We start from the raw sequence: 47367 nt of genomic DNA on the forward strand, positions 1-47367 counted from the left end.
ATCATGCATGGACAGCCAGCGATGAGTATGTTCCTGGCCGGGGTGAGCTTGGCTGTAGCGGCTATACCGGAAGGCTTGCCTGCCATTGTGACGATTGCGCTCGCCTTGGGCGTACAGCGTATGATCAAACGCAAGGCGATTGTGCGTAAGCTCCCTTCAGTTGAAACGCTCGGATGTGCATCTGTCATTTGCTCTGACAAAACCGGTACGCTGACCCAAAACAAAATGACGGTCACCAAGCTATGGGTGGACGGTCGCTTCTGGGGAGTAACGGGAGAGGGCTATGACCCGCACGGACATATTATGGATAGGGATACTCCTGCGGATCTCAAAAACGGACAATCACTTCGCAGACTGCTACAAGCCAGCGTGCTATGCAACAACGCTGAAATTGTTCAAGCCGACACGGATGAGCTGCGCTCGAAAAAGAAAACCAAGGAGCCGACGCCGTCCGCTGTTTGGGAGCTGAAAGGCGACCCGACGGAGGGAGCGCTTGTCACGTTAGCCGCCAAGGGTGGGGTTACGCGCCAAGGGCTGTATGAGCTGTATACACGGGAACGCGAATTTCCTTTTGACTCGGAGCGGAAACGGATGTCTGTACTTGTACAGCATCAGGGAGGGCACATCGTCTTTGCCAAAGGCGCGCCGGATGTGCTGTTGGGTCAGTGCTCCTACATTTTATGGGAAGGAAATGTCGTTCCACTGACGGGCACGCTGCGCCAAAAGATGCTGGCAGCCAACGAAGGAATGGCCTCGGAGGCACTGCGTGTACTCGGTGTGGCTTACCGGGATATCCGCTCGCATGAGCGTGTCGTCTCGGTGGAAGAGGCTGAGAATCAGCTCATCTTCATCGGCCTCACAGGCATGATTGATCCGCCGCGCCGCGAGGCCCGCGAAGCTATTGGCAAGTGCCGACGTGCGGGTATCCGCACCGTGATGATTACGGGCGATCACGGTACAACGGCCGAGGCCATTGCGCAGCAACTAGGTATTTTTCAGCGCGGCTCGCATGTGTTGACCGGACAGCAGCTGTCTGTGATGGATGATGCGGCGCTGGACAAAGCAGTTGACATTGTCTCCGTGTATGCACGGGTGTCCCCGGAGCATAAGCTGCGGATTGTCAAATCGTTGCAAAGACGTGGGCATGTCGTAGCCATGACCGGAGATGGCGTGAATGACGCGCCAGCGATCAAGGCGTCGGATATCGGTATTGCGATGGGCATCACAGGAACGGACGTGACCAAAGAAGCGGCTGCACTCGTGCTCAGCGACGATAATTTCTCGACGATTGTAGCGGCAATCGAAGAAGGACGGAACATTTACGAAAATATTCGTAAATTTATCCGTTATCTGCTTGCTTCCAATGTTGGTGAAATTTTGACGATGTTTTTCGCGATGATGGCCGGTCTGCCGTTGCCGTTACTTCCGATTCAGATTTTATGGGTAAATCTGGTGACCGACGGGCTTCCGGCGATGGCTCTGGGTGTGGATCAGCCGGAAAAGGATCTCATGGAGCACAAGCCACGCGGCGCGAAGGAAAATATTTTTGCCCGTCGTCTCGGCTGGAAAATCATTAGTCGGGGCCTGCTGATCGGCTTATGTACGCTTGCGGCTTTCTGGCTGACGCTGCGTATCGCGCCTAATGACGCAGGACAACTGGTCAAGGCACAGTCGGTCGCCTTCGCCACGTTGGTGCTGGCACAGCTCATTCATGTGTTCGATTGCCGCAGTTCCCGTTCTATTTTCCACCGTAATCCGTTTCAAAATAGTTATCTCGTACTTGCCGTGCTGTCTTCATTGGTGCTGATGCTGGTGGTTATGTACGTACCTGTGCTGCAACCTATTTTCAAAACGGTGCCGCTTAGTTTCCGCGAATGGGCGCTTTCCATTGTCGCTGCTGGTATTCCGACCTTCCTGATGGGGGCGGGAAGCGTATGGGGCGGCAGACGCAACCATCGTCGTGGCGGACATACCCGCTTCACTCCGGGATGTACGAAGTTTTCGGCTTAAGCTTCCGGCTCTACTCGGGTACAGACATACATGCATCACTTTTCCCTTTTTGTCCTGTATGCTATCATGGAATCCAAGCTTCATAAGGAGCACGAGATTATCAGCAACGGCGGGGGAAAGCTATGGAATTCACAAAAATGCACGGATTGGGTAATGATTTTATCGTTTGGTTTGGGCATCAAGAATTGCCTTCTGACGCTTCGGAATTGGCTGTTCGGCTGTGTGACCGACATTTTGGTGTCGGCGCTGACGGTCTGGTATATATATTGCCATCTGAAAAAGCGGATTTCTGCATGCGCATCATCAATTCAGACGGTTCGGAGGCTGAGCAATGCGGAAATGCCATCCGTTGTGCATCCAAATATGTGTATGACCGCAAGCATATCAGCCGTGAGCAGATCACGATTGAGACGCTGGGTGCAGGTGTGCAGCAGGTCGAATTGACTGTAATGGACGGACTTGTACGTCAAGTGAAGGTCGATATGGGAGAACCGATTCTGGATGGCTTGAAAATTCCCACCATGCTGGATCTGGCTAGTGTCATCAACCAGTCCATCGAAGCTGGAGGCAGCGGCTTTCGTTTTACAGCTGTATCCATGGGCAATCCACACTGTGTCATTTATGTTGAGGATGCACCTGACTTTGATCTGGAAGCGTGGGGACCGAAGCTGGAATGCCACCCGCTGTTCCCTAAAAAAACAAATGTTGAGTTCGCTACGGTACGAAGCCGTGGACAAATTGACATGAGAGTATGGGAGCGGGGAGCCGGGCCTACGTTGGCATGCGGAACCGGAGCCTGTGCTACGCTTGTGGCGTCTGTACTGAACGGATACAGTGACCGCCGCGCGATGGTCAGCCTAAAGGGCGGCGATCTGGATATCGAATGGAACGAGAATGACAATCATGTATATATGACAGGTCCGGCTGAGGTTGTGTACGACGGCCGTTTGTCCTGAAATTAGCGAATACAGCGTGTGATACAGAATGATAGAGGTAAGCGTGATGAAGACCTTAGCGGGTCTTTTTTTTGCCTTTTTTCGTGTGAAATGAAGAAATACGGAGAGTGAAGCAACATTCTGTCTTTTTTTGACGTATGAACCATGTATAATATAGAAAATGAGAAAACGATAAGGAGGCCGTTCATGGTTGTACCGATGAGTTCTTGTACTGCCTTTTCCAGACGGTTCACGACTACGGCGATGAAGCATTTTAACGGTATCTATTTAATGACTCCATTTATGTTCTATGAAATGACGGCGGAGCTGACTTCTTATGTATGGCAAAAATCCAGCTGCGTGCGGGCCCCCTTGTTTCGACTATAATAATCAATTACAATAGTATAATGGATGTGATGCCGATGTCATTGAGTATGACCGGATACGGTCAAGCCATTCTTCATTATGAAGGATATAAAGTGCGCTTGGAGCTGAAATCGGTGAATCACCGCTATTGCGAAGTGATGATGAGGCTTCCACGCGAATGGACTCGTTATGAAGATGGCTTGAGAAGAACGGTTCAACAGCAGATCAAGCGCGGCCGTGTCGACGTCTTCATTCACAGGGAACGTGATGATGAACAGATACCCGCCGCACGGTTGAATGACACTGTAGTGCAGGCTTACTTGCATGCAGCGGAGCAGTTGGCGGATCGGTATGGCGTGAAGGGAACGTTGGGTATAAGCGACATTCTTGCGTTGCCTGACGTTCTGGGTGAGCCTGGTGAGGCTTGCGATGGAGACGAAGAGGGCTGGGAAGAGCAGCTTCAGCAAGCATTGAATGAAGCATTGCAGGGATTGCTGGACATGAGAAGGCGAGAAGGCGGGCATTTGGTGCAGGATGTGGAATCCCGTATTTCGCGTCTGGAATCCCTACATTTTGAAATGACGGTGCAGGCTCCTCATGTTGTGAGCGACTACCGTAACAGGCTTAAACACAGGCTTACTGAGCTTCAGGACGGTTCATTTACGCTTGATGAGCATAAGTTCGGAATGGAGATTGCTTTATTCGCGGATCGCAGCAGTATTGATGAGGAGCTTACCCGGCTTCAAAGTCACTTTGGGCAATGCAGGGGATTGCTGCTGTCGGACGAGCCAGCCGGCCGCAAATTAGATTTTTTAATCCAGGAAATGAACAGGGAAGTCAACACGATCGGCTCCAAGGCCAATCATCTTGCGCTAGTTAATTTAGTCGTGGAGATGAAGGCGGAGCTGGAAAAAATTCGTGAGCAGGCTGCAAACATCGAGTAGCTACCTGGTAGCGGCACGGCTGCAATAGTCACATGTATAGGGGGAAAGACCTGAATATGGCAATCAAATTGATCAATATTGGCTTCGGCAATATCGTGTCGGCCAACCGAATTATCTCCATCGTCAGTCCGGAGTCTGCTCCGATCAAGCGGATTATACAAGAAGCTAGGGACCGTCATATGTTGATTGACGCTACCTATGGCCGCCGGACACGGGCTGTTATTATAACGGACAGTGATCATGTGATCTTGTCTGCGGTGCAGCCGGAAACGGTCGCTCATCGGCTATCCACTAAAGATGATGACAATGACGAATAAAAATGGAGTGTACTATGGCTAAGGGATTATTATTTATATTATCCGGACCTTCGGGTGTCGGCAAAGGAACGGTAGGCAACGCACTGCGTGAGAAACTGCCGGAATTGACATACTCGGTTTCCGCGACAACCCGCACACCCCGCAAGGGTGAACAGGACGGAGTTAACTACTTTTTTAAGTCGCGTGAACAGTTTTTGGGCATGATTGAACGGGATGAGCTGCTGGAGCATGCAGAGTACGTAGGAAACTATTATGGCACTCCACGTGATTTTGTAGATCAGACGCTTGCGCAGGGAAAAGATATTTTTCTGGAGATTGAGGTTCAGGGAGCGCTCAAAGTGAAGGAGAAATTTCCTGATGGTATTTTCATTTTCCTGCTTCCGCCTTCGTTGGATGAATTGAAGGACCGGATTCGGGGACGGGGTACAGAAACTCAGGCAACCATTGATCACCGTATGTCGGTAGCTGTGGATGAAATGAATCTGTTGCGTCACTATGATTATGCGGTTATCAATGATGAGATTGATTTCGCTTGTAAACGAATAGAATCCATTATTATCGCCGAACATTGTAAGGTCCATCCATAAAACAGGGCTTTACATATGCCAAGCGTATTTAAAGAGAAAATGACTATACAAGCTGAACTCGGGAATGTACACTGGAGTTTAGCTTGTATAGTCCCAAAACTACATGAAGAGGTGTCTATTCGTGCTGTATCCTTCCATTGATGAAATGATGAAAAAGGCAGATAGTAAGTATTCGTTGGTTGTAGCGGCTTCACGCCGTGCCAGACAGTTGCGCGAGGGTGAGAAGACGACTCTCAAGAATCCTAAATCCCACAAGCAAGTTGGAGTGGCGTTGGAAGAGATCTACGCGGATCATTTGCGACTTGAAAGCGGCGAAGACGAATAAGAATTATAGACAATTATTATAACCGGGCGCAATGCCAATTCCTTTGACAACCGCAAGGTTGTTATTTTTTTCGGTCAGGGGGAGTTAACGATGTTGAAGGGGAAAGTCATTATTCTTGGTATTACCGGCGGAATTGCCGCTTATAAAGGGGCTACGCTGTGTAGTAAGCTAACGCAAAAGGGAGCTGAGGTTCATGTCATTATGACGGCATCCGCGAAGCAGTTTATTACCGAGCTTACGCTTCAGTCGCTCTCTCGTCATCCGGTATACAGTGACACGTTTGATGAAAGAGAACCATCCGTCGTATCCCATATTCATTTGGCGGACAAAGCCGATCTGGTGCTGGTTGCTCCTGCAACCGCGAATATCATCGGGAAAATGGCGCATGGGCTTGCTGATGATATGCTGTCCACAACGCTGCTGGCTACGAAAGCACCTATTATGGTAGCACCTGCTATGAACGTGCATATGTACACTCATCCCGCAGTAATGCAAAATATGGACACGCTCGTATCCCGCGGTGTCATGATGATTGAGCCAGGTGAAGGCTTGCTGGCTTGTGGTTATGTTGGCAAAGGGCGGCTGGAAGAGCCTGAAACCATCATACAAACGGTAGAACGATATTTTGAACAGCAAGAGCAGGAAAGTAAAGGTGTCACCAACAAGCCGGAGCCACGTTGGTTTGGCGGAGAAGCTGTGGATTCAGGTGGACAATCGCAAGGTTCGCTACTGAATGGCGATGAACGGCTGCTGTCAGGCAAAAAAGTGATTGTAACTGCTGGGGGTACAATCGAGAGGATTGATCCGGTACGTTATATTACGAATGATTCTTCCGGTAAAATGGGCTTTGCCATCGCAAAAGTGGCTCAGGAGTTGGGTGCCGATGTGCATTTGATTGCTGCAAATACAAGCGCGGAGCCTCCTGTGGGCATTTTAATTGAAAGAGTTCAGTCCGCTGACGACATGTATAGCGCTGTGCTCAGACAGTGGGAAGATTGCGATTTGGTCGTTATGGCTGCTGCGGTTGCAGACTATCGACCGCGTGAGGCGGCACGGACCAAAGTTAAAAAGAAGGATAGTACATTTACGCTAGAGTTAGTGAAGAATGTCGATATTCTGGAGTCACTCGGACGCAGCAAGAAGCATCAATTTTTAATTGGCTTTGCTGCGGAGACAGGGAACCTGGAGACGTATGCCATGGATAAGCTGGAGCGGAAAAATTGCGACCTTCTTGCAGCTAACGACGTGACCGCTGATGGAGCAGGCTTTGGCTTCGATACAAATGCTGTACAAATTTACGACCGCGCCGGGATGGTAGAACGTATTCCTGTGCAGTCGAAGGAAGAAGTAGCACGTAAGCTGCTTACGATAGCGGCTGGACGTATGGGTGGGGTGTTGCATTAATGGAAATGGGCAATTTAGTTGCCAAGGTTATTGTAGATGTGCCCGCCAAGAATACGGATCGTACTTTCGATTATCTGATCCCCGAGTCGATGCGGCCATGGATTGAGCCGGGTAGCCGGGTTGCAGTGCCGTTTGGCAAACGGACGGTGCAGGCTTTTGTCATCTCGGTAGTACCTGCTGAGGAGCTGCCGAAATATCGGATGAGGGCGATACAGGAGCTGCTGGATTTGGTACCGCCCTTGTCTCCGGATCTGGTAGAACTGGGTAAATGGATGAGCGAACGCTATGCCTGCAATCAGATTATGGCGCTGCAAGTGATGATTCCTACAGCGTTAAAGGGCAAGGCCGAACGTTATATTTCTATCGCTGAGCAGTATGAGTTCGCAGATCATCCGCCTGCTGCTGACGTTTTGGATTACGGTTCAGAAGCGGATACACATCGAACCATGCGGCCGGATATGAGGGGAGAACCCGAATGGGCTCTCCTTATTGACGATGGCATGAGCGACCCGGCTGAACGCCAGATTGTCAGATTTATTCAGGAGAAGGAGCAAGTCCCTCTTCAGCAGCTAAGTCGCCATTTTCCCGAAGAAGCAGAGGTTATTAAATCGCTGTTGCGCAGGGGTGTGCTTCAGGAGAGTCAGGTTATTAAAGACAAGCTTGGCAAGAAGACTATGAAAGCCGTGGATTTGGCTATCGGTATAGAAGAGGCCTCAGCGGCATTAGAGCAGTTTTCCGCCAAAGCGCAGCGTCAGCGGGAGGTACTTGCTTTTTTGCTGGAACGTAGCGAGTTTCTGCCTCTGCCGCTGAAGGAAGTCATGACCTCGCTTAGTGTATCAGCCTCAACGGTCAAGTCGCTGGAGGATAAGGGCTATGCGGTGCTTGAGGATGTAGAGGTGTTCCGCGACCCTTATCGGGGTAGAAACTTCAAGCCTACGAAGCCATTGCCGCTCACTGAAGAGCAGCAATACGTGTATGAACGGATCATCCGGCAGTTGGATACGCGTGAGCAAGGAGCTTATTTGCTGCATGGAGTTACGGGCAGTGGTAAGACAGAAATTTATTTACAGACGATTCAACGCTGCATTGAGCAGAATCGTCAGGCGATTGTGCTGGTTCCGGAAATATCGTTAACACCGCAAATGGTAGAGCGTTTTAAAGGTCGCTTTGGCGATCAGGTCGCGGTGATGCACAGCAGACTGTCCGGGGGCGAACGTTACGACGAGTGGCGCAAAATACGCGAAGGCCGTGTGAAGGTGGCGATTGGCGCCCGCTCGGCTGTATTTGCGCCTTTTCGTAAACTGGGTCTTATTATTATGGATGAGGAACATGAAACCTCCTATAAGCAGGAAGAGACACCCAAATACCACGCGCGTGACGTGGCCGTACGCAGAGCCCATCAGCATGGGGCTGTGGTTATTCTTGGCTCGGCTACGCCGTCGCTGGAAAGCTATTATGCAGCCCGCTCGCAAAGCAATGACGAGTTTGCGCCGCTGCTGCTTGAAATGCCGACTCGCGCACTAGGGAACTCATTGCCCGAGGTGCATATCATGGATATGCGCGAGGAACTGCGTGCTGGCAACCGTTCCATGTTCAGCCGCGCATTGCATAACGGAATCGCAGAGCGGCTGGAGCGCAAGGAACAGACAGTATTGCTGCTGAATCGGCGTGGACATTCCACGTTCGTCATGTGCCGTAGCTGCGGCTATGTGGCGGGTTGCCCGCATTGCGATATTTCGCTCACATATCATCAGCGCTCGAATAATTTACGTTGCCATTACTGCGGCTATTCTGAGCCCGTGCCTCAGGTCTGCCCGGAATGCGATAGTGAGCATATTCGCTACTTTGGCACAGGTACTCAGCGAGTGGAAGAGGAACTGGCAAAGCTGTTTCCCGGTATACGTGTCGTGCGGATGGACGTCGATACAACGACGGAGAAAAATGCCCATGAAAAGCTGCTCAAGCAATTTCGTGATAAAAAAGCGGATGTACTGCTCGGCACCCAAATGGTTGCCAAAGGACTGGATTTTCCCGATGTGACGCTGGTGGGTGTCATCACAGCGGATTCGGCGCTTAATTTGCCGGATTTTCGGGCTGCGGAAAAGACATTCCAGTTGTTAACACAGGTAGCCGGACGCGCCGGACGGCATCAATTGCCTGGAGAAGTGTTCGTGCAAACCTATACACCAGAGCATTATTCGGTTATTCACGCGAGTCGGCACGACTACGGTTCTTTTGTCAGGGAAGAATTGAAACACCGTCGTAATCTGCATTATCCACCGTATTGCCGTCTCATTTTGGTAACCTTCACTCATGAACAGCTCCCTATACTGGTTCGACTGGCTGAGAACTATTCAGCCACACTCCAAGGGAGGGCGAGACAAAGGGGGTGGTTCGGCAATATGGATCGGCTTACATCGGATGTACTTGACATTTTGGGACCTGTAGCTTCACCAATTTCGAGAATCAAGAATAGATACCGATTTCAATGTATGATAAAATGGCGTGGAAATATAGACGCGATTGGTCTGGCCCAGCAGGTAGCTGATGAAATGGCTGAATCCGCACAGGTCCAAAAGCTACTGATCAGTCTGGATGTCGATCCGCAAATGCTTATGTAGCGTAGGCGCAAAAGTTTTCGGCACAGTTAATGCGGACAAGCCGTCCGTACATAGGATAATGTAGCAGTCGCGCTTGTTGTGAATACGATGAAGCTCAAATAAAGAATAAAGAGGAAGGTGTTCTATTGTCATGTCAATTAGAATTATAGTGTTGGAACCGGATGATGTATTGCACAAAGTAGCAAAGGAAGTTACTAAAATTACGCCTAACGTGCAAAAGCTGCTCGACGATATGGCAGATACCATGTATGAAGCTGAAGGAGTGGGCCTTGCTGCTCCACAGGTAGGTATTTTGAAGCGTCTAATCGTTGTGGATGCCGGGGATGAGCACGGTTTAATTAAAATGATTAATCCTGAAATTGTGTCCGAAGAAGGCGAGCAATTGGGTGCGGAGGGCTGCTTGAGTATTCCTGGGTTAAATGGTGATGTTCGTCGTGCCGAGAAGGTTAGCGTCAAGGGGCTGAACCGTGAGGGTAAGGCGATTACGGTTACAGCGACAGGATTGCTTTCTCGTGCTTTTCAACATGAAATTGACCATTTGAACGGGGTTTTATTCACGGATATTGCGGAAAAGGTATATGAGGTTGCTCCGGAACAGCCAGGACCGAACCGTCAGACAGGAGAGTGAGGTTCGATGATTCAAGACATTCGTATCGTCTTTATGGGCACGCCGAATTTCGCTGTGCCTTCGTTGAACATGCTGCTGGACAATGGCTACAATGTAGTCGGTGTCATTACGCAGCCGGATAAGCCGCAGGGACGAAAAAAAATATTGGCGCCTACGCCAGTCAAGGAAGCAGCGGAGAAGCGCGGGTTGCCTGTGCTTCAACCGACCCGCTTGCGCCAGTCGGAAGCAGTGGCTCAGGTAGCGGAGCTGCATCCTGATCTGATCGTGACAGCGGCTTATGGGCAGATTTTGCCCAAATCTGTATTGGACTTGCCCCGTTTCGGCTGCCTGAATGTGCACGGTTCGCTGCTCCCCCGTTATCGGGGAGGGGCGCCGATCCAACGTGCCATTATTAACGGCGAAACCGTTACAGGTGTAACGCTGATGTATATGGCGGAAGGACTGGATACCGGCGATATGATATCGCGGGTTGAGGTTGCTATTGAACCGGAGGATACATCCGGTACGATTTTTGAGAAGCTGAGCATAGCTGGAGCAAAGCTTTTACAGGATGAGCTGCCTAAGCTGCTGGCAGGGCAATCAGGCCGTACGCCGCAAAACGAGGAAGAGGCAACCTACGCACCGAACCTGAATCGTGACGATGAGCGTATTCCGTGGAATGACAGTGCGCAGCAAGTATACAACCGGATTCGCGGGCTGGTTCCGTTTTCCGGTGCATTTACGCTGTGGGAAGAAAATGTTTTTAAAATATGGGCGGCTGAGCAGCCTTCCATCCATAGTGAAGCGGCTAGTGCAAATGCTCCGGGACCCGGGACAGTTCTGCAATTGACTGCCCGTGGCATTGAAGTACAGACGGGCAAGGGCACTATATGGCTAACACAGGTGCAGCCGGCAGGCAAGAAGGTTATGGAAGCCGGGAACTTTGCGCGTGGTGGTCAGATGAAGCCGGGCACGGTGCTCGGGTGAGCGGCGGTCACTCCCGTCAGGGAGGCCAAGGCAGGGATGCTGGTGCCAGAGCAGGCAAGACTCGTAACCAGACGGCTAGAGAAGTTGCACTGGACGTGCTGACGGGAGTTGAGCAAGAGGGTGCATATAGCAATCTTGAGCTGAATCGTCGGCTTCAACAGGCGGGTTTGTCCGCGAGTGACGCTGGCTTGGCGACGGAGCTTGTATACGGTACAGTTGCACGCCGAAATACGCTGGATTATTTTTTAAACAAGTTTGTTCAGAAAGGAACAGCCAAGCTTCAGGCTTGGGTGCGTTCTTTGCTGCGAATGAGTGTGTACCAGATCGTATATCTGGATCGCATTCCGGATCATGCAGTCGTTAGTGAAGCGGTAACCATTGCCAAGCGTCGCGGACACCAAGGGATTTCAGGGATGGTCAACGGCGTGCTGCGCAGCATGCTGCGTGAGCCGGACAAGCTGCGCATTCCGGACGGGCTGTCAGCCGAGGAACGGATTGCATTGGAGCATTCCCATCCACAGTGGCTGGTTAAGCGTTGGATCAAGCAATACGGTGTGGATATTGCGGAAGCCATCTGCCGCGCTAATAATGAGCCACCAGCGGTCAGCGTGCGGGTGAACACGACAATGACCAGTCGTGATCAGCTCTTGAACGAGATGCTTGCGAAAGGGTTGGATGCCGTTCCATCGGTGGTTAGCCCTTACGGAATTGTTGTTCGCAGCGGTGGAAACATGGCGCTCACCTCCTGGTATACGGACGGTTTGCTGTCCGTGCAGGATGAAAGCTCCATGCTCGTCGCCGAGGCGGTTGCGCCTGAGCCGAATATGCTGGTACTGGATTGCTGCGCTGCCCCGGGCGGCAAAACAGCTCATATGGCTGAATTGATGAAGGATCAGGGCCGGATTATCGCCAACGATCTGCATGCTCACAAACATCGGCTAATCCAGGAACAGGCAGACCGGCTAGGGCTGGATGCCGTGGAAACGGTCACCGGAGACGCACTTGAGTTGAAAAATCGTTATGCTCCCGCATCATTTGACCGCGTTTTGCTCGACGCGCCATGCTCCGGTTTTGGAGTGATCCGCCGCAAGCCTGATTTGCGCTGGAGTAAAACTCCACAGGATGTCCGCGACATCACACAGCTCCAGCATGAGCTACTGGACAACGTAGCTGAGCTTTTAAAGCCGGGCGGTATTCTGGTATACAGTACATGCACGATTGAGCCGGATGAAAATGAAGGGCAAATCACCCGTTTTTTAAGTGACCATCCCGAGTATGAACTGGCAGAAGGACATTTCTTATCAGACGTAACTGACGGCATGGATCATGCTCAGTGTGGATCGATACAGCTGTTGCCGCAGCATTTTCACAGCGACGGATTTTATATCGCGCGTCTGCGCCGGGTGAAGTAGTTCGTAAGAATCCCGCAGGCATTCAACCACCAACATTTCCACATTCCGCCGGATATCATCCGGCGGTTTTTGCATTGGGACGAAAAATTTTTACCCTCTTAGAGATTTGTGTTAAAATAGGAAGAATGAAAAACACTGTCTGTGAGAATGAAACAGAACTTAATGAAGAAGGAACGGGTGCAAACATTGATGAAACCTTTTATATACGATTTAACTCTGGAGGAGTTGCAGGACTGGGCCAAGCGCAATGGCGAGCCTGTTTTTCGCGGAGGACAAATTTTTGATTGGCTATATGTGAAGCGGGTCAATGATTTCAGTGAGATGACGAATTTGTCCAAGTCGCTGAGAGAGAAGCTTGAGGACCAGTTCAGCTTTGTGACGCTTCATGAAATTACAAAGCTGGAGTCGAAGGACGGTACGGTAAAATTCCTGTTTGGTCTGCATGATGATCATGCTATCGAGACAGTTATTATGAGACACAATTACGGAAACAGTATTTGTGTAACGACTCAAGTAGGCTGCCGGATCGGCTGTACATTCTGCGCTTCTACACTTGGAGGACTCAAACGTAATCTGACCGCCGGTGAAATTACTGCGCAGGTCGTTCAGGCACAGAAAATTTTGGATAAGACGAATGAACGTGTGAGTAGCATCGTCATTATGGGTTCGGGTGAGCCTTTTGAAAACTATGAAGCGACCATGACATTTTTGCGTACGATGATTCATGAAAAGGGTCTGAATATTGGTCAGCGTCACATCACGGTTTCGACCAGTGGTATCGTGCCGAATATTTACAAATTTGCGGACGAGGATACCCAGATCAATCTGGCAATATCCATTCATGCGCCTAATGATGCGCTTCGTTCGAAGCTGATGCCTGTAAACCGGCGTTATCCTTTTCAGGATGTTATGGAGTCGCTTCGTTATTATCTTGCTAAAACAGGCCGGAGAATTTCGTTTGAATATGCCTTGATTGGCGGAGTGAATGATCAGGCGGAACATGCTGAAGAACTGGCGGACGTGCTGAAGGACATGCTGTGCCACGTTAACCTGATTCCGGTTAACCATGTGCCTGAGCGCAAGTATGTGCGCACATCGCGCAGTGATATTTTCAATTTCCAGCGCATTCTTGCCGAGAAAGGCGTCAATGTGACGATCCGGCGTGAGCAGGGTCATGATATCGCCGCTGCGTGCGGCCAGTTGCGTGCAAAGCATATGGAGTTGGGGTGAGACCATTTGATCAAAACAGTTCATGTCAGCCACGTCGGACGTGTACGTTCGGTGAATGAGGATTCTGCCTGGATCAGGCACTTGGAGCAGGGGTATATTCTTGGAATTGTTGCCGACGGCATGGGGGGTCATTTGGCCGGTGATACGGCCAGCCGTCTTGCGGTTGAGACACTTGCCGCTGATTTGGCGACGCTGGAGAGCGGGTTATCCGCGCATTCTTTGACAGCGGCGCTTAGCGACGCTATTTTGCATGCTAATGAAGTCATCTTCCAGACGGCTGCCCACGATGACAAGTATCATAATATGGGAACAACGGTTGTAGCCGTTTTGTTAAACGATGCCTCCGGGATTATCGGACATATCGGGGACAGCCGTGCCTATGTGATTTCTAAAGGAGCGGTACGTCAGATTACGGAAGATCACACACTGGTCAATGAGTTATTCAAAAACGGTCAGATCAGCAAGGAAGAGCGGGAGAACCATCCCCGCCGCAATGTGTTAACGCGAGCGCTGGGTACTGATTCCGAGGTGCTGGTGGATATGGATTCCATCTCCCTGGAAAAAGGCGATGTGCTGTTACTGTGCAGCGACGGGCTGAGCAATCTGGTGACGGAGGAGCAAATTAGTAAAGTAGTAGGTGCCGCCGAGAATCCTCTGGAGGAACGAGCGGATCGTCTACTGCATCTGGCGCTGCTTGCCGGAGGCGACGACAATATCACGGTAGCTTTGTTTGAATTGCCTGATGACACAGTTTCGTTGAGTGAAAAGGGGTGTGACGCATGATCGGACACCTGCTTGGGGGAAGATACGAAATTATTGAGCGCATCGGCGGCGGCGGTATGGCGCTGGTGTATAAGGCTCAAGACATTCTGCTGAATCGTAATGTGGCGGTCAAGGTGCTGCGTCAGCAATTTGTTCATGATGATGAATTTATTCGCCGGTTTCGGCGTGAGGCACAGTCTGCGGCCTCCCTTTCCCATCCGAATGTGGTCAGTATTTATGATGTCGGCCAAGAGGATGAAATCCATTATATTGTAATGGAGTGCGTGGAAGGCAAAAATCTGAACGAAATTATTAAGGAACGTGCCCCGCTGCAAGTGGATGAAGCGGTACGGATCGCTTCTCAAATTTGTGATGCGCTGGAGCACGCTCACCAAAATCAGATTATTCACCGGGACATTAAACCGCATAACATATTGATCGGACGCAACGGAAGGGTCAAGGTAACCGATTTTGGGATTGCTAGAGCCGTCACGTCAACGACGATTACCCAGACAGGCTCTGTCGTGGGCTCTGTCCATTACTTTTCACCTGAGCATGCGAAGGGAGTCGTCACCGGCGAGAAATCGGACTTATATTCTTTAGGGATTGTCTTATACCAAATGCTGACGGCGCAGCTTCCTTTTCTGGGAGAAAGTCCGATCAGTGTAGCGCTCAAGCATCTGCAAGAGGAGTTTGAGGAACCGCGCAAAATTAATCCGTTGATTCCGCAAAGCGTGGAAAACGTCATTTTAAAATCCATGCGCAAAAACCCGGAGGAACGTTATCAATCTGCGGATGAAATGCTAAAAGATTTGGAGACATGCCTGCTGCCGGGACGCCGTAACGAATCCAAACTGGAATTCACACATTTGGATGACGAGGATCAAACGCGGATTATTCCGGCTATTAAGCCACAGCAAATGGGAATGTCCTCCAGTGGAGACGACGTGCCTGCCCAATCCGGCGATTTTGAAAAACTTCAGAGCAAGCAAACGACTAAAAAAAGTAAAAAGAAGTCGATTTTGTGGATAACCCTGGTGCTCGTGTTGCTTCTTTGCATGGGTGGCGTGGTGTACTATGTGCAAAATTTGCTTATCGTCCCTGACGTTGAGGTGCCGAATGTGGTGACCAAAACCGAGGAGCAGGCCAAACTGCTGATCAGTCAGTCCGGATTGTCCATTAAGGACCCGATTAAGTATGAGTATAAGGATGGGGTTGCGCCCGGAGTTGTTTTCTACCAGAGCTATCCAGATAAATCTGTGGTTAAGAAGGGAACAGGAATTGAACTGAAAGTCGGGATTGCCAAGCCGCTTACTCCGATGCCGGATGTCAAAGGCCAAAGCTTCGAGAATGCTGTTAAGCTGCTGACCGCCCAGCAAATTAAGGAGACGCAGATTCAGCAAAATGAGCAGTTCAGTGATCAGGCTGAAGGGACTGTCCTTAGTCAGACACCCGCTGCTAATGAGCCATTTGATAAAGATTCAGTCCAGGTTGTGCTCACAGTCAGCAAGGGTGCTGACACTGTAAAAATGCCGAGTCTGGTAGGGAAGACGCAGAACCAAGCGGAAAATGAGGTCAAAAAGGCAGGGTTGAAGGTTGGCTCGGTCAAACAGGAATTCAGCTATGAGCAGGAAAAAGGCAAAGTAACCAAGCAGTGGCCGTCAGAGGCTGGCAGTGATTTGCCTCCAAATACGGAAATTACTTTTTATGTAAGCAATGGATATCCGCCAGAAGCCATTTCGTTGCCATTTAATGTGCCAGTTGCGCCGAAGGAAGAGGGTAAAAACAGTAAGATTCGTATTACTTATACGGATGCACGCGGAGAAAACCAGGAATGGGGAAGCCGTACGATTAATACGACACAAGTGTTCACTATTAATCTGTTGCTGGCTCCGAACAAGGACAGTGTTGTCTCTGTATACAGAGATGGACAATTTGTTGATACGTATCCCGTTTCTTATATTGACGCGAAGAATGGAACGGTGACGATGCCTCAAATCGCTCCACCTGCTGGAACTACACCGACGGATACGCCAGAGGGTACTTCTTCACAGAATGGCAGTGGAAGCGCCGAACAAGGGAATACCGGGGATTCTCCAAATGATAGTGGTAATAAAGGGGGCGACTCGAACAATCATGATGGCACCGATGGTAACGGTGAACCGTCCGCATTTGCCCCCGAAGCCGGCTCCACGGGCGTAACACGTGGTAAGTTTGCCGTTAAACACACAATCGATTCAGGTAATGGAAAGGTCCTCCACAAAAAAAAGGGTGAAGTCGTTGAGGCTGTAAAGCATCAGTAATTTTGCCGGAGGTCAGTATACTATCCGTTATTCGCTTTCACTATTCGAATTTTGGAACTTAAACATATAAAGGAGGACGGCTTACACATGCCTGAAGGTCTGATCGTCAAGGCGCTCAGCGGATATTATTATGTCTCCAGTCTGGATCAGAATGGGCGGCCGGTATCCGGCGAAGCTACGGTACAATGCAGAGCACGCGGAATTTTTAAGAAAAAAGAGATTACGCCGCTTGTCGGCGACCGGGTCGTTTACGAACTGACTGAAAACGGGGAAGGTATGGTTAATGAGATTCGGAAGCGCACGACGGAGCTCATTCGCCCGCCAGTGGCTAACACTAGGCTTGCCGTACTGTTGTTTTCCTTACGTGAGCCGGATTTAAATCTGCCGTTGCTGGATAAATTTTTAGTGCATATTGAGCACGCCGGGCTGGATACGATCATCTGTCTGACAAAGCGCGATTTGTATGAGGGCAGTCCTTCGGAGGATGAGATGGTTTTGGCTGTTCAGGAAATGTACCGGAAGATTGGTTATGAGGTACTGGTGACCAGTGCTCGTACCGGGGAAGGTACGGCTGAGCTTAAAAAGCTGTTGGCTGGTCAAATCAGCGTGTTTTCAGGGCAGTCAGGTGTAGGGAAGTCTTCTATGCTTAATGCGCTGGAACCCGGCTTAACGCTGGAGACGAGCGCCATTAGCAATAAGTTGGGCCGGGGGCGGCATACAACTCGTCATGTGGAATTAATTCCGCTCGACAATGGCGGTTTTGTAGCAGATACACCGGGTTTCAGCCAATTGGATTTTCTGGAGCTGGGCGTGGATGAGTTATCCCCATGTTTCCGTGAATTCCAGCCTTATGCAGAAGGATGCAAATTCCGAGGCTGTACTCACATTCACGAGCCTGGCTGTAAAGTGAGAGAGGCCTTGGCAGAAGGACAGATTTCGCAGGGGCGATATGACAGCTATTTGCAGTTCTATAATGAGTTAAAAGAAAAAAAGCGGAGGTACTGAGTATATGTTAAAAATAGCACCGTCGATTTTATCCGCTGATTTTGCTCGTTTGGGTAGTGAAGTTGCGGAAGCTGAAGCAGGGGGAGCAGACTGGATTCATGTGGATGTCATGGATGGTCATTTTGTATCCAACATTACATTAGGGCCTCCTATCGTTCAGGCTATTCGTCCGCATACGAACCTTCCTCTGGATGTTCATCTGATGATTGAGCATCCTGAACGTTACATCGGCGATTTTGTGAAGGCAGGAGCTAATATCGTCACTGTTCATGCCGAAGCTTGTGTTCATCTGCACGGGGTCATTCATTTGATCAAGCAGCAAGGTGCTCTTGCGGGTGTGGCCCTCAATCCGGGCACTTCACCATATGCGATCAAGGAAGTGCTGCCAAATGTAGATATGATTCTGGTTATGACCGTTAACCCTGGATTTGGAGGGCAGTCTTTTATTCCGGAGACGCTGGATAAAATCAGACAGATTCGCACATGGTTGAATGAAGTCGGCCGTCCGGATGTACATATCGAGGTAGACGGAGGTATCGCCGAGGAGACAGCCCCAGCCGTATTTGAAGCAGGAGCTGACGTTCTGGTGGCTGGTAGTGCGGTATTCGGCAGAGCGGACCGTGGAGCGGCTATTGCGGCTATTCGGGACAGTGCAGCTCATTTGTCCAAGTGAAGCTGACCGAAGCCCTGTGGACGACGGTAGCGAGTATGGCGACAGGTGTGATCCTATGCTGCTTCTCGCTGGTGAAGGGCTCCCTGGAATGCTCTTCTTTCACTCGTTGCCGTTCTTATTGTGCTGTTTTATTTTCGTAAATGAACGGCGCGGTTTGCGCATTGGCCTTGTAATAAGCAGATGCTTTATTATATCCTATTTATTTTCATACTCTCGGCATATCCGTATGTTTGTGGACTTGTCTAATGGTATAGCATGGGATGGATGTGCATAAATATGGTTACATGAGCGGGATTCTCATGTAGCCTTTTTTTGTATGGCAACAACCCATGACAGGTTGCATAAACTACAGAGAACGGATGCACGAGGATGATGGGGAGGGTGAAGCATGAAGTTCTATACAATCAAGCTGCCAAGATTTCTGGGTGGATTCGTCAAAGCCATTCTGAATACATTCCAGAAAAGCTGAATTTCGCGTAACGTACACACAGGATGCAAAATGAAGAGCAAGGTACACAGGGCATGCTTCCCGGGCACAACAACAGACAGGTAGCTAGGCATCAAATGGCAGGAACGCGCGGGAAGATGCCTGACATTTTGACATCATGGATCGAATGGACGTAACATTTTGAATAACCAAAAAAGCACCCGTTTAAAACGAGGTGCCTTTTGTTTATAACATTATTTTTTTGCGACTACACGCGAGTCACTTTACCGGCTTTCAATGCACGAGTGCTGACATAAACGCGTTTCGGTTTACCGTTAACGAGAATACGAACTTTCTGTACGTTGACGCCCCAAGTACGGCGATTACGGTTGTTAGCGTGAGATACGTGGTTACCGGTGCCAGGCTTTTTGCCTGTTACAGAACATTTACGAGACATGATTCCACCTCCTATTCTGAAAATAACCAAGTTCCGTATGGAACGGGTCGTTCTTCAGGCCGACTGGGTCAGTCGGACTTTGTAAGTCACTAACCTGAACAAAACAATACTTATATATAATATCATAGTCAAAAAAGCTCCGTCAACCGATTCAAAAACTTTATTTATTTCTCTTACACATTATAGTACAATATGGAATAGCTATCGCTGTGATTATTCTTGTAATAGTTGGAATGTGAATTCTTATCCCAGTCATGCTGGACAGATCAGAGGCGGAACCATATTTATCATTCCAGCCAATGTTTCAGTGTCGGGTGGTTGACTGGTTTTTCATATATATGACCTGTGGAAGGCTGATCAGGCCGTGAGTACGAAAAGCTTGCGAAAGTGTGACATTCGTATTCGTTGTCTGGCTTTAGTATAATTCAATTAAACCTGCTCGCACAGATGAACATGATGGTGCGGAAGGCTGATTGCAAAACAAGTGTATTAAGCTAGGAAGGGGAATTCTCTTGAGTAATCGTTCTTTGAATGGAACAGATTTTACCGCAATGGTTTTAGCCGGGGCGGAACAATTACAGCAGCATACGGAACACGTCAATTCGCTTAATGTATTTCCGGTGCCGGACGGTGACACAGGAACTAACATGAATTTGACGATGAGCGCGGGCGCAACAGAATTAAAGAGGGGAGGTCCTTCCTCCATCGGTGTCATGTCCGGCATATTATCCAAAGGTTTGCTGATGGGAGCCCGCGGCAACTCAGGGGTTATCCTGTCTCAGTTGTTTCGTGGCTTCAGCCGTTACGCTGCCCCATACGAGGAAATGAATACCCTTCAGTTCGCATCGGCATTGCAGAGCGGGGTGGATGCGGCCTACAAGGCGGTGGTTAAGCCGGTGGAGGGTACAATTCTTACCGTGGCGAAGGAAGCGGCCAAGCATGCTGTGTTTTTCTCACGCCGGACGAATGACATTACTGAACTGATGGAAGAAGTGCTTGCCAAAGCGAAGGAAACGCTTGCCATGACGCAGGACATGCTCCCGGTACTGAAGCAAGTAGGGGTTGTGGACTCGGGTGGACAGGGACTTGTGTATATTTATGAAGGGTTCATGCAGCATCTTGGGAACGGTTTGGCGACAGCTCCGATTGTAAAAGGAGAGAATGTACGCACTGCTTATGCTCCTCATGTATCCGAGAGACCGACTGCTGCCGCAATTGCTCCTTCATCGGATGCACCGATTTCGGCGCAGGCGAAGCTTGAAACGGAAAATATTGAGTTTTTATATGATATGGAGTTTTTTATTAATCGACAATTGGGAGAAGCCAAAGGTACAGACTTTGATGAGGAAGCCTTCCGTAAAGCGTTATCTGTGGATGGAGACTCTATCATTGTTATTTCTGACGATGATGTTATTAAAGTTCATGTTCATTCCAAGGCTCCGGGCGAAGTTTTGAATCTGGCGTTACGCTACGGGGAAATTACACAGATCCGTATTCTGAATATGCGCGAGCAGCATCGTGATTTGTTATCTGCGGGTATGGATGGCGCTCCTGAGCCTGAGTGGTTTGCTGAAATACCGGCTGAGCCTGCACGTAAGGAGGAGCCATCTGAGCCACCGGCCCATGAACTGGCACCCTATGGGTTTATAGCAGTGGCTTCGGGTGAAGGAATTGCTGATATTTTTAGAAGCTTGGGTGTGGATGTTGTCCTTTCCGGTGGTCAGACGATGAATCCGAGTACGGAAGACTTCGTTAATGCAGCTCGCTCGATTGCGGCTCAGCACATTTTTATCCTGCCGAATAATTCCAATATTATTCTGGCGGCAGAGCAGGCGCGTGAACTGCTGGAGATGGAGCGCTTGGTGTCGGTTATTCCGAGCAAAACGATCCCTCAGGGCATTGCTGCGGCATTCGCTTTTCAGGAGGAAGAAGCTTTCGAGGCCAATCAGGACAGCATGCGGGACGCGGTCAGCCGCGTGAAATCAGGGCAGGTAACCTATGCGGTACGGGATACGACGCTTGATAACCTGCACATTACGGCCGGCCATTATATCGGTATTCAGAATTCCAAAATTGTGGCGACCGAGGAACAGTTAATCGCAACGTCTCGTCTTTTGCTGACCAAAATGCTGGTGAATGGCGATGAGATCGTTACGATTCTCACAGGCTCGGATGCGAAGCAAGAAGATACAGAGCAGCTCGTTGCATGGCTTGAAGAAAATTACCCGGATGCTGAAGTGGAAGTTCATGAAGGCGGTCAGCCGATTTATCCTTACCTCTTTTCGGTGGAAGCTTGATGGGCTGTAGAGCGTCCATAGAAGCTCACCATAAAAGGAGATCTGACCGATGAGCAACACCATCATTGTGACCGATAGCACGGCTGATATTCCACAGGAACTGGTAGACCGTCTTGGTATAGTCATTGTGCCGCTGACGATGATGTTCGGCAGCACGACTTACCTTGACGGTATTGAGATGTCTGCCGCGCAATTTTATAGCGAACTGGTACGGGCTGATGACCTGCCTACGACGTCACAGCCTTCACCAGCCCGTTTTTTGGAGACGTACACGACGCTGCTGGAGCAATCCCCCGAGAGCCAGATCGTCTCTATTCATTTATCCTCCGGTGTGAGCGGAACGTATCAGTCCGCTCTGCTGGGCAAATCCATGCTGGAGAAGCATGAAGATAGAGTGACCGTGGTGGATTCCAAATCAGCTTCATACGGATACGGCATGCTAGTGGTTTATGCGGCAGAGCTTGCTGCTGCCGGGCAATCCCCGGCTGATATTGTTCAGGCTGTGGAACGTCTTGGGGAGCGCCGTTGTCTGTATTTCCTGGTGGATACACTGGAATACTTGCAAAAAGGCGGACGTATTGGCAAGGCAGCGGCTATGGTTGGTACGTTGCTTAACATTAAGCCCATTCTTTCGATTGACAAAGAAGGCATTATTTATTCGGTTGATAAGGCGAGAGGACATAAAAAAGCGACAGCACGAATTATTGAACTGCTGGAGCGGGATTTAAAGGGCCAAAAAATTAATATTGCTGTGGGTCATACGGCAGATCGCTCGGTGGCAGAGGTGTTCGAGGCTCAACTGGCAAAGCATTTTGAGCTAGGAGATCGAATCTATACCGAACTTGGCGCTGTCATTGGGGCTCATGTAGGGCCAGGAACGATTGGAATTTTTGTATGGCCGGCCGGAGATGAGAGGTAATATGCTGCAATTGGATCAAATACCTTTAAAACAAATACACGGCGTGAGTGCTCTCAAAGAAGGTGAGCTTCACGCTTTTGGCATTTTTAACGTGCAGGACATGCTGGAATATTATCCGTTCCGGTATGAGGATTACCGTCTGCGTTCGCTAAGCGAAGTGAAGGACGGAGATAAAATTACGGTGCATGCCAAAATTATGGGCATTCCGGTGCTTCAGCGCTATGGACGCAAATCCAGGTTGACTTGTAAACTGATGGCTGAGGATTGGATGTTTACAGCGACATGGTTTAATCGGCATTTCATGAAGGAACAGCTAACGTCAGGCCGCGAAATTGTCGTAACTGGCAAATGGGACCTCAAACGGATGCAGATGACTGTTACGGATTCTGAGTTTCCTGATAAAGGAGTGGCCCGCTCGGGGACGCTTCAGCCTGTGTATTCCGTAGGCGGCAAGATTACACAGACCTGGATGCGAAAAATAATGAACCAGACGCTCCAGCAGTTTGGTGAAATGATTCCCGAAATATTGCCTGAGCTGCTTGTACGCAAATATAGTATGATGCCGCGTAAGCAGTCTATTGCAGGTATACACCAACCTCAGGACAATCGAGAGGGACAAGAAGCCCGCCGCCGGATGGTGTATGAAGAGCTGTTTTTATTTCAGTTGAAAATGCAGGCATTCCGTGCGTTGAACCGCGGCCGGGCAGACGGGGTTGTACATACGGTGGATAATGCCACGGTTCGCGAGTTTGTGAGAGCCTTGCCGTTTGAGCTGACGGATGCTCAGAAGAAAGTTGAGCTTGAAATACTGGATGACCTGCGTTCGCCTTATTGTATGAACCGTCTGCTTCAAGGGGATGTTGGGTCAGGTAAAACCGTTGTTGCCGCCATCGGTTTGTTTGCTACGGTGCGTTCCGGTTTTCAGGGGGCGCTGATGGTGCCAACGGAAATTTTGGCTGAACAGCATATGCGGTCGCTTCACAAGTTATTTGAACCGTTTGGGATTAGTGTGGGATTGTTGACGGGCAGTACGAACGGGAAGAAGCGTAAGGAGCTGCTGGCTTCGCTCCAGATGGGTCTGCTGGATATTGTGGTGGGCACGCATGCCCTTATTCAGGAAGATGTGTATTTCCGCCAGCTTGGGCTTGTTGTAACGGATGAGCAGCACAGATTTGGTGTCAATCAGCGTAGTATATTGCGTCGCAAGGGCTATAATCCCGACGTTCTTACGATGACGGCAACGCCGATTCCGCGTACGCTGGCAATCACCGCATTTGGCGATATGGATGTCTCTACGTTGTCCGAGCGGCCAAAGGGGCGTATTCCGATTTCTACGTATTGGGTAAAGCATGATCTGATGGATCGTGTGCTCGGATTTATTTCCCGTGAGGTGGATCAGGGACGGCAGGCTTATCTGATTTGTCCGTTAATTGAGGAGTCCGAGAAGCTGGATGTACAGAATGCCATCGATCTGCATATTCAAATGCAGCATGCTTTTCCACGTTACCGCGTCGGTCTGCTGCATGGGCGAATGACTCCCGCAGAAAAGGAAGAGGTTATGCGTTCTTTCTATGCCAACGAAGTTCAGTTACTCATTTCAACGACAGTTGTAGAGGTGGGCGTAGACGTGCCGAATGCGACGCTAATGATCATTATGGATGCCGACCGCTTTGGCTTGTCCCAGTTGCATCAGCTGCGTGGACGTGTCGGACGGGGCGCACATGCCTCGTACTGTGTGCTGGTCGCTGATCCCAAGTCTGAGGTAGGTCAGGAGCGGATGAAGGTTATGACCGATACCGACGATGGTTTTGAGGTGGCTAGACGTGACTTGGATTTGAGGGGGCCGGGTGACTTTTTCGGCACCAAGCAAAGTGGGCTGCCTGAGTTTCGGTTAGCAGATATGGTAGCGGATTTTGAGGTGCTGGAAAAGGCACGTGAGGATGCGACTGGTTTGATCGCGGACTCGTCCTTTTGGACGTCTCCGCAGTATGAAGCATTACGTGGTTATTTGCAAAAAGAGCAGATTTTCCAGGGAGATCTTATCGACTGATACACGTTGAATTATAAGGTTGTTGTTATAGTTTTAAACAGATAGGCACAATGGACAGGCTGGCCGTCATATATTTGGGAATGACCGAATGATATGGGAGGTGCGGTAACATTGAGCTATCAGCAATATGGAATCAGTCCGCAACTGGTGGAGCGGATTAAGTTGAAAATGAAAAATCGTGCGCTCAAGGAACGGGTTAAGCAGCAAATCGAAGGTGTGACCAAGGCGGACCTGCAAAACAAAGCCAAGGTACGTCAACTTGTGAAGTCTACTTCCTCTATTTTGAACGAGCGGCTGACAGCCGCACAGGAAGAACAATTGACGGCCTTCGTGCTGGCGCAAAAAATCGATCCGTCAAACACGTTTCATCTGATTAAGCTGTGGGGGATGTTTCGTTAACCGGACATGCGCAAGATGTCTCCTCAAATCTCTCTGAATGCTCGATGCTCATCCAAGCTGGAAAAAGGATTGCCTGATGTCAGGCGGTCCTTTTTTGCTTGCTTCTCTATTTCCAGGTTACTCTCTGTTCAGCATAGTATTCCGTAGCCTTCGCTCGTATTTAATTCCCCGGGCAATAGACTGCATGTTAATAGAAAGATTTTATTTGTAATGACCGCCAATTTTGACGGATCGCTCCAGAGCCTGACCAGCGTTTGTTAACGACGATGCACGCATGATGATCGCCTGACCATATCGATCCTTTAAAGTGTCTGTTACTTTTTCCAAAGCTCGGGATCGCTCCTGATCTTCAAAAAAGTCCAGCTGGTAAAGCTGATCATCCATCAGGCCGCTTAAGGTGACACCCACGCGCTTCACAGGCATATGGTTCCAAAAGGTATAAAAGATTTTTTTCACGGTTTCATATATCTTTTCGGTACGGTTTGTAGGATCGGGCAGCTTCATCTGGCGGGAAAATCCGGTCGGTGCCTCGCGCGGACTGCATATACAATGAACGGTCACAACCGAGCCCATATATCCTTTGCGGCGGGAGTCCCGGCATACCTCTTCTGTCAACTCAAGCAGGATAGTCTCCACCTCCGCAGACTGGACATAATCCCGGGGCAGGGTCATCATATGACCGATGGATTTTGGGGGCGTATCCAATGTTTCCGGCTTGACCGGACTGTGATCCAGACCGTTAGCAGTTCGCCATAAAACTTCTGCCTGAATATCTGACTGCTTGCCGAAATGAGACCGGAATTTGTCCTGAAGCCGGGGCAAGGGAGTACGTGCGACGTCTCCAATGGTGTGCAGTCCAAGCCTCTCCAAATGCCGTTCCATGCGCGAGCCAATGCCGAACATACTGCGAACCGGCTGAGACCACAGCAACGCTGTAATATCGGATGGAGAAAGGACAAAAATGCCGCTTTCGTTCTTCTTGGCCCATATATCTGTCGCCATTTTAGCGAGCATTTTATTGGAACTGATACCGATACGAATCCATACCCCTGTTTGTGATATTACTTTTTGTTGAATTTCACTTGCGATGCTCACCGAATCTCCGAACAGGGAGAGGCTTCCGGTTACGTCCAGAAACTGCTCATCGATACTGAAAACCTCAACCAAATCCGTATACTCGTTATAAATTTCTGTTATCTTTAATGAGACGTCGATATAATGCTGCATGCGCGGGCGTACAATGGTAAGGTCAGGGCATTTTTTTATCGCTTCTCCCAGACGCTCTGCTGTAGATATACCGTATTTTTTAGCAAGTGGACACGCAGCCAGGATAATACCTGAACGCAACGAAGGGTCGCCGGCAACGACTAGCGGCTTATGCTGATATTCGGGATTGTCGGCTTTCTCAATACTGGCATAAAAGCTTTGGCAGTCTGCTAAAAATATAGTTTTTTTTCCGTGTTCGTTCAATGTGGCAACCTCCTTTCCAGATGTATGCTGATCGTCTTTCCAAAATATTCTTGAATGTAAATGCATATAGTAGTATTATATATAGAACAAGTGTTCTTAATCCAAATGTATTTTCTGGAACGTTATTGTTTACGGAAAACCTAACATGGCGTATCATATTATCTTGAATGAAAACGTGTGGAAATGAATGCATATTGAGAGGAGAAAACCATTTTTATGAACCCAAAACGTCGACCATCATCTCAGAAACGCAGCAGGTGGCGTATTTTTGGCAGAGTTTTGCTGATTAATATCAAGTGGTTCTCGCTTGCGGGTGTACTTGGGGTCCTATTTGCCGGAGGCCTTATATCCGGTTATGTGGCAGCGCTGGTTCATGATGAACCTGTACGATCACGTCAGTTGATATATGAAAAGGTGAATGAGAACGCTCTGACCAGCTTTGTATTTTTTAATGACCAGGTAACCCCGGTCGGACGAATGCGCATGGAGGAGGATCGGCAGCTTGTGGATCTGAAGGATGTTCCCCAATCCATTGTAGATGCCCTTATTTCAACGGAAGACAGCCAATTTTATGAGCATCAGGGTGTTGATCTAAAAGGGACGGCTCGCGCCGTCAAACAGAAGCTTCTGAACGAAAATCGCCAAACAGGCGGCAGCACACTGACACAGCAGGTAGCCCGGCGGGTTTTCCTCAGTCTGGATAAGACGGATAGTCGCAAGGTGAAGGAAATGCTGCTTGCACTGCGCATGGAACGTTTTATGAGCAAGGATAAAATATTAGCGGCATACCTAAACAAAATGCCGTTTGGCAATGGCTCCGCAGGTTACAATTTGTACGGGATCAAGTCGGCTTCGTTAGGGATTTTTAATGTAAGTGATCTACATAAGCTTCATATTGCTCAAGCGGCTTATTTGGCCGGTCTTCCACAATTGCCATCTGTTTATTCGGCTTTTGACGGTAAAGGGAAATTTGATGAAGAAGGCTTCAACAAAGCTATGGAGCGCCAGCGTGTCGTGCTGGGAAGAATGCTGGCAACAGGTAAAATCACATTAACGGAATATAACGAGGCACTTCAATTTGATATTAAAGCTACTCTTGCACCACATCGCGAGAAAAGTTATAATACACTCCCTTATTTGATGCTGGAGACGGAGCGAGAGGCCGCTCGGTTGTTGGCGCTCCAGCAAAATCCGGATCTTACAACAGCTGAGATTTCCAAACCTGAGTATGCTGAACTCCTTCAAAATACACGGGAAGAGCTGCAACGGTCCGGTTATCGAATTTATACAACGATAAATAAGAAAGTTTATAACGATATGCGGCAGATTGCATCCAATCCGCAAAACTTTTCTCCATACAGTAAGCAGAAGGGACTGGAACAGATTGCTGCCATCATGATTGATCATAAAACGGGTGGGATACTCGGTATGATCGAGGGCAGGGACTTTAATACTGAGCAAATGAACTATGCAACCCAGATGACGCGTCAGCCCGGTTCTGCCATGAAGCCTCTTGCAGCTTATTTGCCTGCTTTGGAAAAAGGCTACACTCAGCCTGCTGGTCTTATTGATGATTCGCAAATTGTATTGAAAGACGGACGTAAAGGCTATCATATCCCTAAAAATTATAACAGACGGTACGAAGGACTGATGACAGCCCGCGAAGCACTCAATCGGTCAATTAACATTCCTGCGCTGAGATTGTTTTTATATGAAGTTAAAATTCCAAACGCCTGGAATTTTGTTCGTGCCCTTGGGATTACAACGATTCAGCCGCAGGATGAACATGCTCAGACAGGCGTTCTGGGTGGGCTCAGCAAGGGGGTATCTGTCAAGGAACTGACAGCAGCATACGGTACGATTCCTAATATGGGCGTATACAATGAACCCCATTTGATCAGTAAAATTACGGATGCCGACGGCAAGATCGTTTATGAATTCAAACCGCAGGCGAAGCGTGTATATTCCCAGCAAACCGCGTTTTTGATGACAGATATGCTCAAAACGGTTATATCGGACCCGAGGGGTACAGGCAAACGTATACAAAATGCTTTTAAAAGCTACGGTACCATTGACATTGCTGGCAAGACCGGTACGACACAAAACTTTGGCGATGTATGGTTCATGGGCTATACACCGGATGTAACACTCGGCGTCTGGGCAGGTTACCGTCAACAGGTTAACACGCTATCTCAAGAAGGGCACTCCAGAGCACAATCGGTGTGGGCACTTGTCATGAACGAGGCAGTCAAGGATCAGCCCCAGCTTTTCAAAAATAAGCATTTTATACAGCCGGAAGGTGTTGTAAAAGTTACGGTCTCCAGCCTTACAGGTAAGCTACCGGGAAGTTATTCCCGTCAATCCGGTCAACTCGTGACAGACTGGTTTAACCAAAAATACGTGCCAACGGAAGTCGGGAGGGAACAACGACCACGTTCATCCACATCTGTCATGCCGTCCAAACCGGATGTGAAGGATAAAGCAGCTCCAGAGAAACAAGAACCTGCAACGGATCAGAAGGAGATTCTACCAGAAGAAACAGTACCTTCTGATCCAGAGACAGAAATAGATACGAATGGTGAGAGTAATGATGTGCCACCAGCAGATGTTTCGCAGCCATCTGTTGAAAATAAGCAGGAGCCTCCTTCTGAGCCAGAAACCCAGAAGGAAGCTCCAGAAAATAAATCCAGCGAAACTATTCATACCGAAACACCCGATCAGCCGAAAAACTAAACAAAAGGGAGCGGCCTAATTCAAAATGCCGTTCCCGACAATATTGACGGTGATCTGTGGGTGAAAACGAACATTAGGGTGCTCTTTACTCCACTCCAAACTTTTCCACAAGGCGGGTGATGGGCAATCAATTGTTTGCCGATGCCAAAGGCATCACAACCGCTTTTTTGGAGCGTACGGATAATTTCCTCGCATCCTGGGTCATGATTTCGGAAAGCTGCCGGTTCAGGCGCATGATATTATCTTTATCTTGAAGATGATCCCGCGCGTATTCAACAACATCGACAGGGAGCTTCAGGTTATTAGATACACATCAATTTGACCATCGCGCCCAACTTTCACTATAAGCTGGCGTTTGATGTTCCGAATATGAGCTTGAACTGTGTCCTTCCATTTCCCGGTCATCAGGACATAAAGCACCCCTTGCTCGTTTGCTCGTCGTTAAGGGTTCCTGTAAATCTTTGCCCGTGAAACAAGGCAATCCCTCGTGCTACGATGTCTTCTCCATCTTTGGAGAGATAGGGGAGAACAAAGTCCTGTCCTGGATCAAGCATAGGGGGGAACATGCCTTCTGGAGTAAGATCGAAGACCGAAGCATTTGCCGGCCGGGCATCTTTCAAGCTGTCCTGATCCCAGCAGCCAGTCATAAAAAAGAGTAGAGCCAGCATACCCAATGCTCTCCTCTTTTTTTCATGTTCCGGGCTCCTTCTTTTTGTTGAATATATACGATAGAGTCGGCAACAGCAGAGGTAGTGCAATCAGGAAAAAATATGCCGAATTGCCGGCAATTGTACCGACGAGTTCAAAATTCCCTCTTTGTTGAGGGATGCAGGCAATAATGCATGAGACGAACACTACGAAAGGAACGGCTTGTTTGTGGTTTTTCTGCTTGAACAAATAGCCTAGTCCATAGGACGTTGCATAATAATAACCGCTTATGGAGCCAAAGATTGAAATTAACCAGATGGGCAGGGAAATAAAATCAACCCGGTCCATCGTTTCGGAAAAGCTTCTCCTTACTTTTGCCCTCGACCATGGAAAAGATCACAAGGATGAATTCAAAGTTGAACATGGCTAGAAGCGTTTCTTTGGAACCCATAATAGTATGAGGCCATCCAGCTCAGTCAAAGGCAGCAGATAGAGCAGATTGGCCTGTTTTATTCCATAACTGATTAAAAACATCATCGGTACGATCAGGAAGGAGATTAAAACAAGCACTCGGGCAATTGTCCTCAAATTTTCGCGAACCAGATAGATGCTGCTGAACAGAATTAGAGCCAATATAGCCCAACGTGTTTTTTTTTGTAGCATCCAGCGATTAATGACGTCATAGGCGCTTACAAGAACCGAAGTTCCCATCAACAAGTAGTACATAATGTAAGCCACCGTCAAAATTTTACCCATCCAGGAGCCAGTAATCCGAGTGAGGATTTGGTAAATGGAGGAGGAGGGAAAGCGTCTTAACAGGAGCCAGCACATTAAAATGATAAGCTGGATCAAAATTCCTCCAATAATGACGGATATCCAGCCTCCTACTTGGATGACAGATGCATCTGATAAGGAAGTGATGGAATATCCACGCCAATCTCAAACTTGATAATCAAAAAAATAATTGACCCTGTGTAATTGTACTTTCTTTATTCACGACGTTTTCAGCTCCTAGAGTAGTTCTGCTGCTTCATTTTTTGGGGGCGGGAATCATGCGGGCGCTGTTGGAGTGTCCAAATGGGATAGTGAATAAAAACATCTTTCATATCGCCAAGCCGGAAAGGTGCCAGAGGAGCAAAATAAGCATAACCAAATATTTACATATTGCAAAGGTGAATAAGGATAATAAAGAGAATAAGCATTCCGAAGGCTATGCCAAAATATCCGAACAAGGCTGCTCCAATCATCATAGGAAAACGGAGAATGCGGACAGCTGAGCTCATTTCATGTGAAGGTACCAAAAAAGAAGAGATAGCTGTTAACGAAACGACAATACCGTAGTACCTCAAAGGTAGAATGGCTGAGTGAAAGGCAATCGTTGCAATATAAGCGGCGGGCAGTGTAAAAGCAATCAGAAAGCTCATCATTCGAATCATTCTCATAAAGGAACTAATAATCGAGCAACCGTTATAATCATCCGGGCTTTGGTAAAATGCAAAAAAGGGGACAGGAGCGATTAAAGCAGTAGGGCTGCCTTCGGCCCAAATAGTTACTCGCCCTTCCATTAAATTAGCGGTTACCCGATCCGGACGTTCTGTGCTGAGTTGCTGAGGGAACAGGGAAAAGGAATTGTCCTCTGTGAATTCCTGAATAAAACCAGGAAGCAGTACCAGATCGGAGGAGATGGCCTTAATTCTTTTTTCTACTTCCTTCCTAGTTCAGGATTGGCCAAGTCTTGCATATACACGATAGCGACTTTGGTCCGGGTTTTAGACCCGACTAAAAGTAGCGTACAATCAGCGATGTGCTGATGATTTGTTTGCGAATAAGATTCAGGTTGACGGAAAGCTGCTCAATAAATCCGTTGTGCGGTTCGCGGATAATCCCCTCGTTCTCCGGCTTATTCGTACTACGGGCGTATGTTTTTCGGAGGTCGGTGTCCTTTTGACTGTTCAGGGTGGTAAACATTTGATGAGAGTCTGAATCGGTTTTCTCATACAATGTAGCCAGAATATGCGTCTGAATGATCTCCTGATCCACGAGTGAGTCTATATAGAGAAGAATGCCATCTTTGCTGTCAACGGAAATAGCCTGTTTTTTTAAAATCATCCGTATAAAAAAGAGCTTGCTCGATATAGGAAATATTCTTGTTCAATTTAAAGAGAGCTGCGTTATGTCCAGTCAAGAAAACACCTTCTTTTGGATGAGATATGCATATTGAGTGCCAAATGAATTTAAATCATCTATTATTAGTATAAAAGTCCATATCATGTATTATCTTTACTTCACGTAACGTGAATGTTTGAAAACGAGAGATGGAGTGAGTATTTTGCAAGGAATGAAAATTAAAGAGCTGACGGCTCAATTACATATATCTGCATGCACGATACGATTCTATGAGAAAAAAGGGATGATTGCTCCTGTTAAGCACCCGGATAATGGATATCGTTATTTTACAGAGCGTGAAGCCGTTCGCCTGAGGATGATTATGGCACTACGTGAATTCGGTATGTCGGTAGAGGAAGTCAAATCCGTACTGGACCGATTGGATCAAGGGAGAAGGGATGAGGCACATCATGAGCTGGAACTGCAACGTTCTGTGATGTTCACGACGTGGATGGATCATAAGCGCAGGCTGGAGGCAGCCGACCAAATGATCGAACGTTTGAGACGTGACAGCGAGCTGGAGTGGGAAGAGATGTTTCAGTTGGCCGGAGGTTTGAAGCGTCGGCGGGAGCTGCGCGAAGACTGGTTTGACGGTTGGGATTTTGACAGCCGCGCAGCTGTACATGATATCAGGGTGAGTCTGGAAGAGGGAGAGAATGGCAGGCATCCCGCGTACAGGCGTGCTTTGCGTCTTATCGTACAGCGTGTGGCTGCCAATGCAGATGAGTATGGTCTAGACGCGGGTACAGGGAATCTGGCGGCGGAAAACGCATCGTAAAAGGATTGTAAACGAGACTACACAGTCGAGTGACGTTGGGTCACATCAATTCCCAAATAATGTCCCAGTTCCCGTCGGACCTCGCTGCGTGCAAAGGAGGAAAGCATGAAAAACCGCTTTTGGTAGCCTCGGCATACATACAGAACCTCCACGCCTTCATGATTCCGGGTTTCGTTGTATATTTTAACTCCCTGCCTTTTCATTCGCGCCTTTGTCTCCGCCAATTGAACAGCTATACGCTGTTGCACCCCGGTCAGGCTGCGAACATACAGATCGGGCATTTTTAAGGCAGAGGCATTCAGAATGCGAATGTCCCGCTCCAGCACATCCAGCACGAGGGTCAGAAGTACACAAGTTTTGATCAGCCCTGCGTCTTCCTGGGAAGGCAGTGGGGCCTTATTCTTGTTGTCCAGTATCTTTTTCATAAGAAATCTCCTTTACTCATAGCAGGAATACGATTATAATCAGCATACAGAACAAATGTTCTTTTTATACTTCATCATAGAAATGATCCTTTGCCAAAGCAATCATCAATTATTGGAAAGAAGGTATACATATTGTCCCGCTCGTTATATGCGGCGCTATTGCTGCTAAGCCTCATTTGGGGCGGATCGTTTTTGTTTATCAAGGTATTATTGCTCCATCATGTAGGGCCTTGGACTATTGTATTTCTTCGTTCCAGCTTTGGCCTCATTTTTATTGTTTTGTTGATGCTGCTCATGCGCAAGCCATTTAAATTCAGAAGCATTCCATGGAAATCGGTTGTTCTCGTAGCTCTGATGAACATGGTTTTGCCATGGGCCTTGATTAGTTTTAGCGAGACCAGAATTGCTAGCAGCATGGCTTCCGTATTGAATGCCACCACGCCAATCTGGACCATGTTGGTCGGACTTGTCTTTTTCCGAGCTATCTTTCATCGAATGCAGTGGTTTGGAATGGGCGTCGCTTTTGTAGGAATCGTTATTTTACTGGGTATTAACCCTGTATCCATTATTTCTGTCGACCTCGTCGGCTTTGGATGTATGCTGCTTGCGACTCTCTGCTATGGCTTCGGAACGCAATTGTCCAAGCGCTTTTTATCCAATCTGTCGATGTTTCAGGCAACCTTTGCGACACTATTGAGTGCGACGGCAGGGGGCGGCATCATGACGGCAATTATAGATCGACCTGATCTGTCGGTCGTCTTCATCCCTGGTGTATTGGGTTCCCTTATAGGGCTGGGGGTTTTGGGATCAGGAATAGCGTATATTTTGTTCAATTATATGATTTTGCAGGGAAGTCCGGAATTTTCCTCCTCGGTGACTTATTTTGTACCGGTGAGCGCTATCGTATGGGGCTTTTTGCTTCTGAATGAACACATCGGCTGGAACGTTCTGACCGGGCTGGTCCTCATACTCGGAGGGGTGTTTATAGCCAACCAGCGCAGAACAGTCAAATTAGCCGGATAGTATCACTGAAAACCTGCATAAACCATGCCATAAACACATTGTATGTGCATCCGCCAAACCTTCGGTATAATGCGGTTATTCGCACATACAATAAAGCATGCTCACGCATAAAATAAAAATATGGTGCGGCATAAAAAGCAAGCTGTTTAGCAGGTGGTAAGGTGTGGTATAATAAATAATAGAATTACATGTACCACAGAAATGTCGGAGTTTTATTCCACAAAAGAAAGGATCAGGATACCATGTGTCCCCGAAGGATACTTCCCCAAAGGACGATTTGGAAACGATTTGATCTGTCTTATACTTAGCTTTTCCGCGGAGTAACGTCAAGTTGCGAAAGCCAACTCTGCGGAAGAGGGGATTGTACATGCGAAGGACCAAGTCCTCCAGGCACATCTTATCCGGTAGCTTCCGTAAGAGTGGGTTCATCCACATCAAACTTACGAGAAACCGAGGGAGCCTGTATGAGGAAAACTTACGAATCTATCGTGAACAATGGAGCATTAAGGCAGATTGCTGTCATGCTGCTCGGAACATGCATTTTAGCTTTTACGTATTATCACATCAATGCTCAAAATCATTTGTCAGAAGGCGGATTTGCAGGCTTGTCCCTGCTGGGACATTACGCATTTGGCGTGTCTCCGGCTTGGAGTATGCTACTGCTTGATATTCCCGTCATATTGCTGGCCTGGGTACTGAAGGGCAGAAGATTTATGCTGCTCGCATTGATCGGGGCGGTCGCCTTTTCCCTGTTTTATGCAGGATTTGAAAAGTATTCGACGCTGGTTATAGATCTGCACGGCAACTTGCTGGTAGCGGCTCTGCTTTGCGGAGTGCTTACAGGCTTGGGAGCCGGAATCGTACTGCGATTCGGTGGAGCAACCGGGGGCGATGATATTTTGTCCCTGCTAATCAGCGAGTGGCGCGGATGGAAAATCGGTAACGTGTTTATCGTCAGTGACATCATTGTACTGGGATTATCGCTGTTGTATCTGCCTGTGAAGGAAACAATGTTTACCATACTGGCTGTGTGGCTCGCCGGAAAAATAATTACATGGACGACAACGTTTCAACTATACCGACCTGTGAAAAAGGTGCTGCCTACAGCTATTCCAGCCAAAAAGGTAGTTGCCAAAACAGTGCCGGTCGTCCACAGCCTTCGTCAATAAGGAAAGGGTGTTACGTCAGGAGAGAAATCTTCCTGCGTGACACCCTTTCGCTGTATCCAGGCTTCGTCAGGAAGGCTTCAAAGTAGAATGAATACGTCCGTTCCAGTCATGAATAATCACCAAAATCTGTTGGTGGTCTACTCATTTTTGAGCCTCGTCCACCGCTTTATTTTTGTGCTTGAAGGTTGAAGCAGGCTCGTCATGTCCTTCTTCCTTAATAGCCCAGCGGTCCTCATGTGGCACGACATGAACAGGCTCCTGAGACCCGGAAGAAGCGGAGTGATTGCCTTTCCTGTTTCCGCTTGAATGCTGTTTTTCATGTTTTTTCTGCTTCTCGTCTCGTTCAACTGGATGATTATTATTCCATTCCTCTGTTTGAGAGGTTGCAATCGCAATGGAACATCCTTCTTCATAGCCGTCACGAAGTAGTGCGTTAGCAATATCAACGGCTTTTTTTCGCACACGAGGCTCCAGGTTTGGTTTTTTTTAGATGGGGGGTAAGCATGTTTGATACAAGGCATGGCTAATCACTCCCTATAGCAGATGATGTATTAGTACCCGCTGTCCGCTTAAACAAAGAAAGCAAAGAAATGAATATATTGTAAAATGTATTTTGAGAAAAAGCGTATAATGGTGTGCAGAATACCAGAAAAGGAGTGGAGCATTTGCTTGCAGCCTAAGGCCGCAGTGAGAGCGGGTGGGGCTGATGTTAGGCTGGAGTTGTATATGCACGGGGGCCTACTGGCTTGGGTGGATTATGGGCTGACGGGAAGTACATATACTGTTTTAATTCAAAAGGCTGACCCGGAGTCATCTGCGAAAGATGATTTCCGGGTCAGCCTAACATATTTTTGAAGTCTATTTACTTTTCAAATAGTGACTTATAGGCTCCATAGCCTTCACGTTCCAAGTCTTCCTGAGGCACAAAACGGAGAGCGGCGGAATTAATACAATAGCGCAGGCCATCTGGACTCGGGCCATCATCAAATACATGTCCCAAATGGGAGTCGGCTTCGCGACTTCGGACCTCGGTACGAATCATAAAGTGGCTGAGGTCTGTTTTTTCTTTGACGTTATAGCTGCGTAACGGACGAGTGAAGCTGGGCCAACCACACCCTGCATCATATTTATCAAGCGAGCTGAACAAAGGCTCTCCCGATACGATGTCCACATAAATGCCTTCACCCTCATGGTCCCAAAACTCATTTTGAAAAGGGCGCTCGGTCGCGTTTTTTTGTGTTACTTCATATTGGATAGGTGTCAGTCGCTCTTTCAAATCAGATTTATCGAGTTTGCCCGACCAATTTTGCTCGATAAAATCTTCACGTCCAGAGCCTTTGCGGTAGCGCTTGTAATGCGCGGGGTTCTTCTTATGATAATCCTGATGATATTCTTCCGCTTCATAAAAAGTTGCCGCAGGCAGAATCGGTGTAGCAATGGGCTTGCCAAAACGGCCGCTTTCACCCAGCGCTTTTTTGGAAGCTTCTGCCTTGATTCGTTGTTCTTCGTTATGAAAGAAAATAGCCGTTTGGTAGGATGAACCTCTATCGTGGAATTGTCCACCTTCATCCGTCGGATCAATCTGTTGCCAGAATAGCTCTAACAATTTTTCATATGGGAAAAATTGCGGATCAAATGTAATCTGTACTGCTTCTACATGCCCCGTTGTTTCGGAACATACCTCTTCATAGGTCGGGTTTTCCGTATGTCCTCCTGTGTAACCGGATCTTACCTTTAAAATACCGGGCAATTCCTCGAAGGGGGAAACCATGCACCAGAAGCAGCCGCCTGCAAAAGTTGCCTTCTCCACGGTGTTTAGATTGTTGGTGCTCATATCTGTCACTCCATTCTGAGAAAGTTTCAATTAATTGTTATTTAAATAGCTTACAATTAAATTATATACGACATGTTCGCAAAATCCAATGGAATGACAGAAACAAACCAGCTTTGCAAACTTCTCTGTACTAAAAGGCCAACGCAACCCTACATCCTTACAGATCCGACGGCAAGCTCACAGAGCTATGATTTATGGGCACGTTGAAGCCTCCTGCGGTAGAACACAAAACCGCCACCCACCAGTGCTGTATACAGCAGCAAAATGAGCAGGCCAGCGACGGGATGTTCAGCAATAGTCCCGCCTGCATAAGCGTATACCGCAATTGCAGGAAGCTTGCCAATGGACGTACCCAGCATAAAGCTCCAGAACGGAAAGCCTGCGACCCCGGCATATACATTCACCGCTGCCTGCGGGATGATCGGAATCAGGCGGGCCAGCAGCACAGCAGCAAAAGGCTCTCGCTCCATGACCCGGTTCAAGCGTTCCAACGCTGGGATTCGCTCCAGATAAGCCCGTCCTTTGTCGCGGAAGAGGGTACGTACCGCGCCGTAAACGACCAATGCGGCTAATGTAGTGCCGAGCCAGCAGATCAGAGTGCCTTGCCAGGTACCCGCTACATAAGCAATGGAAGCGATAATGAGCTTGTAAGGCACAAATGGAATTAACGCGAATAGAAACGCGAGCAGCAGCAGAACTGGAAAGGAGGTTTGCTTGTTCGCCCAGGCGAGCCAATCATATCTGTAGATAAACGCGATGCAGAGCAGCGAAACATAACCCGCGGCGAGTAGCCATTTTTTCATTTACATACCTCTTTCAATATCCCTGTTTGGCTTGTCTCTTATACAGAAAAAATAGGGTTCACATTCCCAATAATGTGTGCTATACTGCCACTAACAGAATAGTTCCCAAAGGGGAGTAGCTCAACGAGTAAAGTCGTCATTACGGGATTTTTAAATCCCCGGCTTTATTGGCAACGTAATGTTGTAAGCGAGACCTTTGCCAGGATTTTTGGAATCCGGGTAATGGTCTTTTTTTGATGCTAAATTTGGGTCAAGCGCCGTTTCCGGATTCCGCGAAACGGCGCTTTTTTAGTATAAAGCGCAGAACTAAGTACAGTATAACAAATAAATAAAGAAGGTGGGAGAAACGTATGGATTTTCTGTCAATCGAGTTTTTAACCGCACTATTGTCAATCATTATCATTGATTTGGTGCTGGCTGGTGACAATGCGATTGTGATTGGTCTGGCAGCCCGTAATGTCGAGAAGGCCAATCAAAAAAAGGTCATTATTTGGGGGACGGTCGGCGCGGTTGTCATTCGTGTTATCGCTACTTTGCTGGTCACGTACTTACTGGAAATTTACGGATTGCGTTTAATCGGGGGGCTTGCGCTCATCTACATTGCTTACAAGCTGCTGGTTGAGGAGAAAAAACATGAAATCTCTGCAACCCATCAAATGTGGGCCGCGATTCGTACCATTATTATTGCCGACACCATGATGGGGCTCGACAATGTACTTGCCGTTGCGGGAGCAGCTCATGGAAATATGTTGCTTGTTATTTTGGGACTCGCGATTTCCGTTCCGATTATGGTATGGGGCAGTACCGTTATCTTGAAGCTGACCGAACGTTTCCCGATGGTCATTACAATTGGGGCTGCTGTACTGGCCTATACTGCTGCCAAAATGGTAGTGGCCGAGCCGCTGATTGTACATTGGTTCACGAATGGAGTCGTCAAATACGGATTTGAAGCTCTAGTCGTCGTTCTGGTCGTAGCCATTGGAATGCGTGTTAAAAAAATAAAAAGTGAAAAAACAAGAAAACAAGCGCTGTACGCCTAAGCTAAGCACACTGAAATCATCGTAGCTGAAGCTGGACGCTCATGCATAAAGGCTGTTCCGGATCGGGGGCAGCCTCTTTTCTTTGCTTGTCAGCGGACATCCATGTAAACTAGACAACAGAAGAAATGAGTCATCAGAGGGTGGGTATGATATGAATAAGCAAACGAAAACAAGAGTGGCTACTGCAGGTCTGGGCGGTATTGCCCGCAAAGTGTATCTGCCGCTGCTGACTGCGCACGAAGGTGTAGATATTGTAGGTGTCATGAACCGTTCGCAGGAGCCGGTTAGCTCCATTATGGAGCAGTATAGGCTGCCTAGGGGAACGACGGATGTAAAGGAAATGCTGGCATGGGAGCCGGAGGCTGTATTCATACATGCTGCCACCGAAGCCCATTTTGATCTGGTTATGGCGTGTATTGAAAAAGGTGTTGCGGTGTATGTGGATAAACCGCTGTCCTATGATGTGCGTAAAAATCTGGAAATGACCGCGTTTGCAGAGGCACAGGCTGTGTTGCTGGCGGTCGGCTTTAACCGACGTTTTGCCCCGCATTATGTAGCTGCTAAAGCGTGGCTGGAGGAAGCAGGCGGTTTCAGCCAATGCACGGTGATCAAGCATCGGACTGGATATGATCGGAGACCTGCGGCACAGACGGTTTATGATGATTTGATTCATATGCTCGATCTGCTATTGTGGCTGGGTGGCGATGATTATGAGCTGCTGCATAGCAGTCTGGACACGACGAGTGAAGGATATATGAACGCTGCTTTCGGGTCCGTACGTTTGGGAAATGCCTCCGGTAGTTACAGTATGAACAGACAGGCATGGGCTGACATTGAGAAGCTGGAGCTGCATGGGGCAGGTCGTTCCGTCGAGGTGACCAACATGGAACAGGCTATTTTTATGCAAAAAAATAAGCTGCCATTGTCACAATCATTCGGAAGCTGGGACACAATCCTGGAAAGACGGGGATTTACCGGAGTGGTGAATCATTTTCTGGAGCATATTCATCGTCCAGAGGAGTGCAGTGTGCGTGCTGGTAAGATACTGGAAAGTCATATGTTGGCGGATGAACTCATTAGCCGTTTAGATGACTAACACAGAAGGAACGACAGCCATCAAGGCAGTCCAGACATCGAGAAATAGACTGAAGGAGAAATGAACGAATGCAAGAGCATAACCGAGGTAAACAGTTAGAAGAGGCTATCATCGAAAATTATAAGCAAGAAGAGGATATGATGATCCTTGTGTTTGCGCAATGGTGCATCAATCACGGGCTGGAGCCAGAGGAACTGTATCGTGCAGCTTATCCACAGCAGGATAGCAATGAGCGTCTGCTCCGAGTACGCAAGCTGACCGTATCGCGTGAAGAAGCGGGAGATATTCCGCTAGACACAGTATTAGGAGTGCTGTCCATGTTCGGAAACGAGGACTTGGCAATGGTCGTATCGGAAGCGGCTGCCCAGCTCCCTCCGGAGCGGAAATAAGATCCTCCAGCCGCATATACAATATGCAGGCACACAATATATTTGACCAGCCTGAGCGTGTGAAAACGGGAACTTTCATGTCCTTCCAGCAGCAAGGTCAGAGCTTGGATGTTACGCTGCCACCGATGTCGGTAGTGATGCTGACAATTGCACCGTAGATCCTTTATAAGCTCAGAAGAAGTATGATTGGGAAATGGGTAAAAATAAAACCTTGATGGAGCCAAGAAAGGCTCTCTCAAGGTTTTATTTTTACCCAATTACAATTTACAATTGCTCGCGGTGGATCACTCTGAATTCCTTGGGCGACATGCCGAAGCGGGAGCGAAATACGCGGTGAAAGTACGTATAGTTTGCAAAACCGGACGATTCGGATGCCTGTTCCAAAGACATGGGGCTGAAAATAATGCGCTCCCTCGCCATGTTGAGCCTGATATCCAGTGTGTACTGCATAATACTTGTATCAAATGTTTCCTTGAATAGATGTACAGCTCTGGATACGCTGATGCCGATATGTGAGGACACGTCATTCAGCTTGAAATGGGAAGAAGCATTTTCTTCAATATAATTTTTAATCTGATAAGCGAGATAATTATGATGTGTAGAAGTAGGATGCTCGGACAGCATTCGGTCAAACTCCAGGCAAAGAATGCGCATGTAATAGCTCGATATTTCCGGATAAGGATTAGAAATACGCCGCTGCTCCATCACAAGCTGCCGAAATAGGCCAAGCAGCGCTTCGGTAAGCTGGACCTTAATACGGTTGGGTCGTTTGTGATGGTGCCGCCACTCATCTACCCAGGAGCCTCCAAAAAAAATGTGATAATCTCCGCTCTCCACGATCTGTTCCCCCATGGGATTTAACTCACTGCGAATGTCCAACTCATAAGGCTCGGTAGGATTGAACAGCAGCAGGTCACCCGCCTCAATCCGTGTCATTTCCCCGTTAATGCGGGCCTGGCAGCGTCCGTCTGTTTGCAGACGAAACAAATAATTTTTAATCCCTTCAGGCTGGTTCGAATAAAAGGGCTTACGATGGAAGGAATAGCCTGCGGTAAGAACCTGACAAGGCTCGACGATAGACATGATGATGACTCCTTTGGGCATAGGGCTGCTTCAAATATTGACCAGATTGTTCATGTTTTAATCATATTATTCATTTTAAACGAAACGGAAATAGAATACTATTGTGTCTGTAAGGCTTATAGCAGAATACAAAACATGTTAGAGGCCGAGGAGTGTGACGATGTGGAACGAATGAAGACCGGGATTATCGGCTGTGGTAACATTAGTGCGGTATATCTTGAAAATCTCCAAAATAGTCCGCTTATTGAAGTGGTGGCCGTCGCTGATTTACTGGAGGAAAGAGCCAAGGCGAGGGCCGATGGATTTAACATTGAAAACGCATACAAGATAGATGAATTACTTCGTCAGCCCGAGATTGAGCTTATATTTAATCTGACTGTGCCTGGTAGCCATGCACTGACGGATATGGCGATACTGGAGGCAGGCAAGCATGTGTACAGTGAAAAGCCTTTGGCGGTTTCCTTGGAGGACGGCAAACGAGTTCTGGATCTAGCCAAAGTAAAAAACCTGCGTGTTGGATGTGCCCCGGATACATTTCTCGGCGCGGGTATTCAGACTGCACGCCATGCCATACAAACCGGAATGATTGGGCATCCCGTTGCCGCTACTGCTTTTTTTATGGGCGGAGGCCCTGAGTGGTGGCATTCTGATCCGGAATTTTTGTATGCCGCTGGAGGCGGTCCGATGTTTGACATGGGACCTTACTATTTGACGTCGCTGATCCATGTACTGGGGCCGATCCGGCGAATCAGCAGTTCAGTGGGCATTCAGATTCCTGATCGTCGTATACATTCCGGTCCCAAAAGCGGCACACCGCTGCGGGTACAGACACCAACGCATTTAGCCGGAACGATGGATTTCCATAACGGAGCCATTGTAACGCTCATTACCAGCTTTGACATTCCGGGAGCGTCAGATCTGCCGCGTATTGAAATTTACGGTACGGAAGGAACCTTGAGCCTGCCGGACCCGAACTTTTTTAACGGGGATGTCAAGCTTCGCCGATCAGGAAAGGAAACCACAGAGCTCGTGAAACCTTTATTCGAGTGTGGGAAGAACGAACGCGGAATAGGCGCGGGTGAGATGGTGAGAGCCATTCGCAGTGAAAAGAACCATCGTGCCAATGTGGAGCTGGGTTACCATGTATTAGAGGCTATGCATGCTTTTCAGCGCTCCTCATTGGAAGGTAAGCATATTACGTTGGAAAGTACATTTGAGCCAGATGAAGATTTGTATCATGGAACAGACATAACGGTTCATCCATCCTAAATGAAGAGGTGAAGGATAATGGCTAAAGTAGGATTGCAATTGTACACAGTAAGGGAAGACCTTGAACAGGATTTTGAAGGTACGTTGCGCAAGGTAGCTGAGCTGGGCTATAAAGGGGTTGAATTTCATGCCTTTTTCGGACGCAGTGCCAAGGATGTCAGAGCGCTTTTGGATGAGCTAGGTTTGGAAGTTGTCGGAACTCATGTTCAATATACCCGTCTGCTGGACCATTTGGATGAGGAGATTGCTTATCACAAAGAATTGGGCAACAAGTACCTGATCGTTCCTTATCTAAACGAGGAGCAGCGCCAGTGGGATAAAATTTTTTTCAATCTGAATCGAATTGGTGAAAAAGTGAAAGAACATGGCTTGGTGCTGGCTTACCATAATCATGATTTTGAATTGACGGAAAAAATCGGTGATCTTCCGGTTTTTGATGCATTATATGATGCTGTTCCGGCTGATTTGTTACAGGTCGAAATGGATACTTGTTGGGTATACTACGGAGACTGTGATCCTGTGGAATACATCGGACGTTATCGCGGACGCCTGCCTATCATTCACTTAAAGGATATGGCACGTGACGAGCAGCAAAAAGCAGTTACCGTAGAGCTTGGCAAAGGAGAAGTGCAGCTTCAGGCCATTACAGACGCCGCTATTGAGGCAGGCGTGGATTGGGTTGTTGTGGAACAGGATTTCAGCTCAAATCCTCCAATCGAAAGCATTGAAACCAGCTTTAAGTGGCTCCAACAATACGCAGCTCAGGGAGGAAATATTCATGTCTAAAACACTCAAAATCGGAATTATTGGTTGTGGAGGGATTGCGAACGGTAAGCATTTGCCGAGTCTTGCCAAGCAAAAACGTGCAGAGATCATTGCTTTCTGTGACATTATTCAGGAACGTGCGGAGGAAGCGGCAGAAAAATTTGGTGTGGAAGGTTCACAAGTTTATAGCGATTATCGGAAACTGCTTGAAAATAAAGACATTGAAGTCGTACATGTATGCACACCCAACGACTCGCACTCGGAAGTTACGGTCGCCGCGCTTGAGGCAGGTAAGCATGTGCTGTGCGAAAAGCCGATGGCCAAAACTGCCGAGCAGGCACGGGAAATGCTGAATGCCGCAAACCGTACAGGTAAAAAGCTGTCCATTGCGTATCAAAACCGTTATCGCGATGACAGCTTGTACCTGAAGCAATTGGTCGAGCAGGGAGAGCTTGGCGAGATCTATCTGGGTAAAGCCATTGCTCTGCGTCGCCGCGCGGTTCCAACTTGGGGAGTATTTCTGGATGAAGAGAAGCAGGGCGGAGGTCCGCTTATCGATATCGGGACGCATGCGCTCGACCTGACCCTCTGGCTGATGGATAATTACAAGCCTAAAAGCGTGTTGGGCTCAACCTTCCATAAACTCGGAGATCGTAAAAACGCGGCAAATGCCTTTGGTCCGTGGAACCCTGAAGAATTTAAGGTGGAGGACTCTGCCTTTGGCTTTATTACCATGCAAAATGGAGCTACTATTGTGCTGGAATCCAGTTGGGCACTAAACGTTGTAGAATTTGGCGAAGCGAAGACGCTGTTATGCGGGACTGAGGGCGGAGCCGATATGCAGGATGGTCTGCGTATTAACGGGGAGAAGAACAATCGCTTGTTTGACACGAAAATTGATCTGGATGCGGGCGGTGTAGCCTTTTACTCTGGAGAAACGGAAAACGAAGCGGATCGCGAAGCACGTCTGTGGATCGAATCTATTCTGAACGATAAAGAGCCGCTTGTGAAACCGGAACAAGCATTGGTAGTTACTGAAATTTTAGAAGCTATCTACGAATCGGCTCGTACTGGAAAAGCTGTCTATTTTGATTAAGCCTGTAAGCATCCGAATAGGTTATCATTATAAGATAAGCAGCTTCTTTCACATATGATACAGGGAGGGATTACGTTTGAAACTTGGAGTATTTATGGTATTGTTCGGCGGACGTTCATTGGAAGAGGCTCTGGACTATGTAGCATCCCAAGGACTGGATGCAGTAGAAATCGGCACAGGTGGTAATCCGGGCGATAAGCACTGTAAGCCGGATGAACTGCTGGACAATGAAACAGCGCTCAAAAACTTCAAAAAAGCAGTAGAGTCCCGTGGACTGACTATTAGTGCACTCAGCTGTCACGGCAATCCGCTCCATCCACAAAAGCATTTGGCACAGGCCGATCACGAAGCGTTTCTTAAAACGGTTCGCTTGGCGGAAAAGCTGGAAGTTCCTGTTGTGAACACCTTTTCCGGCTGCCCGGGTGATCATGAGGATGCGAAATATCCGAACTGGCCTGTTGCGCCGTGGCCGAATGATTTTCAGGAAGTGCTAAAATGGCAATGGGAAAATAAAATTATCCCTTACTGGACCGAAGCCGGAAAATTTGCAGCAGATCATCACGTCAAAATCGGGCTGGAGCTACACGGTGGCTTCTCTGTTCATACGCCAGCGACCTTGCTTCGACTGCGTGAAGCGGCGGGAGAGGTCATTGGTGCCAATCTTGATCCGAGCCACATGTGGTGGCAGGGGATTGATCCGGTACAGGCGGTTCGAATTCTGGGCCGAGAGGGAGCCATTCATCACTTCCATGCCAAGGATACGACGATTGACCCGATTAATGTGAATAAATACGGTTTGACCGATATGCAGGAGTACACGAATATGCTGGATCGCGCTTGGCAGTTCCGTACTGTCGGCTATGGCCATGATATCAAAACATGGGCGGATATTATTAGTGCTCTTCGCCTGGTGGGTTACGATTATGTAGTGAGTATTGAGCACGAGGACGGTCTGATGTCCGTCGAGGAAGGCTTTACTAAAGCCGTTCTCAATCTTCGCCAGGTCCTCATTGAAGAACCGCTGAGCGAGATGTGGTGGGTCTAACCTAATAGGGGGAAGTATTGATGATTAACGTCACCATTTGGAATGAATTTTTGAACGAGAAACTGAATGACGAAGCAAAACAGGTATATCCTGATGGAATACACAAGGCATTGGCTGATGGCCTGTCAGACGAAGGGTTCGCTATTCGAACGGCTACGTTGGGTGATGATGCCCAGCATGGTTTGGGAGAAGAAATCCTGAATTCCACAGATGTGCTGCTGTGGTGGGGACATAAAGCACACGATCAGGTAAGTGATGAAGTTACAGCCCGTGTTGTAAAGCGGGTACAGGAAGGCATGGGCTTGATCGTGCTGCACTCAGGGCATTTTTCCAAGCCGTTCAAAGCCCTGATGGGCACAAGCTGTGATCTAAAATGGAGAGTGGCAGGCGAACAGGAAATTATTTGGTCCGTAAATCCATCACACCCCATTGCGGAGGGCATTGACGCCAAAATTTTGTTAGAGCGTGAAGAGATGTACGGTGAGTTCTTTGATATTCCAGCGCCGGATGAGCTGGTCTTTGTCAGCAATTTTGAAGGTGGAGAGGTGTTCAGAACCGGTTGTACCTTCCGTCGTGGCAGTGGTAAAATATTCTATTTCCGCCCGGGTCATGAAACGTATCCGACCTATTACCAGCCCGATATTCTGAAGGTCATTGCCAACAGTATACGCTGGGCTTACCCGACAGGTATCGTTCAATCGGTTTATGGTAAAAGTGAACCTGTCAGACCTCTCGGTGGTGTGTTGGTATAATTTTTATTTATTGATTCCGATAAGTATGATATTGAACAGACTGGCAGGCGGAAATCTCTTGAGATTTCGTCTGTTTTTTATTTAGCGTATTTGCCATATACCTCTTATGCTGGTTTGTTGTATAATCAGCTTTGGTCAGGGCAACTTTATCGGATCAGGTATTAAATTAAGAAGAAAGTGTTTTCTTTCGGGATAAAGTATGCTAAAATGATATATACTAACAAAAGGAAAGCTTAATCAAACCGAAATGCTAAAGAAGGTGAAAACTATGGAGGGTCAACCGCAACTTGCAAAAATGTGTCCGCGTTTTGAAAGTGCCTTTTCATGTCTGGGTAAGCGCTGGAACGGACTCATTATTCAATCCATGATGAGCGGTCCCAAGCGTTTTAAGGATATTTCCAATCTGATTCCCACAATGAGCGATAAAATGCTGTCTGAGCGGATGAAGGATCTGGAGAATGGAGGGATTCTTACACGTCATGTATATCCGGAAACTCCTGTCCGCATTGAATATGAGCTGACAACCAAAGGCCGTGCCCTTGAGCCGGTAATGGAACAGATTCAATATTGGGCTGAGGAATGGATTAGATGAGTACCAAGCCGAATAAATGTTTTTCATAGCAAAACAGCCTTTTCCTAGGAAAAGGCTGTCAGGCTGTCGAGAAAGTCTCGACAGCCTATTTTATGTTAATTTTGTTTAAGACGACACCGCGTTAATGTTGTATAATATAGGTAACTATTGTAGA

At 48.1% G+C, this 47367-nt stretch carries 48 protein-coding genes and 1 pseudogene (1 of these 49 cut by a window edge); 38 read left to right on the forward strand and 11 right to left on the reverse strand.

Going from position 1 to position 47367, the window contains the following annotated elements:
- From ACWGOO_RS06700 to ACWGOO_RS06790, 19 genes are all read left to right on the forward strand, one after another.
- Positions 1-2010: the 3' portion of a calcium-translocating P-type ATPase, SERCA-type gene (locus ACWGOO_RS06700; protein WP_452482052.1), read on the forward strand. It extends 789 nt beyond the left edge of the window; 2010 of the gene's 2799 nt are visible here — the last part of the coding sequence; its start codon lies beyond the left edge, outside the window; its stop codon occupies positions 2008-2010.
- Positions 2011-2132: 122 nt separating this feature from the next.
- Entirely contained in the window at positions 2133-2966 is an 834-nt protein-coding gene (gene dapF / locus ACWGOO_RS06705; protein ID WP_452481988.1) for a diaminopimelate epimerase, read from the forward strand.
- A 186-nt stretch (positions 2967-3152) separates the two neighbouring features.
- Positions 3153-3332: a hypothetical protein gene (locus ACWGOO_RS06710; RefSeq protein ID WP_452482058.1), complete on the forward strand. Its 180-nt coding sequence runs from the start codon at positions 3153-3155 to the stop codon at positions 3330-3332.
- A gap of 35 nt (positions 3333-3367) precedes the next feature.
- A complete protein-coding gene (locus tag ACWGOO_RS06715; protein ID WP_452481989.1) occupies positions 3368-4255 on the forward strand; it encodes a YicC/YloC family endoribonuclease in 888 nt (295 codons plus the stop codon).
- Positions 4256-4311: 56 nt separating this feature from the next.
- Positions 4312-4572, forward strand: coding sequence for an extracellular matrix/biofilm regulator RemA (gene remA, locus ACWGOO_RS06720; protein ID WP_005548256.1), 261 nt, complete (start codon positions 4312-4314; stop codon positions 4570-4572).
- A 14-nt stretch (positions 4573-4586) separates the two neighbouring features.
- On the forward strand, positions 4587-5159 hold the full coding sequence (gmk, locus tag ACWGOO_RS06725) for a guanylate kinase (protein WP_452481990.1): 573 nt from the start codon (positions 4587-4589) through the stop codon (positions 5157-5159).
- 121 nt (positions 5160-5280) lie between these two features.
- Positions 5281-5484, forward strand: a complete 204-nt coding sequence (rpoZ, locus tag ACWGOO_RS06730) for a DNA-directed RNA polymerase subunit omega (RefSeq protein ID WP_013310893.1) — start codon at positions 5281-5283, stop codon at positions 5482-5484.
- Positions 5485-5574: 90 nt separating this feature from the next.
- The gene (coaBC, locus tag ACWGOO_RS06735; RefSeq protein ID WP_452481991.1) at positions 5575-6888 is read left to right on the forward strand and encodes a bifunctional phosphopantothenoylcysteine decarboxylase/phosphopantothenate--cysteine ligase CoaBC; all 1314 of its coding nucleotides are present in this window, start codon (positions 5575-5577) and stop codon (positions 6886-6888) included.
- Entirely contained in the window at positions 6888-9509 is a 2622-nt protein-coding gene (gene priA / locus ACWGOO_RS06740; RefSeq protein WP_452481992.1) for a primosomal protein N', read from the forward strand. The genes coaBC and priA overlap by 1 nt, the downstream gene beginning before the upstream one ends.
- Before the next feature lie 130 nt (positions 9510-9639).
- Positions 9640-10137, forward strand: a complete 498-nt coding sequence (gene def / locus ACWGOO_RS06745; protein WP_452481993.1) for a peptide deformylase — start codon at positions 9640-9642, stop codon at positions 10135-10137.
- A 6-nt stretch (positions 10138-10143) separates the two neighbouring features.
- Positions 10144-11103 (forward strand): methionyl-tRNA formyltransferase, encoded by a 960-nt coding sequence (gene fmt, locus ACWGOO_RS06750; RefSeq protein WP_452481994.1) that lies wholly within the window; start codon positions 10144-10146, stop codon positions 11101-11103.
- Positions 11100-12515 (forward strand): 16S rRNA (cytosine(967)-C(5))-methyltransferase RsmB, encoded by a 1416-nt coding sequence (rsmB, locus tag ACWGOO_RS06755; protein WP_452482053.1) that lies wholly within the window; start codon positions 11100-11102, stop codon positions 12513-12515. The genes fmt and rsmB overlap by 4 nt, the downstream gene beginning before the upstream one ends.
- A gap of 189 nt (positions 12516-12704) precedes the next feature.
- Positions 12705-13745, forward strand: a complete 1041-nt coding sequence (gene rlmN, locus ACWGOO_RS06760; RefSeq protein WP_452482054.1) for a 23S rRNA (adenine(2503)-C(2))-methyltransferase RlmN — start codon at positions 12705-12707, stop codon at positions 13743-13745.
- A gap of 6 nt (positions 13746-13751) precedes the next feature.
- On the forward strand, positions 13752-14528 hold the full coding sequence (locus ACWGOO_RS06765; RefSeq protein ID WP_452481995.1) for a Stp1/IreP family PP2C-type Ser/Thr phosphatase: 777 nt from the start codon (positions 13752-13754) through the stop codon (positions 14526-14528).
- On the forward strand, positions 14525-16810 hold the full coding sequence (gene pknB / locus ACWGOO_RS06770) for a Stk1 family PASTA domain-containing Ser/Thr kinase (RefSeq protein WP_452481996.1): 2286 nt from the start codon (positions 14525-14527) through the stop codon (positions 16808-16810). Before ACWGOO_RS06765 ends, pknB begins: the two co-directional genes overlap by 4 nt.
- A gap of 87 nt (positions 16811-16897) precedes the next feature.
- Positions 16898-17815: a ribosome small subunit-dependent GTPase A gene (gene rsgA, locus ACWGOO_RS06775; RefSeq protein WP_452481997.1), complete on the forward strand. Its 918-nt coding sequence runs from the start codon at positions 16898-16900 to the stop codon at positions 17813-17815.
- A 4-nt stretch (positions 17816-17819) separates the two neighbouring features.
- Complete coding sequence (rpe, locus tag ACWGOO_RS06780) at positions 17820-18488, forward strand: ribulose-phosphate 3-epimerase (protein WP_452481998.1); 669 nt, start codon at positions 17820-17822, stop codon at positions 18486-18488.
- A 388-nt stretch (positions 18489-18876) separates the two neighbouring features.
- The gene (spoVM, locus tag ACWGOO_RS06785) at positions 18877-18957 is read left to right on the forward strand and encodes a stage V sporulation protein SpoVM (protein ID WP_014282289.1); all 81 of its coding nucleotides are present in this window, start codon (positions 18877-18879) and stop codon (positions 18955-18957) included.
- 23 nt (positions 18958-18980) lie between these two features.
- On the forward strand, positions 18981-19112 hold the full coding sequence (locus ACWGOO_RS06790; protein ID WP_452481999.1) for a hypothetical protein: 132 nt from the start codon (positions 18981-18983) through the stop codon (positions 19110-19112).
- A 71-nt stretch (positions 19113-19183) separates the two neighbouring features.
- On the opposite strand, the gene rpmB is transcribed toward ACWGOO_RS06790, so the two are convergent.
- Positions 19184-19372: a 50S ribosomal protein L28 gene (gene rpmB, locus ACWGOO_RS06795; protein WP_014282288.1), complete on the reverse strand. Its 189-nt coding sequence runs from the start codon at positions 19370-19372 to the stop codon at positions 19184-19186.
- A gap of 512 nt (positions 19373-19884) precedes the next feature.
- On the opposite strand from rpmB, the gene ACWGOO_RS06800 reads away from it, so the two are divergent.
- The 4 genes from ACWGOO_RS06800 to ACWGOO_RS06815 all read left to right on the forward strand — a co-directional run bounded on the left by ACWGOO_RS06800 (position 19885) and on the right by ACWGOO_RS06815 (position 25037).
- The gene (locus ACWGOO_RS06800; protein ID WP_452482000.1) at positions 19885-21669 is read left to right on the forward strand and encodes a DAK2 domain-containing protein; all 1785 of its coding nucleotides are present in this window, start codon (positions 19885-19887) and stop codon (positions 21667-21669) included.
- Positions 21670-21718: 49 nt separating this feature from the next.
- The gene (locus tag ACWGOO_RS06805) at positions 21719-22588 is read left to right on the forward strand and encodes a DegV family protein (protein WP_452482001.1); all 870 of its coding nucleotides are present in this window, start codon (positions 21719-21721) and stop codon (positions 22586-22588) included.
- Position 22589: 1 nt separating this feature from the next.
- Complete coding sequence (gene recG, locus ACWGOO_RS06810; protein ID WP_452482055.1) at positions 22590-24638, forward strand: ATP-dependent DNA helicase RecG; 2049 nt, start codon at positions 22590-22592, stop codon at positions 24636-24638.
- A 111-nt stretch (positions 24639-24749) separates the two neighbouring features.
- The gene (locus tag ACWGOO_RS06815; protein ID WP_452482002.1) at positions 24750-25037 is read left to right on the forward strand and encodes a stage VI sporulation protein F; all 288 of its coding nucleotides are present in this window, start codon (positions 24750-24752) and stop codon (positions 25035-25037) included.
- Between the two features lie 201 nt (positions 25038-25238).
- On the opposite strand, the gene ACWGOO_RS06820 is transcribed toward ACWGOO_RS06815, so the two are convergent.
- Positions 25239-26507: a DNA polymerase IV gene (locus tag ACWGOO_RS06820; RefSeq protein WP_452482003.1), complete on the reverse strand. Its 1269-nt coding sequence runs from the start codon at positions 26505-26507 to the stop codon at positions 25239-25241.
- A gap of 216 nt (positions 26508-26723) precedes the next feature.
- Between ACWGOO_RS06820 and ACWGOO_RS06825 the strand changes: the two genes are divergently transcribed.
- Positions 26724-29240 carry a transglycosylase domain-containing protein gene (locus ACWGOO_RS06825; RefSeq protein WP_452482004.1) on the forward strand — a complete coding sequence of 839 codons (2517 nt, stop codon included), beginning with the start codon at positions 26724-26726 and terminating at the stop codon, positions 29238-29240.
- Between the two features lie 404 nt (positions 29241-29644).
- Here the strand turns inward: ACWGOO_RS06825 and ACWGOO_RS06830 are convergent, their stop codons facing one another.
- The 4 genes and pseudogenes from ACWGOO_RS06830 to ACWGOO_RS06845 form a co-directional block, all read right to left on the reverse strand.
- Complete coding sequence (locus ACWGOO_RS06830; protein WP_452482005.1) at positions 29645-29908, reverse strand: hypothetical protein; 264 nt, start codon at positions 29906-29908, stop codon at positions 29645-29647.
- A 22-nt stretch (positions 29909-29930) separates the two neighbouring features.
- A complete protein-coding gene (locus tag ACWGOO_RS06835) occupies positions 29931-30236 on the reverse strand; it encodes a GerAB/ArcD/ProY family transporter (protein WP_452482006.1) in 306 nt (101 codons plus the stop codon).
- Between the two features lie 78 nt (positions 30237-30314).
- The gene (locus ACWGOO_RS06840) at positions 30315-30809 is read right to left on the reverse strand and encodes a GerAB/ArcD/ProY family transporter (protein WP_452482056.1); all 495 of its coding nucleotides are present in this window, start codon (positions 30807-30809) and stop codon (positions 30315-30317) included.
- Between the two features lie 83 nt (positions 30810-30892).
- Positions 30893-32073, reverse strand: a pseudogene (locus ACWGOO_RS06845) (spore germination protein).
- 153 nt (positions 32074-32226) lie between these two features.
- Between ACWGOO_RS06845 and ACWGOO_RS06850 the strand changes: the two are divergent.
- Positions 32227-32832, forward strand: coding sequence for a MerR family transcriptional regulator (locus tag ACWGOO_RS06850; protein WP_452482007.1), 606 nt, complete (start codon positions 32227-32229; stop codon positions 32830-32832).
- Between the two features lie 17 nt (positions 32833-32849).
- Here the strand turns inward: ACWGOO_RS06850 and ACWGOO_RS06855 are convergent, their stop codons facing one another.
- Entirely contained in the window at positions 32850-33257 is a 408-nt protein-coding gene (locus tag ACWGOO_RS06855) for a hypothetical protein (RefSeq protein WP_452482008.1), read from the reverse strand.
- Between the two features lie 132 nt (positions 33258-33389).
- Here ACWGOO_RS06855 and ACWGOO_RS06860 point away from each other — a divergent pair, with 132 nt between their 5' ends.
- Positions 33390-34280, forward strand: coding sequence for a DMT family transporter (locus ACWGOO_RS06860; protein WP_452482009.1), 891 nt, complete (start codon positions 33390-33392; stop codon positions 34278-34280).
- 464 nt (positions 34281-34744) lie between these two features.
- On the forward strand, positions 34745-35449 hold the full coding sequence (locus ACWGOO_RS06865; protein ID WP_452482010.1) for a YitT family protein: 705 nt from the start codon (positions 34745-34747) through the stop codon (positions 35447-35449).
- A 141-nt stretch (positions 35450-35590) separates the two neighbouring features.
- On the opposite strand, the gene ACWGOO_RS06870 is transcribed toward ACWGOO_RS06865, so the two are convergent.
- Positions 35591-35911: a DUF2188 domain-containing protein gene (locus ACWGOO_RS06870; RefSeq protein ID WP_452482011.1), complete on the reverse strand. Its 321-nt coding sequence runs from the start codon at positions 35909-35911 to the stop codon at positions 35591-35593.
- Positions 35912-36118: 207 nt separating this feature from the next.
- Between ACWGOO_RS06870 and ACWGOO_RS06875 the strand changes: the two genes are divergently transcribed.
- Positions 36119-36304 (forward strand): hypothetical protein, encoded by a 186-nt coding sequence (locus ACWGOO_RS06875; RefSeq protein WP_452482012.1) that lies wholly within the window; start codon positions 36119-36121, stop codon positions 36302-36304.
- A 7-nt stretch (positions 36305-36311) separates the two neighbouring features.
- Here ACWGOO_RS06875 and msrA read toward each other — a convergent pair whose 3' ends face one another.
- Together msrA and ACWGOO_RS06885 are read right to left on the reverse strand one after the other, a co-directional pair.
- Positions 36312-37283: a peptide-methionine (S)-S-oxide reductase MsrA gene (gene msrA / locus ACWGOO_RS06880; RefSeq protein WP_452482013.1), complete on the reverse strand. Its 972-nt coding sequence runs from the start codon at positions 37281-37283 to the stop codon at positions 36312-36314.
- 185 nt (positions 37284-37468) lie between these two features.
- Entirely contained in the window at positions 37469-38086 is a 618-nt protein-coding gene (locus ACWGOO_RS06885; RefSeq protein WP_452482014.1) for a TVP38/TMEM64 family protein, read from the reverse strand.
- Between the two features lie 350 nt (positions 38087-38436).
- On the opposite strand from ACWGOO_RS06885, the gene ACWGOO_RS06890 reads away from it, so the two are divergent.
- The 4 genes from ACWGOO_RS06890 (at position 38437) to ACWGOO_RS06905 (ending at position 40769) form a co-directional block, all read left to right on the forward strand.
- Positions 38437-39126: a TerC family protein gene (locus tag ACWGOO_RS06890; protein ID WP_452482015.1), complete on the forward strand. Its 690-nt coding sequence runs from the start codon at positions 38437-38439 to the stop codon at positions 39124-39126.
- A 151-nt stretch (positions 39127-39277) separates the two neighbouring features.
- Positions 39278-40222 (forward strand): Gfo/Idh/MocA family protein, encoded by a 945-nt coding sequence (locus ACWGOO_RS06895; protein WP_452482016.1) that lies wholly within the window; start codon positions 39278-39280, stop codon positions 40220-40222.
- Positions 40223-40290: 68 nt separating this feature from the next.
- Positions 40291-40611, forward strand: a complete 321-nt coding sequence (locus tag ACWGOO_RS06900; RefSeq protein WP_452482017.1) for a hypothetical protein — start codon at positions 40291-40293, stop codon at positions 40609-40611.
- A 23-nt stretch (positions 40612-40634) separates the two neighbouring features.
- On the forward strand, positions 40635-40769 hold the full coding sequence (locus tag ACWGOO_RS06905) for a hypothetical protein (RefSeq protein WP_452482018.1): 135 nt from the start codon (positions 40635-40637) through the stop codon (positions 40767-40769).
- Between the two features lie 106 nt (positions 40770-40875).
- On the opposite strand, the gene ACWGOO_RS06910 is transcribed toward ACWGOO_RS06905, so the two are convergent.
- Entirely contained in the window at positions 40876-41694 is an 819-nt protein-coding gene (locus ACWGOO_RS06910; protein WP_452482019.1) for an AraC family transcriptional regulator, read from the reverse strand.
- 162 nt (positions 41695-41856) lie between these two features.
- On the opposite strand from ACWGOO_RS06910, the gene ACWGOO_RS06915 reads away from it, so the two are divergent.
- The 6 genes from ACWGOO_RS06915 to ACWGOO_RS06940 all read left to right on the forward strand — a co-directional run bounded on the left by ACWGOO_RS06915 (position 41857) and on the right by ACWGOO_RS06940 (position 47213).
- The gene (locus tag ACWGOO_RS06915; RefSeq protein ID WP_452482020.1) at positions 41857-42963 is read left to right on the forward strand and encodes a Gfo/Idh/MocA family protein; all 1107 of its coding nucleotides are present in this window, start codon (positions 41857-41859) and stop codon (positions 42961-42963) included.
- Positions 42964-42981: 18 nt separating this feature from the next.
- The gene (locus ACWGOO_RS06920; protein ID WP_452482021.1) at positions 42982-43749 is read left to right on the forward strand and encodes a sugar phosphate isomerase/epimerase family protein; all 768 of its coding nucleotides are present in this window, start codon (positions 42982-42984) and stop codon (positions 43747-43749) included.
- Complete coding sequence (locus ACWGOO_RS06925; protein ID WP_452482022.1) at positions 43742-44824, forward strand: Gfo/Idh/MocA family protein; 1083 nt, start codon at positions 43742-43744, stop codon at positions 44822-44824. The genes ACWGOO_RS06920 and ACWGOO_RS06925 overlap by 8 nt, the downstream gene beginning before the upstream one ends.
- Positions 44825-44900: 76 nt before the next feature.
- Positions 44901-45869 carry a sugar phosphate isomerase/epimerase family protein gene (locus ACWGOO_RS06930; protein WP_452482023.1) on the forward strand — a complete coding sequence of 323 codons (969 nt, stop codon included), beginning with the start codon at positions 44901-44903 and terminating at the stop codon, positions 45867-45869.
- 20 nt (positions 45870-45889) lie between these two features.
- A complete protein-coding gene (locus ACWGOO_RS06935; protein WP_452482024.1) occupies positions 45890-46621 on the forward strand; it encodes a ThuA domain-containing protein in 732 nt (243 codons plus the stop codon).
- A 268-nt stretch (positions 46622-46889) separates the two neighbouring features.
- Positions 46890-47213 carry a winged helix-turn-helix transcriptional regulator gene (locus tag ACWGOO_RS06940; protein ID WP_354453888.1) on the forward strand — a complete coding sequence of 108 codons (324 nt, stop codon included), beginning with the start codon at positions 46890-46892 and terminating at the stop codon, positions 47211-47213.
- Positions 47214-47367: the final 154 nt, after the last annotated feature.

It is taken from the genome of Paenibacillus sp. NPDC055715 (assembly GCF_053617595.1).

Bases quoted from the DNA above. Each gene is read 5' to 3' on its own strand.
- dapF (WP_452481988.1), top strand. From the start codon at position 2,133: ATGGAATTCACAAAAATGCACGGATTGGGTAATGATTTTATCGTTTGG.
- ACWGOO_RS06710 (WP_452482058.1), top strand. From the start codon at position 3,153: ATGGTTGTACCGATGAGTTCTTGTACTGCCTTTTCCAGACGGTTCACG.
- ACWGOO_RS06715 (WP_452481989.1), top strand. From the start codon at position 3,368: ATGTCATTGAGTATGACCGGATACGGTCAAGCCATTCTTCATTATGAA.
- remA (WP_005548256.1), top strand. From the start codon at position 4,312: ATGGCAATCAAATTGATCAATATTGGCTTCGGCAATATCGTGTCGGCC.
- gmk (WP_452481990.1), top strand. From the start codon at position 4,587: ATGGCTAAGGGATTATTATTTATATTATCCGGACCTTCGGGTGTCGGC.
- coaBC (WP_452481991.1), top strand. From the start codon at position 5,575: ATGTTGAAGGGGAAAGTCATTATTCTTGGTATTACCGGCGGAATTGCC.
- priA (WP_452481992.1), top strand. From the start codon at position 6,888: ATGGAAATGGGCAATTTAGTTGCCAAGGTTATTGTAGATGTGCCCGCC.
- def (WP_452481993.1), top strand. From the start codon at position 9,640: ATGTCAATTAGAATTATAGTGTTGGAACCGGATGATGTATTGCACAAA.
- fmt (WP_452481994.1), top strand. From the start codon at position 10,144: ATGATTCAAGACATTCGTATCGTCTTTATGGGCACGCCGAATTTCGCT.
- rlmN (WP_452482054.1), top strand. From the start codon at position 12,705: ATGAAACCTTTTATATACGATTTAACTCTGGAGGAGTTGCAGGACTGG.
- pknB (WP_452481996.1), top strand. From the start codon at position 14,525: ATGATCGGACACCTGCTTGGGGGAAGATACGAAATTATTGAGCGCATC.
- rsgA (WP_452481997.1), top strand. From the start codon at position 16,898: ATGCCTGAAGGTCTGATCGTCAAGGCGCTCAGCGGATATTATTATGTC.
- rpe (WP_452481998.1), top strand. From the start codon at position 17,820: ATGTTAAAAATAGCACCGTCGATTTTATCCGCTGATTTTGCTCGTTTG.
- spoVM (WP_014282289.1), top strand. From the start codon at position 18,877: ATGAAGTTCTATACAATCAAGCTGCCAAGATTTCTGGGTGGATTCGTC.
- ACWGOO_RS06790 (WP_452481999.1), top strand. From the start codon at position 18,981: ATGCAAAATGAAGAGCAAGGTACACAGGGCATGCTTCCCGGGCACAAC.
- rpmB (WP_014282288.1), bottom strand. From the start codon at position 19,372: ATGTCTCGTAAATGTTCTGTAACAGGCAAAAAGCCTGGCACCGGTAAC.
- ACWGOO_RS06805 (WP_452482001.1), top strand. From the start codon at position 21,719: ATGAGCAACACCATCATTGTGACCGATAGCACGGCTGATATTCCACAG.
- recG (WP_452482055.1), top strand. From the start codon at position 22,590: ATGCTGCAATTGGATCAAATACCTTTAAAACAAATACACGGCGTGAGT.
- ACWGOO_RS06825 (WP_452482004.1), top strand. From the start codon at position 26,724: ATGAACCCAAAACGTCGACCATCATCTCAGAAACGCAGCAGGTGGCGT.
- ACWGOO_RS06830 (WP_452482005.1), bottom strand. From the start codon at position 29,908: ATGCTGGCTCTACTCTTTTTTATGACTGGCTGCTGGGATCAGGACAGC.
- ACWGOO_RS06835 (WP_452482006.1), bottom strand. From the start codon at position 30,236: ATGGACCGGGTTGATTTTATTTCCCTGCCCATCTGGTTAATTTCAATC.
- ACWGOO_RS06850 (WP_452482007.1), top strand. From the start codon at position 32,227: ATGAAAATTAAAGAGCTGACGGCTCAATTACATATATCTGCATGCACG.
- ACWGOO_RS06855 (WP_452482008.1), bottom strand. From the start codon at position 33,257: ATGAAAAAGATACTGGACAACAAGAATAAGGCCCCACTGCCTTCCCAG.
- ACWGOO_RS06865 (WP_452482010.1), top strand. From the start codon at position 34,745: ATGAGGAAAACTTACGAATCTATCGTGAACAATGGAGCATTAAGGCAG.
- msrA (WP_452482013.1), bottom strand. From the start codon at position 37,283: ATGAGCACCAACAATCTAAACACCGTGGAGAAGGCAACTTTTGCAGGC.
- ACWGOO_RS06885 (WP_452482014.1), bottom strand. From the start codon at position 38,086: ATGAAAAAATGGCTACTCGCCGCGGGTTATGTTTCGCTGCTCTGCATC.
- ACWGOO_RS06890 (WP_452482015.1), top strand. From the start codon at position 38,437: ATGGATTTTCTGTCAATCGAGTTTTTAACCGCACTATTGTCAATCATT.
- ACWGOO_RS06895 (WP_452482016.1), top strand. From the start codon at position 39,278: ATGAATAAGCAAACGAAAACAAGAGTGGCTACTGCAGGTCTGGGCGGT.
- ACWGOO_RS06900 (WP_452482017.1), top strand. From the start codon at position 40,291: ATGCAAGAGCATAACCGAGGTAAACAGTTAGAAGAGGCTATCATCGAA.
- ACWGOO_RS06905 (WP_452482018.1), top strand. From the start codon at position 40,635: ATGCAGGCACACAATATATTTGACCAGCCTGAGCGTGTGAAAACGGGA.
- ACWGOO_RS06910 (WP_452482019.1), bottom strand. From the start codon at position 41,694: ATGTCTATCGTCGAGCCTTGTCAGGTTCTTACCGCAGGCTATTCCTTC.
- ACWGOO_RS06920 (WP_452482021.1), top strand. From the start codon at position 42,982: ATGGCTAAAGTAGGATTGCAATTGTACACAGTAAGGGAAGACCTTGAA.
- ACWGOO_RS06925 (WP_452482022.1), top strand. From the start codon at position 43,742: ATGTCTAAAACACTCAAAATCGGAATTATTGGTTGTGGAGGGATTGCG.
- ACWGOO_RS06935 (WP_452482024.1), top strand. From the start codon at position 45,890: ATGATTAACGTCACCATTTGGAATGAATTTTTGAACGAGAAACTGAAT.
- ACWGOO_RS06940 (WP_354453888.1), top strand. From the start codon at position 46,890: ATGGAGGGTCAACCGCAACTTGCAAAAATGTGTCCGCGTTTTGAAAGT.